General features: G+C 63.1%; 46 protein-coding genes and 1 pseudogene (1 of these 47 running past the window's edge). 18 read left to right on the top strand and 29 right to left on the bottom strand.

The window, feature by feature from the left end; translation table 11 throughout:
• Positions 1 to 563, bottom strand: the 5' portion of a protein-coding gene (locus GVL04_RS14610) for an acyl-CoA dehydrogenase family protein (RefSeq protein ID WP_159705831.1). 526 nt of this gene lie to the left of the window's left edge; 563 of the gene's 1,089 nt are visible here — the first part of the coding sequence; the start codon lies at positions 561 to 563; its stop codon lies off the left edge, out of view.
• Positions 564 to 675: 112 nt separating this feature from the next.
• A complete protein-coding gene (locus GVL04_RS14605) occupies positions 676 to 2,796 on the bottom strand; it encodes an FG-GAP-like repeat-containing protein (protein ID WP_159705829.1) in 2,121 nt (706 codons plus the stop codon).
• A 275-nt stretch (positions 2,797 to 3,071) separates the two neighbouring features.
• Between GVL04_RS14605 and GVL04_RS14600 the strand changes: the two genes are divergently transcribed.
• A complete protein-coding gene (locus tag GVL04_RS14600) occupies positions 3,072 to 5,369 on the top strand; it encodes a bifunctional SulP family inorganic anion transporter/carbonic anhydrase (protein ID WP_159705827.1) in 2,298 nt (765 codons plus the stop codon).
• 191 nt (positions 5,370 to 5,560) lie between these two features.
• Positions 5,561 to 6,157: a DUF1992 domain-containing protein gene (locus GVL04_RS14595; RefSeq protein ID WP_159705825.1), complete on the top strand. Its 597-nt coding sequence runs from the start codon at positions 5,561 to 5,563 to the stop codon at positions 6,155 to 6,157.
• Between the two features lie 138 nt (positions 6,158 to 6,295).
• On the opposite strand, the gene GVL04_RS14590 is transcribed toward GVL04_RS14595, so the two are convergent.
• Both GVL04_RS14590 and GVL04_RS14585 read right to left on the bottom strand, forming a co-directional pair.
• Positions 6,296 to 7,633: an ammonium transporter gene (locus GVL04_RS14590; RefSeq protein WP_159705823.1), complete on the bottom strand. Its 1,338-nt coding sequence runs from the start codon at positions 7,631 to 7,633 to the stop codon at positions 6,296 to 6,298.
• Between the two features lie 170 nt (positions 7,634 to 7,803).
• Complete coding sequence (locus GVL04_RS14585) at positions 7,804 to 9,030, bottom strand: MFS transporter (protein ID WP_159706004.1); 1,227 nt, start codon at positions 9,028 to 9,030, stop codon at positions 7,804 to 7,806.
• 164 nt (positions 9,031 to 9,194) lie between these two features.
• Between GVL04_RS14585 and GVL04_RS14580 the strand changes: the two genes are divergently transcribed.
• The gene (locus GVL04_RS14580; protein WP_159705821.1) at positions 9,195 to 9,926 is read left to right on the top strand and encodes a glutamine amidotransferase; all 732 of its coding nucleotides are present in this window, start codon (positions 9,195 to 9,197) and stop codon (positions 9,924 to 9,926) included.
• Positions 9,927 to 9,959: 33 nt separating this feature from the next.
• Here the strand turns inward: GVL04_RS14580 and GVL04_RS14575 are convergent, their stop codons facing one another.
• The 4 genes from GVL04_RS14575 to GVL04_RS14560 form a co-directional block, all read right to left on the bottom strand.
• Complete coding sequence (locus tag GVL04_RS14575) at positions 9,960 to 11,582, bottom strand: FAD-dependent oxidoreductase (RefSeq protein WP_159705819.1); 1,623 nt, start codon at positions 11,580 to 11,582, stop codon at positions 9,960 to 9,962.
• A complete protein-coding gene (locus GVL04_RS14570; RefSeq protein ID WP_159705817.1) occupies positions 11,579 to 12,628 on the bottom strand; it encodes an alcohol dehydrogenase catalytic domain-containing protein in 1,050 nt (349 codons plus the stop codon). The genes GVL04_RS14575 and GVL04_RS14570 overlap by 4 nt, the downstream gene beginning before the upstream one ends.
• Positions 12,629 to 12,637: 9 nt before the next feature.
• Positions 12,638 to 12,970 carry a YciI family protein gene (locus GVL04_RS14565; protein ID WP_159705815.1) on the bottom strand — a complete coding sequence of 111 codons (333 nt, stop codon included), beginning with the start codon at positions 12,968 to 12,970 and terminating at the stop codon, positions 12,638 to 12,640.
• Between the two features lie 111 nt (positions 12,971 to 13,081).
• Positions 13,082 to 13,978 (bottom strand): LysR family transcriptional regulator, encoded by an 897-nt coding sequence (locus GVL04_RS14560; RefSeq protein WP_159705813.1) that lies wholly within the window; start codon positions 13,976 to 13,978, stop codon positions 13,082 to 13,084.
• 87 nt (positions 13,979 to 14,065) lie between these two features.
• On the opposite strand from GVL04_RS14560, the gene GVL04_RS14555 reads away from it, so the two are divergent.
• The 5 genes from GVL04_RS14555 (at position 14,066) to GVL04_RS14530 (ending at position 22,479) form a co-directional block, all read left to right on the top strand.
• Positions 14,066 to 14,872: an IclR family transcriptional regulator gene (locus GVL04_RS14555; RefSeq protein WP_159705811.1), complete on the top strand. Its 807-nt coding sequence runs from the start codon at positions 14,066 to 14,068 to the stop codon at positions 14,870 to 14,872.
• Positions 14,873 to 15,100: 228 nt separating this feature from the next.
• Positions 15,101 to 16,459 carry an MFS transporter gene (locus GVL04_RS14550; protein ID WP_159705809.1) on the top strand — a complete coding sequence of 453 codons (1,359 nt, stop codon included), beginning with the start codon at positions 15,101 to 15,103 and terminating at the stop codon, positions 16,457 to 16,459.
• A 127-nt stretch (positions 16,460 to 16,586) separates the two neighbouring features.
• Positions 16,587 to 17,753 (top strand): Gfo/Idh/MocA family protein, encoded by a 1,167-nt coding sequence (locus tag GVL04_RS14545; protein WP_159705807.1) that lies wholly within the window; start codon positions 16,587 to 16,589, stop codon positions 17,751 to 17,753.
• The gene (locus GVL04_RS14540) at positions 17,750 to 20,704 is read left to right on the top strand and encodes an FAD-dependent oxidoreductase (RefSeq protein ID WP_235036300.1); all 2,955 of its coding nucleotides are present in this window, start codon (positions 17,750 to 17,752) and stop codon (positions 20,702 to 20,704) included. Before GVL04_RS14545 ends, GVL04_RS14540 begins: the two co-directional genes overlap by 4 nt.
• Positions 20,701 to 22,479: an FAD-dependent oxidoreductase gene (locus GVL04_RS14530; RefSeq protein ID WP_159705805.1), complete on the top strand. Its 1,779-nt coding sequence runs from the start codon at positions 20,701 to 20,703 to the stop codon at positions 22,477 to 22,479. Before GVL04_RS14540 ends, GVL04_RS14530 begins: the two co-directional genes overlap by 4 nt.
• Positions 22,480 to 22,482: 3 nt before the next feature.
• Here GVL04_RS14530 and GVL04_RS14525 read toward each other — a convergent pair whose 3' ends face one another.
• From GVL04_RS14525 to GVL04_RS14475, 11 genes are all read right to left on the bottom strand, one after another.
• Positions 22,483 to 24,669, bottom strand: a complete 2,187-nt coding sequence (locus tag GVL04_RS14525; RefSeq protein ID WP_159705803.1) for a transglycosylase domain-containing protein — start codon at positions 24,667 to 24,669, stop codon at positions 22,483 to 22,485.
• A 106-nt stretch (positions 24,670 to 24,775) separates the two neighbouring features.
• Positions 24,776 to 25,276 carry a sensor histidine kinase gene (locus GVL04_RS14520; RefSeq protein WP_235036299.1) on the bottom strand — a complete coding sequence of 167 codons (501 nt, stop codon included), beginning with the start codon at positions 25,274 to 25,276 and terminating at the stop codon, positions 24,776 to 24,778.
• A gap of 200 nt (positions 25,277 to 25,476) precedes the next feature.
• Positions 25,477 to 26,211, bottom strand: coding sequence for an aspartate/glutamate racemase family protein (locus GVL04_RS14515; protein WP_159705801.1), 735 nt, complete (start codon positions 26,209 to 26,211; stop codon positions 25,477 to 25,479).
• Positions 26,201 to 27,640 (bottom strand): MFS transporter, encoded by a 1,440-nt coding sequence (locus tag GVL04_RS14510; protein ID WP_159705799.1) that lies wholly within the window; start codon positions 27,638 to 27,640, stop codon positions 26,201 to 26,203. The genes GVL04_RS14515 and GVL04_RS14510 overlap by 11 nt, the downstream gene beginning before the upstream one ends.
• Positions 27,641 to 27,924: 284 nt before the next feature.
• Entirely contained in the window at positions 27,925 to 28,884 is a 960-nt protein-coding gene (locus GVL04_RS14505; protein ID WP_200846854.1) for a family 43 glycosylhydrolase, read from the bottom strand.
• 123 nt (positions 28,885 to 29,007) lie between these two features.
• Positions 29,008 to 30,594 (bottom strand): carbohydrate-binding domain-containing protein, encoded by a 1,587-nt coding sequence (locus tag GVL04_RS14500; protein WP_159705797.1) that lies wholly within the window; start codon positions 30,592 to 30,594, stop codon positions 29,008 to 29,010.
• 29 nt (positions 30,595 to 30,623) lie between these two features.
• Entirely contained in the window at positions 30,624 to 31,412 is a 789-nt protein-coding gene (locus GVL04_RS14495) for a polyphosphate polymerase domain-containing protein (protein ID WP_159705795.1), read from the bottom strand.
• Positions 31,409 to 32,107, bottom strand: a complete 699-nt coding sequence (locus tag GVL04_RS14490; RefSeq protein WP_159705793.1) for a DUF4956 domain-containing protein — start codon at positions 32,105 to 32,107, stop codon at positions 31,409 to 31,411. Before GVL04_RS14490 ends, GVL04_RS14495 begins: the two co-directional genes overlap by 4 nt.
• The gene (locus GVL04_RS14485; protein WP_159705791.1) at positions 32,107 to 33,270 is read right to left on the bottom strand and encodes a bifunctional glycosyltransferase family 2/GtrA family protein; all 1,164 of its coding nucleotides are present in this window, start codon (positions 33,268 to 33,270) and stop codon (positions 32,107 to 32,109) included. The genes GVL04_RS14490 and GVL04_RS14485 overlap by 1 nt, the downstream gene beginning before the upstream one ends.
• A complete protein-coding gene (locus GVL04_RS14480) occupies positions 33,267 to 34,253 on the bottom strand; it encodes a phosphodiester glycosidase family protein (protein WP_159705789.1) in 987 nt (328 codons plus the stop codon). Before GVL04_RS14480 ends, GVL04_RS14485 begins: the two co-directional genes overlap by 4 nt.
• An 83-nt stretch (positions 34,254 to 34,336) precedes the next feature.
• Positions 34,337 to 34,924 carry a DinB family protein gene (locus GVL04_RS14475; protein WP_159705787.1) on the bottom strand — a complete coding sequence of 196 codons (588 nt, stop codon included), beginning with the start codon at positions 34,922 to 34,924 and terminating at the stop codon, positions 34,337 to 34,339.
• 174 nt (positions 34,925 to 35,098) lie between these two features.
• Here GVL04_RS14475 and GVL04_RS14470 point away from each other — a divergent pair, with 174 nt between their 5' ends.
• Positions 35,099 to 37,471: a polysaccharide lyase 8 family protein gene (locus GVL04_RS14470; protein ID WP_159705785.1), complete on the top strand. Its 2,373-nt coding sequence runs from the start codon at positions 35,099 to 35,101 to the stop codon at positions 37,469 to 37,471.
• A 70-nt stretch (positions 37,472 to 37,541) separates the two neighbouring features.
• On the opposite strand, the gene GVL04_RS14465 is transcribed toward GVL04_RS14470, so the two are convergent.
• Positions 37,542 to 38,726 (bottom strand): substrate-binding domain-containing protein, encoded by a 1,185-nt coding sequence (locus GVL04_RS14465; RefSeq protein WP_159705783.1) that lies wholly within the window; start codon positions 38,724 to 38,726, stop codon positions 37,542 to 37,544.
• A gap of 142 nt (positions 38,727 to 38,868) precedes the next feature.
• Between GVL04_RS14465 and GVL04_RS14460 the strand changes: the two genes are divergently transcribed.
• Positions 38,869 to 40,368 (top strand): sulfatase-like hydrolase/transferase, encoded by a 1,500-nt coding sequence (locus GVL04_RS14460; protein ID WP_159705781.1) that lies wholly within the window; start codon positions 38,869 to 38,871, stop codon positions 40,366 to 40,368.
• Here the strand turns inward: GVL04_RS14460 and GVL04_RS14455 are convergent.
• Positions 40,365 to 41,390: a Gfo/Idh/MocA family protein gene (locus GVL04_RS14455; protein ID WP_159705779.1), complete on the bottom strand. Its 1,026-nt coding sequence runs from the start codon at positions 41,388 to 41,390 to the stop codon at positions 40,365 to 40,367. The genes GVL04_RS14460 and GVL04_RS14455 overlap by 4 nt on opposite strands.
• Before the next feature lie 259 nt (positions 41,391 to 41,649).
• Between GVL04_RS14455 and GVL04_RS14450 the strand changes: the two genes are divergently transcribed.
• Genes GVL04_RS14450 through GVL04_RS14440 form a run of 3 tightly spaced genes read left to right on the top strand, consistent with a single transcriptional unit; the run spans position 41,650 to position 44,904 of the window.
• Positions 41,650 to 42,987, top strand: coding sequence for an ABC transporter substrate-binding protein (locus tag GVL04_RS14450; protein WP_159705777.1), 1,338 nt, complete (start codon positions 41,650 to 41,652; stop codon positions 42,985 to 42,987).
• On the top strand, positions 42,987 to 43,985 hold the full coding sequence (locus GVL04_RS14445; protein ID WP_159705775.1) for a carbohydrate ABC transporter permease: 999 nt from the start codon (positions 42,987 to 42,989) through the stop codon (positions 43,983 to 43,985). The genes GVL04_RS14450 and GVL04_RS14445 overlap by 1 nt, the downstream gene beginning before the upstream one ends.
• Before the next feature lie 10 nt (positions 43,986 to 43,995).
• Entirely contained in the window at positions 43,996 to 44,904 is a 909-nt protein-coding gene (locus GVL04_RS14440; RefSeq protein WP_159705773.1) for a carbohydrate ABC transporter permease, read from the top strand.
• 15 nt (positions 44,905 to 44,919) lie between these two features.
• Here GVL04_RS14440 and GVL04_RS14435 read toward each other — a convergent pair whose 3' ends face one another.
• Positions 44,920 to 45,279 carry a VOC family protein gene (locus GVL04_RS14435; protein WP_159705771.1) on the bottom strand — a complete coding sequence of 120 codons (360 nt, stop codon included), beginning with the start codon at positions 45,277 to 45,279 and terminating at the stop codon, positions 44,920 to 44,922.
• A 69-nt stretch (positions 45,280 to 45,348) separates the two neighbouring features.
• Between GVL04_RS14435 and GVL04_RS14430 the strand changes: the two genes are divergently transcribed.
• Together GVL04_RS14430 and GVL04_RS14425 are read left to right on the top strand one after the other, a co-directional pair.
• Positions 45,349 to 45,663, top strand: a complete 315-nt coding sequence (locus tag GVL04_RS14430) for an MmcQ/YjbR family DNA-binding protein (protein ID WP_159705769.1) — start codon at positions 45,349 to 45,351, stop codon at positions 45,661 to 45,663.
• Between the two features lie 83 nt (positions 45,664 to 45,746).
• Positions 45,747 to 46,040: a hypothetical protein gene (locus tag GVL04_RS14425; protein ID WP_159705767.1), complete on the top strand. Its 294-nt coding sequence runs from the start codon at positions 45,747 to 45,749 to the stop codon at positions 46,038 to 46,040.
• Positions 46,041 to 46,120: 80 nt separating this feature from the next.
• On the opposite strand, the gene GVL04_RS14420 is transcribed toward GVL04_RS14425, so the two are convergent.
• From GVL04_RS14420 to GVL04_RS14405, 4 genes are read right to left on the bottom strand one after another with little or no spacing between them, the layout of a single operon-like run.
• Positions 46,121 to 46,933: a bifunctional allantoicase/(S)-ureidoglycine aminohydrolase gene (locus tag GVL04_RS14420; RefSeq protein WP_159705765.1), complete on the bottom strand. Its 813-nt coding sequence runs from the start codon at positions 46,931 to 46,933 to the stop codon at positions 46,121 to 46,123.
• A 14-nt stretch (positions 46,934 to 46,947) separates the two neighbouring features.
• Positions 46,948 to 48,210 (bottom strand): aldolase, encoded by a 1,263-nt coding sequence (locus GVL04_RS14415; RefSeq protein WP_159705763.1) that lies wholly within the window; start codon positions 48,208 to 48,210, stop codon positions 46,948 to 46,950.
• A gap of 1 nt (position 48,211) precedes the next feature.
• Entirely contained in the window at positions 48,212 to 49,810 is a 1,599-nt protein-coding gene (gene aceB, locus GVL04_RS14410) for a malate synthase A (RefSeq protein ID WP_159705761.1), read from the bottom strand.
• 16 nt (positions 49,811 to 49,826) lie between these two features.
• Complete coding sequence (locus tag GVL04_RS14405) at positions 49,827 to 51,227, bottom strand: NAD-dependent malic enzyme (RefSeq protein WP_159705759.1); 1,401 nt, start codon at positions 51,225 to 51,227, stop codon at positions 49,827 to 49,829.
• A 221-nt stretch (positions 51,228 to 51,448) separates the two neighbouring features.
• Between GVL04_RS14405 and GVL04_RS14400 the strand changes: the two genes are divergently transcribed.
• Positions 51,449 to 52,204, top strand: a complete 756-nt coding sequence (locus GVL04_RS14400; protein ID WP_159705757.1) for an IclR family transcriptional regulator — start codon at positions 51,449 to 51,451, stop codon at positions 52,202 to 52,204.
• 223 nt (positions 52,205 to 52,427) lie between these two features.
• Here the strand turns inward: GVL04_RS14400 and GVL04_RS14395 are convergent, their stop codons facing one another.
• The gene (locus tag GVL04_RS14395; protein WP_159705755.1) at positions 52,428 to 53,933 is read right to left on the bottom strand and encodes a nucleobase:cation symporter-2 family protein; all 1,506 of its coding nucleotides are present in this window, start codon (positions 53,931 to 53,933) and stop codon (positions 52,428 to 52,430) included.
• A 177-nt stretch (positions 53,934 to 54,110) separates the two neighbouring features.
• A complete protein-coding gene (pucL, locus tag GVL04_RS14390; protein ID WP_200846853.1) occupies positions 54,111 to 55,025 on the bottom strand; it encodes a factor-independent urate hydroxylase in 915 nt (304 codons plus the stop codon).
• 370 nt (positions 55,026 to 55,395) lie between these two features.
• Here pucL and GVL04_RS24535 point away from each other — a divergent pair, with 370 nt between their 5' ends.
• Positions 55,396 to 55,572 carry a hypothetical protein gene (locus GVL04_RS24535; RefSeq protein WP_014922716.1) on the top strand — a complete coding sequence of 59 codons (177 nt, stop codon included), beginning with the start codon at positions 55,396 to 55,398 and terminating at the stop codon, positions 55,570 to 55,572.
• Positions 55,573 to 55,832: 260 nt separating this feature from the next.
• On the opposite strand, the gene GVL04_RS14385 is transcribed toward GVL04_RS24535, so the two are convergent.
• Positions 55,833 to 56,768, bottom strand: coding sequence for a type IV toxin-antitoxin system AbiEi family antitoxin domain-containing protein (locus GVL04_RS14385; protein WP_159705751.1), 936 nt, complete (start codon positions 56,766 to 56,768; stop codon positions 55,833 to 55,835).
• Positions 56,769 to 57,270: 502 nt separating this feature from the next.
• Between GVL04_RS14385 and GVL04_RS14380 the strand changes: the two are divergent.
• Positions 57,271 to 57,671, top strand: a pseudogene (locus GVL04_RS14380) (MSCRAMM family adhesin SdrC); the annotation flags it as partial.

Here is a 57,671-nt window from a genome sequence, read left to right as displayed (position 1 = left end):
TGGTCGAAGTGGACGGTGCCGCTGGGAATTTCCTGGAGACCTCGGCTGGTCCACTGCGGTGTTTCGCAGGTCACCCCTGGGTCTTTGAGGTGCACGGCGAAGGCGGCCCGTTTGTTGTCTTCGGTGTGGGCGGTGATCACGGCACCGTCCAGTTGGGAGGCGAGCGAGCACCACGGTTTGGATCCGTTGAGGACGTAATTCCCGGCGTCGTCGCGCTTGGCCTCGAGCTTCAAGCCGGGGCCTTCGGCGGCGAAGACTCCCCAGGCGCCCTCCGGCTGGTTGTGATTTCCGGCCTGCTCCAGAATCGCTACGGCGTCCAAGTGAGGCTCAAGCGCCCGCCCGGACGCCACATCCACGGCTGTGACGGATGCCAGGAGTTCCCAGAGCTTGGCGGTATTTCCCTCGCCGGGCTTGGGGGCGGTTTGGCCGATTTCCTCGGCTATTGCCAGCAGTGCAGGGACATCGCCCACCGCTTCCCGCATCTTTTCCAGCATGGGCTCGAGGGCTTGCAGCTGGGCAGGTTCGGAACTGATGCGTACTGGCTGGGCTTCGGAGTCGCTCATGACCCCAAGCCTAAACTAAGGAGCCTTAGGTTATGCGTGTGGAGGGCAAGAGAACGACGGCGGGTGGTTGCCGCCGTCGTACTTGGTGATTCTGCGTGCTTTGTTCTGGCCTCTAGATGATGGCGTTCATGACGTTCCAGCCAGAACCGACTTGGACCCGGGGGAGCCAACCACTTTTCCCGTTGCCGGGGTAGAGCCAGAGGGTGCCGGCTGAGTCGCGGGCCAGGAGGTCCACGTTGCCGTCGCCGTTGAAGTCGCCGGGCCCAACGATGGCCGACATGGCATTCCACCCGACGCCGACTATTCCTTGTGGCCGATAAGTCGTGTGGGTCTTTTCGCCCCCGTAGTGCCACAGATTGCCCTGCCCATCTCTGGCGAGTAAATCCTGCAATCCGTCCCCATCGATGTCTCCGGGGCCTACCAGGTGGTTCATGATGTTCCAACCGCCACCTATCGCGTAGCCGGTCCACCAGCCACCCTTGCCGTCACCGCGATAGTGCAACAGGTCTCCCGAAGAGTTGGTAACGATATCTGGGTTTCCATCGCGTTCCAGGTCACCGCTGGCCGTCATGTTGCGCATGCCGCCCCATCCTTCCCCGATCCGGATGCGGGGCAGCCAGCCGGCGCGTCCGTTTCCGGGGTAAAGCCATAAGACCCCGGAGAAGTCGTAGGCCATTAGGTCCACGGGGCCGTCGCCATTAAAGTCACCGGGCGCCACGATGGAGTTCATAACCTGCCATCCTTGCCCGACTTTTACGCGGGCATTCCAGCCGCCCCGCCCGTTCCCCGGGTAGAGCCAGAGGGCACCCTGGGCATCGCGGGCCAGTACGTCTTCGGCTTTGTCGCCGTTGAAGTCATGCCGGGCTTCTTTCTCTGCAATGGTGATGGTGTAGGCAGGTGAGACGACGTCGGGACTGGCTCCATTGGAGACAATAACCCGGAAAGTATATTTCCCCGTCTTTGTGGGAATCCCTGATAAGAAACCATTCTCCAGCAGTGACAACCCTGGAGGTAATGTGCCATCGAGGATCTTGTGTGCAGGAGTTAGCGACCCATAGCCGTCTATCCATGCCCTGTAGAACTCATTTACCATTCCGGTCTCTACTGGCGGAGCAGAGTTGATCATCACTGGGTGGTTGGTACCGTCAATAACGCGGATTGACTCATCCTCACGGTCGCTTACATAAATCGTGTTGGTCTTTTCATTGATAGCGATCTCTCCAGCGGACTTGTTCGTAAGACGCACAAGCCCCGATGAATGCGTTGATCCATTGAAAACCCTGACCGAGTAACCTTCCGTGATGTAGACCTTGTTCGAGGACTCATTGACCGCCAAATACCGAGGGTACTGCGAGGTGGGATGGTGCGTGATCTTCTGGGTCGAGCCGTCCAGAACCGACAGCGATGCGCCAGCCAAGTTCAGCACATAGATCTGGTTGGTGGTCTTGTTGATTCCGATCGCCCGCGGTTCATCACCGGTGGAGTATGTTGTGAGCCTATTTGTAACTCCCTCAATCGAGGTCACTGTGTCCGCGGCCGGATTCGTCACGTAGATCGTTCCAGTTTGGGAGTTCACGGCAATTCCATCGCCGGATGTCCCAGCCTGAACTTTGGTTACAACTGAGGTTGCCACATCAACAACTGCAACCTTTCCATCAGTGCCTGCAATATAGACTTTGTTGGTGACGTTATTGATTGCTACATTGCTGCCGTTAACACCTGTAGCGATTGAACGCAATCCGTTGGTGGTGCCGTCAATAATGCTCAACAAGTTTGGGGATGCCACATAAACCTGGTTTGTTTTCTCGTTGATGGCGATTCCAGGACGATTTCCATTGGTTGTCACAGTGGTGATTGCGTTCGTGGTGCCGTCGATGATGGAGACCTGGCCCCCGGAATGCGCGACATAGACCTTATTGGTTACGGTGTTCACCACTGCGATACGGGGTTGACTCACTGTGGAGATGGTCGCGGTGACTTCCCCATATTTGCCCATAACGCTCACTGTGCCGTCGTCCAGGTTTGGCACGTAGGTCGTGTTGGTCACTTGGTTCACGGCGAGGCCGGATGGAGTGCGGCCCACCTCCCTCCTTCCCCAGTCAACGTCCGCGTGCCCCGTTTCTGGAGCCAGCACGCTCAATAGGGCAGCTACCACCACGACGGCCAGCAGCCCTGCCGAAAGACGCTTCCCTGCCGAGCGTGAAAACAACGTAGAAAAACCAAGAGCAGCCAACAGCCCAACCCCCAAAATCCAATGCGCGACTATCGCTTCAACCAGCGAATCCTACAGCCCCGGCGGTTCGGTTTGTGATGTGCGCCGCATTGTTGCGCAGGCGGGGCTCACGACCCGGAACGCCCCAACGCGCTCCACCCCCACGAAAGTTCCCGTGGGTCCCAACATGAAGCGCATCTTCACAGTTTTTGTCACGCTTGTCACTTCCTGTTGTCATTAACGGTGACAAGTTCCGTAGCTTGGAAGGGTCAGCATTCCCAAGCTCAAGGATCACCATGCCGCAGCCCAACGATTCCGCTACCGTCCCCACTGACTCCCACAGCCCGCCGGGAAAGAACCCTGGCAATGTTGCAGCCAAGCCAAGCTTCCTCAGCAACCTCGGAGCGGACCTTCCCGCGTCCCTCGTAGTCTTCCTCGTCGCACTTCCTCTTTCCCTGGGCATTGCCGCTGCCTCCGGAGCCCCCGTCATGGCCGGGCTCATCGCCGCCGCCGTCGGTGGAATCGTTGCCGGCAGCCTGGGCGGGTCCCCACTGCAGGTGAGCGGCCCCGCAGCCGGCCTGACCGTCGTCGTCGCCGGTCTTGTGGACGAATTCGGCTGGGCGGTGACATGCGCCATCACCGCGGCTGCCGGCGTCGTGCAGTTACTCATGGGTGTCAGCCGTATTGGCCGGGCCGCGCTGGCAGTGTCGCCCGTGGTGGTCAAGGCGATGCTCGCGGGCATTGGCATCACCATCATCCTGCAGCAAGCCCACGTACTGCTCGGCGGCCAAGCTGCTGGATCCGCCGTCGAAAATCTGACCGCTTTGCCAGCGGCCATCACCAACGTGGAGCTGCACTCAGCATTGCTGGGGCTTGCCGTTGTTGCCATCTTGATGGCCTGGAAGTACTTGCCGGCAGCGGTGCGAAAAGTGCCTGGCCCGCTGGCCGCCGTCGTCGCCGTCACTGCCTTGTCCGTAGCGGTGGCTCCAAACGTTGAGCGCATCAGTTTCAGCGGGTCCATTTTCGACGCCATCGCCCTCCCAAGCCTGCCCGACGGCAACTGGCGCGCAGCGGGCATGGCCGTCATCACGGTGGCCCTGATTGCGAGTATCGAATCGCTCCTGTCAGCCGTCGCCGTCGATAAAATGCACGGCGGCTCGCGCACCAACCTCAACCGCGAACTGGTGGGGCAAGGCTCCGCCAACGTCGTCTCCGGCATGCTAGGCGGACTCCCGGTGACCGGTGTGATTGTCCGCAGCGCCACCAACGTTGAAGCGGGCGCCGCGAGCCGCACCTCCGCCATCCTGCACGGCGTCTGGGTCTTGGTGTTTTCCGCACTGTTCGCCGGGCTCATTCAACTCATTCCGCTGTCCGTGCTGGCCGGCCTGTTGTTGGTCATCGGCGCGAAGCTCATCAAGGTCGCGGACATTCGTACCAGCCTCCGCACCGGCGAGCTCCTGGTTTACAGCGTCACTCTGGTGTGCGTCGTAGTCCTTAACCTGCTCGAAGGCGTCATGATCGGCCTGGCCCTCGCCGCCCTCTGCGTTCTGTGGCGCGTTCTCCGGGCGCAGATCAACGCCCATGCGCCCGCCGGTCCGGCCCTGCCGTGGCGCGTTATCATCGCCGGATCGTGCAGCTTCTTCGCGCTGCCCCGGCTCAACCGCGTCCTCCACTCCGTTCCAGAAGGCCAGGACGCCGTGGTGGAACTCAACGCCGACTACCTGGACCACGCCTTCCGCGAAGCGTTGGTGGCCTGGCAGAAGCAGCACCGTAATACCGGTGCCTCCGTGGTGCTGGAGGAACATGGAACCACCGCCTTCACCGATGCTGAGGACAACACTCCCCAGCGGCAGGACCCGCGCGAATTCCCGCTGCCGCCGCGCACGTCCTGGCTGCCGTCCGGTGACGGTCCAACAGCAGACGACGACGGCGGGCAGCCGCCGCTGCGGTCGATCCTCCTGGGCATCGACAAGTACCATCGTCGCCACGCGGACAAGGTCCGCCCCCTGGTTCAGGACCTCACTGAAAGCCAGAACCCGGACACGCTGTTCGTGGCTTGCGTCGACTCCCGCGTCAACCCCAACCTGATCACCAGCAGCGGACCGGGCGACCTTCTCACGCTCCGCAATATTGGCAACGTGGTGTGCAGCGATGGCCGGGATGCCTCCATCGACTCCGCACTGTCCTTTGCTGTCAAGGCGTTGTCAGTGGATTCGATTGTCATTTGCGGCCACTCCAATTGCGGTGCGATGAAAGCCGTCATTGCTGATGCTGAGGGTTCTGCACCAGCCCTCGGCGCGGGATTCGATTCGTGGCTGGAGCACGCGCGTCCCAGCTACTCGGCGTTGCTGGCCGGCCACCCTGTTGCCCGTGCGGCCGAGGCCGACGGATACAGCAGGCTGGACCAGCTGAGCATGGTGAACATTGCCATGCAGCTCCGGAAGCTGGAGGACCACCCCGTCACGGGCCCTGCCCTTGCCTCCGGTCAGGTGCAGGCCACGGGTCTGTTCTACGACATCTGCACAGCCCGCGTTGTGCTGGTGACTCCGGAGGGCATCGAGCAGCTGGATCCGAGCATGGCGGTGCGCTCCTAGTTCCGGCCGGGCCGCCATCACCCACTTCGGGCTCCGATCGACCCCCGACACGCCACCGTCGACGGCGTGTCGGGGTCGTCGCGGTTTCAAAGTAGGTTGTGGGGGTACCTGCCCCAACCTGGGAGACGTGCGGAATACTGGAACCACGATGTCCGGCAGGCGAGGGCTGCCGTGCGAGGAGGTGGCAGAACGTGAATGCCGGGAACAACGCCTTCAGGCGGAAGCTCGAGCGCGGCGCGGAACTGAGGGCAGTGCGTGGATGGGGCGGGAACGCCGAGGAAGACGCGGAACTCGAAGCTGCCGATGCGGAGGAACGTCAGAAGGGCCGGAAGGTGGATGACGCCGCCCGGGTTGAGTACCTCATCCGGGACGCCATGAACCAGGGCAAGTTCGACAACCTCAAATACGCGGGAAAACCCATCCCGGGGTTGGGGGAGCACTATGATCCCGATTGGTGGGTCAAAGGCCTCATCCAGCGTGAACGTCTCAGCGGGATCGGTCCGCCGGCCATTTTGCTCCGGATTGAGGATTCCGAACTCGACGCCAAGCTGGACCAGCAGTACACGGACAAACAGGTCCGGGACATTCTTGAGGACTTCAACAAACGCGTGATCGAGGCCCGGAGGCAATTGCAGGGAGGCCCTCCGGTGATCACAAAGCTCCGCGATGTGGACGTTGAACTGGAACGTTGGCGGGAGCGCAGGGCAGCCGCGGCTCCTCTTGAGCGCGAACCCGCACCGGACACCAAACGAACGTGGTGGCAGCGACTTTGGAACGGCTCCGGCTAACCCAACTGAGTCGCAGTTCAGGCCGTTATGAGCCCTGGGACCGACCTCAACTGCGACCTAGTTGGGTGGGGGGCACACAACAGCAGCCGACGGCGGGACTGACGTTCCGCCGTCGGCTGCTGTTTGTTTGTGGTGCCGTTAGGCGAAGCTGTCTTCCTTGGCGTTCGGCTGGGTATCTTCGGACACGGGCTCCGGCTTCCGCCTCAGCATCGAGTACAGGTGCGCCTGCTGCTGGCGGAAATGGCCGTGGGCGGTGAGGCCGAACTCGTAGGCGGACTCGGCGTGCTGGGTGAGGTCCACACCGGTGACTTCGTGCTCGTGGGCCACGCGGAATCCGATGGCCTTGTGGATGGCCCGGCCGATGACCAGCGTGCCCAAGCCGGAGAGGGCAATGGTGATCAGCACGGCCATGGTCTGTGCAATGAGCTGCTGGGGACCGCCGCCGAAGAGAAGGCCACCGCCGACGCCGTCTACAGGCAGTGCGATGAAGCCCAGTGACAACGTTCCGATGACACCAGCGCCGAAGTGCACGCCCACAACGTCCAGGGAGTCATCGAAGCCGAACTTGTACTTCAGGTCAACGAACACTGCGCAGGCAGCGCCGGCCACGAGGCCCAGGCCAAGGGCGGCGAGCGGGCTGATGTTGGCGCAGGACGGGGTGATGGCCACGAGGCCGGCCACCACGCCGGACGCTGCGCCCAGGGAAGTCGGGTGTCCGTGACGGACCTTCTCCACCACGAGCCAGCTCAGCATGGCCGCAGCCGGGGTGACCAGGGTGTTGACCCAAATGAGGCCAGCCTGCTCAACCGTGGTGGCAGCGCCGCCGTTGAAGCCGAACCAGCCGAACCAGAGGATGGCTGCGCCGATCATGATGAACGGGACGTTGTGCGGGCGGTGGTTGGGGTCTTTGGCGAATCCGTGACGCTTTCCCACGATCAATGCGAGGACGAAAGCGGCGGTTCCGGAGCTGACCTCAACCACTGCGCCACCGGCGAAGTCGATGACCTGGCCGAAGATCTCCGTGAGGGCACCCCCGGCGCTCATGAGGCCACCGCCCCAGATCATGTACGCCAGTGGGCAGTAGACCACGGTGACCCAGATCGGTACGAAGAGTGCCCACGCGCCGAACTTGGCACGGTCCGCAATGGCACCGCTGATCAGGGCAACGGTGATGATGGCGAACGTCGCTGCGAAGCCTGCCTTGATGAGATCGGGCGAACCCATGAGATCCTGCAGGCCGAAGTGCGCGAACGGGTTGCCGAACAGGCCGAGGAAGCCGTCGCCGGTGGTCATCGAGTAGCCCCAGAGGACCCAGACAACTCCAACGATGCCCGCCGAGATGAAGCTCATCATGATCATGTTCAGAGCTGCTTTGGCGCGGGTCATGCCGCCGTAGAACAGGCCGAGGCCCGGGGTCATGAATAGCACCATTGCCGATGACAACATCAGCCAGACGTGTTGCGCAGAGATCTCCACCTGCGTTCCCTTCAAGCTTGTCCGAAACGGGGCCGTTGTTGCACGGCCCACACCAACCCCCCGATCAATATTCGGTGAGCTATGTTTCAGACTCAGAAGAGCTAAGTTGCAGGTAAGTTACAGAAATCCTCGGTTCGTGAAGATCACGTCACTGGCGTGTTTCGGGAATGTTAACGGCGCTTCTCGCGACCCCCTGCAGGGTAACCGCCGCGACGGCTGGCAATGATGATCACCAGGGCAACCGCCGTGGGAATCGCGGCGGCCAAGGGCACTAGCTGCGCGCCCAAAGTAGTGAGGGCGAAGGCCCCGTACACAGCTCCGACGGCGATACCCAGTTGGATGGTCACCACGGTGAGGCCGTTGGCAGCATCCTTGTGCTCACCGCCGGCACGGAGAATCGCCGCCTGGTTGTAGATACCCACGGCACCGAATGCGATACCCCAGAGCGTCATCAGTCCAAACGCTCCCACCCAGGTGCCGCCGAGCGCAGGCAGCAGGGCGAACGCGAGGGTCAAGAGTCCGACGGCGGCAATCACCGAGGTGCGTGGGCGGGAGTCCGCGGTCATACCGGCAATCCAGATACCCACCAGGCTGGCGATGCCCACCACGGAAAGGGACAGGCTCGTAGCAGATTCCGGCAGCCCGGAGGCGAGAAGGAATGGAGCAACGTAGGTGAAGAGTGTGAAGTGGGCCAGCAGCAGGAGCGGCCACGCGATGGCGATGGCGATGACGCCGGGCAGTTTCATGGCTGCCCGGAGCGATGGGGTCTTCTGGCTGGCTTGGTCATGGGCGCCAGGGAGCAGCCAGAAAGCCAACACAGCCAGGAGGACACCAACTCCGGCCAGGACCAGGAACGAGGCCCGCCAGGTCATGAGCGAACCCATCAAAGTCCCGATGGGGGCGCCAACGGCCAAAGCGATGCTGTTGCCGCTGAAGACCACGGCCATGGCCTTGCCCACGGAGTGTGCGGGAACGATGCGGGCCACATACGGGGCCATGCTGGACCACAACATTCCGTGCGCGATACCGCCCAGGAGCCTGGCCCCAATCGCCCAGCCCAAAGTGGGACTCAATGCCAGCAGGACATTACTGAGGGCAAACGCCAGAACGGTTGCGATGAGCAGAGTCTTCCGGGGCACTCTTCCGGCGAGGAAGCGGGACAACGGGAGCGCAGTGAAGACGATGATCGCTGCGTACACCGCAGTCAGTGAACCGACCGCCGATTCGTCCACCCCAAGGTCGCGACTGATTTGGGGGAGCAGACCGGATGGGAGGAGTTCGGTAGTCACCGCGGTGAAACCAGCAGCCGCGAGAACCAGAAGGCCGCCCCACGGGATCTTCTTCGGTTGCTGCGTTTCAGCAGGTGCCGCCTCGGGCGATTGCGTACCGACGACCAAAGGGTCCTGCTTCAAAGATTGCTCCTCAAGGATGAGTCATTGTTTTTTCAATGGGGGTTCCTACAACGTTATGCAGCCACGGCGATGCAAGGGAGTCTCTGTCAGAAACCCCCTCCGCTCCAACACACTTTGTCAGTCAGGCATTCCTCGCGCAGACTGGGCCTGTGAAGCCCTTCCTTTTGCTGGCTACCCGCGCCGAAGACGCCGCAGCCGATGACGAGTACCAGGCGTACCTCCGGTACTGCGGCCTAAAGCCGGAAGAGCTTGTTCGTTTACGGCTGGAATCTGAGCCGTTGCCGACCCTTGAATTGTCGGACTATTCCGGGGTGATTGTCGGTGGCAGCCCTTACACGTCCAGCGACCCTGTGGAGGAGAAGAGGGCCGCCCAGATTCGCGTGGAAGGGGAACTCTCAGCGCTGCTGGACAGGATCGTGGCCGAGGACTTCCCGTTCCTGGGCGCCTGCTATGGCGTTGGGACCCTGGGCGTGCATCAGGGAGCCGTCATCGATCGTCGCTTTGGCGAAGCGGTAGGAGCGACGGAGATCAAGCTGACGGCTCAGGGAGAGCGGGACCCGATGCTTCGCGGCGTCCCGCACAGCTTCGAGGCGTTTGTCGGGCACAAGGAGGCATGCAGCGAATTGCCGCCGAATGCCGTGCTGTTGGCGAGTTCAGCGGCCTGCCCGGTGCACATGTTCCGCATCAGGAACAATCTGTACGCCACGCAGTTCCACCCGGAACTGGATGCCGACGGCCTGATCACGCGGATCAACATCTACAAGAATGCCGGCTACTTCCCGCCCCACACGGCCGACGAACTTATCGAGACCGCACGGCAATCATCGGTGACGGAGCCCATGCGTGTCCTGCGAAACTTCACGGAGCTCTACGCCCGCTAGCTGTGTGTTGTGGGCCTGTTGTGCAGGGTTCGGCTACTTGAGCCGGGCCACCAGGTCCTCGCCAACTGCGAAAGCCCGGGTGATTGCAGAGCCCAGGGTGGCGCCGCCGCCGGGGTAGTTGTTTCGGAACACGCCAGCCGAGACGTTGCCCGCCGCGTAGAGCCCCGGAATCACCTGCTGCCGATGGTCCAGGACGCGCCCGTTGAAGTCCGTGGCAAGGCCTCCCGACGTCCCCAAAACGCCTGCACGGATGGGAACGGCGTAGAACGGGGGAGCAAGCAGAGGCGCCAAACAGGGATTGGGGGTGTTCCCGGCGTCGCCCAGGAAGCGGTCCTGCGGTGTGGCGCCCCGTCCGAACTCAGTGTCAACACCGAGGGCCGCGTCAGCGTTGAATCTGGAAACAGTGGCGTCCAGCCCAGCCGGATGAATGCCCAATTCCAGGGCCAACAATTCCAGGCTCGGCGCGGATACCATCCACTCGGCGGGCTGGCCCGGCGTCGATCCCGCTACCGGGTACTTTGCCAGGTAGTTGGAATCGAACACCAACCAGGCCGGGTTGTTCTGTTGCCTGCCGGTATGCGGGTTGATGGACGCGAAGACCCTGCTGGCGTCGTGATAATTAAGGGCTTCGTTGACGAAGCGTTTCCCGTCGCTGTTGACAGTGATGGAGCCAGGCAGTGTCATCTCGACGTTCCCCATTCGGCCGGAACGCTGCCCGTCGTACTGGTGGGCAGCCGTCGAGATCACTGGAACGCCCCACACCGCGGACATGTCCTCCACAGCTGCACCGGCCTTGAGGCCAAGTTCCAAGCCGTCGCCCTCGTTGGAGGGAGCACTGATGGGCGTCACCGGATACGGCAGGAAAGCGCTGCGCAGCCGCGGATTCCACTCGAAGCCTCCAGACGCAAACACGACGGCGGTCGCAGCCACGTGCGTCCCACTGCCGTCGAGGCGCACCGTCCACCCGCTGCCGGAGGGGGACAAGTCCTCCACAGGACTCGACACCACGATGTGCGCGCCGCGGTCCACGGCGCTCGCCACCAAGCTTCCCACCAAGGCGCCGCCCATGGTCCGGATCCCGGTGGACGCCCGGTGCTCCAGAAGCAACGGATCAGCGGCGCGGCCGTTGAGCTCATCGCGTTCGGTCATGGTGAGCAGCGGGAAGTACGACGACGGCCGGAGCAACTCCGCAAGGCCCGGGTAGTCCCGGGGATCAAAGGCGTTGTTGTCGAGTCCCCGGCCACCGTTCGCGGCCCCCTTCCACTCCATGTGGTAATCCGGGCGGGCGATGGGAACCATGGACACTTTCGTGTTCCGGTTGAGGAATTCCACGGCCCGCGGCGCTGTGGCGACGTACCACTCAATTTCCTGTGCCGTCATCACGTGGCCGGCTGCCTCCGTAAGGTAAGCGACGCCGTCGGCATGGCTGTCCTGGTACCCGGAGGCCTTGGCGAGATGGTTGTTCGGGGCCCACATCACGCCGCCACCGGCAGCACTGGTGCCGCCAAGGAGGGCCGCCTTTTCAACCACGAGGACCCTTAATCCGGCATCGGCCGCGCGGACGGCGGCGACCAGCCCCGCAGCGCCGCTGCCCATGATCACGACGTCGTAGCTTGCGTTGAGCTGGTCGGGTGCGGTGAGGATTGAGGTGCTCATGCGGGGGTTCCCGCCGGCATCTCGATGACGATCTTGCCGATCTTCTCGGTGCGTCCCTGCATCAAGCGGTATGCCTGCTGCAAATCCGCGAAGGCAAAACGATGGGTCATGAGGGCCCGGGCTTGATCGGGGTGCCGGGCCAGCAGGGCCAGGCCGTCCGGGATGAGGTTCAGGCTCATCCGGCTGCCCATCAGGTCCAGTTCCTTGTAGGGGATGTCCTTCATGGAGACGCTGGCCTGCCTGGGGGAGATGCCCACCTGGACGATCCTGCCGGCGCTGGCCACAAGCCTGATGGCGTTCTCCAACGACGAGGGGACACCTGTGGCTTCGATGACCAGCTGCGGACCGTAGCCGTCGGTCATCGCATCCAGCCGTGACGTCTGGTGTGCATCCGGGAAGTCGCTTCCAGGCGTCACCAGGAGGGTGTCCACGGCGCCGAATTCGACCGCGAGGTCCAGCCGGTGCTGTTCGGTGTCGGCGCAGATCACCTTGACTCCGAGTTCGGTCAGGTAGAGGGTGGCCAACAATCCGATGGGGCCGCTGCCCAGCACCAGCGCGGTTTCGCCGGTTTCGGGCCGGCCCCGATTGACTGCCTGCATGGAGATGGACGCGGGTTCGCCCATGGCAGCGATGTCCAGCGGCAGGTCGCCGGGAATTGGGCAGAGCTTGTCCACGGGGACGCTGATCAATTCGGCGAGAGCGCCGTCCGAATAGCAACCCAGGCAGCCCACGTTTTGGCAGACGTTGTACCGGCCGGTGAGGCAGGGGCGGCACTCGCCGCAGCAAATGATGGGGTTGACGGCAACGCGGTCACCGATGCTGAAATCGTGGGAACCCTCTGGCTCAAGGGCCTCCACTATGCCGGAAAACTCGTGGCCTTGGATGAGGGGCAGTTCTGTGGGGTAGTCGTCCTCCCAGATATGGAGGTCCGTGCCGCAGAGGGTGACGTTGTGGACCCGGACCAGGGCGTGGCCGGGTTCAAGGGTGGGCTCGGGGGTGTCGTGAAAGGTGATGGTTTCTTTGGCGACGGTGATCGCGGCAAGCACGGCGGGACCTCAGCCCTGCGCGGCGGACTGCGCGGCGGGCTGAACCGCGGGCTGTGCAGAGTCAGCACCAAAGAAGATGTTCCATTGGCGCACCGTCCGTTCCTCGATGAGTCCGGCCTGGTGGAACGGGTCCTGGTCCATGAGGGATTCGACGTCGGCTTTGGCATCAGCGACGATGATCAGCAGAGCACCGGGTGCTTCGTCCGGACCAAAAGGCCCGCTTTTCAGGAGACGGCCGCTGGTGAACTGGGATTTGAGGAACTCCACATGCGCGGGACGAACTGCGTCACGGTCGGTGGACGTTGAATCGGAGTAGGCGTAGGTAACGGCAAAAGTGGCCATGAGGTTGTCCTCGTCATTGAGTGGTTGGGGCTTTCCTCAATGCTGGGTAACTCATTGGTCCTTGTCCAATACTTAGTTGATCTATAACTATGTGCAAATAGCACATAGTGACTAGTCTGCGGGGGTAGGCAGCACTTCCTCGGCCACCTGAAGGGCGGCCCGCACCGCCGGCGACATCGCAGTGGGGTTCCACGCGAGACCGGAAAACAGCAGGACGTCTTCACCTTCCAGGGGCAGGAAAACGATACCGGCAGGCATGATTCCCTCAATCGATTCGGGCATGAGGCTGATGCCCACGCCGCCGGCCACGAGGGAAAGCGCCGTGTAAGGGTCGGAGACCTCCTGGCTGATCCTGGGACGGAATCCGGCTGCAGCACAGGCCGCGAAAGTGACCTCGCGCAGCGTGGACCCCTGCGCGGCGGGCATGGTGATAAAGGGATCGCCGGCCAGTTCAGCCATCTCCACCGAGGCCTGCCCGGCAAACGGGTGGTCCGCAGGCACCGTGACTCCCAGCCGTTCGGTGGCAATGCGGCGGGTGGCCAGAGAAGGTGCGTCGATGGGAAGGCCGATGAAGGCCAAGTCCAGGGCGCCATTGCTTAGTTGTTGGAGTGCTTCCTGGGTCAACAGGCCGCCGTGCAGTGTCACATCCAGATGGGGGTAGTGCTGGCGCAATGCCCGCGTCAACGGTGGAAGCGTGGCGTGGTTCAAAGCCCCGGAAAAGCCGATGGCGAGCTTGCCATAAACAGTCCCGGAACCTGCACTGACGGCTCTGCGGGCGAGGTCCACTTCCTCCAGGATCCTGCGGGCGTGCGGCAAAAGGGAGTGGCCGGCCGTGGTTAGCGTGACGGACCGGGTGTTGCGTTCAAAAAGTGGTGCGCCCAGCCCCTTTTCGAGCTTCTTGATGGTTTGGCTCAGCGGCGACTGCGCCATCCTGAGTCGTTCTGCCGCCCTGCCGAAGTGCAGTTCCTCGGCCACCGCCAGGAAGGCCTCGATTTGCCGCAGTTCCACGTTGCCTCCCGGGTTTTCACGCTCCACTGCAAGGCTATATTGGGTTTTGAGGTCCGGGTTGCAGTGACCGGAAAGTACGGAGGCATCATGGCAAACTCGGCGTCGGGCGAGTCCGTGATCGAACGCGTCGTGAAGATCATGGACGCTTTCTCCAAGGGCCAGCCGTGGCTTCCGCTGAAGGAGATGGTCCGGATCACCGGCATGTCCCGCAGTACGGTGCACCGCATGGCCATGGATTTGGCAGCCAGCGGACTCCTCGAACGCAACGCGGCCGGCGAATTCGGCGTTGGCATGAAGATGTGGGAGCTGGCCTCGCGCAGTAATCCCTTGGAGGAGTTCCGGCGCCGCGGATTGCCGTTCCTGGAGGGTGTCCACGCTGCTGTCCGGGAACACGTGGCCCTGTCCATTCCGGACGTGGAAACCACCAGTGTGCTCTACCTTGAACGCCTGGACCGGCATGGAACGGTCATGAACCTGGCGCAGGTGGCAGGCCGCTTGGACATCCACACCACGTCATCCGGAATGGCCATGATGGCGCACATGCCGGGCTGGGTGCAGGACCGCTTCCTGGCCGGGAAGTTGGAGAAAACCACGCCCGCCACAGAGACGGATCCGGCCAAGCTCCGCAGCCAACTCGCCCTCATCCGTGAGCGTGGCTATGCCCGGTTGGTCGGTGTCCTGGTGGAGGAGAACACTGCCTATTCCGTGCCTGTGTTTGGCCAGGGCCAAGCCGTCATCGGTGCGATATCCGTCGTCGTGCCTTCCGTTGACGAAGACGCTGGGCTGATCCTGCCCGTACTGGTGGCGGCGGGCCGCGGCCTGTCCCGCACAATGGGTGCCGAGCGACGGCCTTATGGCTCCCGTCCGTGGCTCCCTCAGACCGGGCCGGCATAGTCATCCCGTTCAACGGGAAGTTTGCCCGGGCCGTGTGATCTAAGTCCTACAGTCGATCCCAGAGGAACAATCGCCTGTGATCTCGAGCACACCTTCCGGAATCGTCATAACGGCCACCGGATGGGCAGCACAACAAAGCAGCGGCCGGCGATCTGAGCCTCGTCTAATTCTTTGCCGGGCAAGGCACCACGGCGGTGCCATTCCCGCGGCACTCAATGAGGAGACAGTATGGGACACGTGCAGCAGCACTCGCCCTCGGGCGTCAACAACGCGGCATCGCCGGTTGATCACGTCAAAATGCCGAAGAAGGCGGCACTCGCCTCCTTCCTTGGATCCACCCTGGAGTACTACGACTTCTTCATCTACGGCACCGCCGCCGCACTGATCTTCCCCAAGATCTTCTTCCCGGGCGGCGACCCTGTTGTGGCACTGCTCGGAGCCATGGCCACGTTCGGCGTCGGCTACCTTGCAAGGCCACTGGGCGGCTTGGTGATGAGCCACTATGGTGACAAAATCGGCCGGAAACAGGCGTTGATGGTCACGCTGGTGATCATGGGCGTCGCTTCGATCGGCATCGGATTCCTGCCCACGTATGGACAGATCGGCTACTGGGCAACGGCGTTGTTGCTGGTGGGCCGCCTTGCCCAGGGCTTCTCCGCCGGCGCTGAAGCCGCGGGTGCCTCGACGCTCACCATGGAACACTCGCCGGAAGGCCGCCGCGCCTTCTTCACCAGCTTCGTGATGACCGGATATGCATCGGGGATGGTCTTGTCCACCATCGTCTTCATCCCACTGGCCGCCCTGCCCGAAGACCAGCTCCTCAGCTGGGGTTGGCGCGTGCCGTTCTGGCTCTCGGTAGTCGTCCTGGCCGTGGCTTACTGGATCCGGACCCGGCTGGATGAGCCACCGGTGTTTGAAGAGATCGTGGAGCACTACAAGCCCAAGGCGATCCCCGCTGTCGCAGTTCTCAAGACCCAGTGGCGCGACGTCCTGCGCGTGGGCGTGGTGATGCTGTTCTCGGTCATGCAGACCACCTTCACGGTGTACGCATTGGCCTACGCCACGGGCCCCGCCGTTGGCATCGACCGCACGCTCATGCTGACCGTGAACGCAGTGACCATTGGCCTTTCCATGGTGACCATTCCCATCTCGGCCGTCATCTCGGACCGCATTGGCCGGAAGAAAGTCCTGCTGGTTGGTGCCATAGGATGCGCCCTGACCACAGTCGGCTACTTCTGGGCAATCAGCGAGCAGAACATCGCCCTGATTTTCCTGTTCGGGTTCCTGAACATGACCGTCTTCTACTCCTGCTGGAACGGTGTGTGGACGGTGTTCTTCCCGGAGATGTTCCCGGCAGCGGTCCGCTACTCCGGCATGGCGATTGGCAGCCAGATCGGCCTGATCCTGGCCGGCTTCGCACCGGCTATCGCAACGCTGTTGGCCCAGCCGGGACCGAACGGCTGGATGCCCGTAGCCGGCTTCACCATCCTGTGCCTGGCGGCCTCGGCCATCGCCATCATGACGGCCCGGGAAACCTACAACGTGCCTCTCGAGGACCTCGGCAAACCGCGGATTTCCCTCAAGTAGCAAATACCACGCACGACGCCGGGCGGCAGTTCCCAGCTGCCCGGCACCGGCCCCGCCACATCAGTACCGGCCCCGCCGCATCGGCACCAAAGCAAACGACTCATTTGCCCGAAAGTTGGATCACCTCATGTCTTCGTCAGCAACCGCACCCCGTATCTTCCGCGTTGGAATCGCGGGTTGCGGCGCCATTTCCCGCAACCACTTGGAAGCTTTCAGGGCCTTGGACAACGTCCGGATCGTTGGCGTCTGCGATGTGGATCCGGACCGGGCCTCTGCAACAGCAAAGAGCTGGGGAGTCCCGCACGCGGTGACCAGCGTGGATGAGCTCCTCGAGCTGGACCTGGACATCGTCTCCGTCTGCACGCCGCACCCCACGCACGAGGACGTGGTGTTGCAGGCTGCCGCAGCAGGCGTGAACGTCCTGTGCGAGAAGCCCATAGCCACCAAGCTGGAGTCCGCCGAGCGAATGGTGGCAGCGTGCGATGAAGCCGGGGTCCAGCTTGGGGTCCTGTTTCAGCGTCGGTTCTGGCCGGCGTCGCAGAAGATCCGGGCAGCGATCGACGACGGCACGTTGGGCCGCGCCATCATGGCCCAGTGTTCGGTCATGCTGAACCGCGCTCCGGAGTACTACAACCGGGATGCCTGGCGTGGCACCTGGGAAAACGATGGCGGCGGGGTCCTGATGTCCCAGGCCGTGCACCAGATCGACCTCCTCCAGTGGTACCTCGGGGACGTCGCCGAGGTTTACGGCAAGGTCAACACGTACCGCCACGGCGATTACATAGAGGTAGAAGATTCCGCGACGGCGGTCATCACCTTCACGTCCGGAGCCATGGCAACGCTCGAGGCCTCCACAGCAGTGTCGCCCAACCTCGGAATCCAGCTCCGCATCACCGGTGAAACGGGCGCCTCGGCTTCCCTCACGGAATTCCCGGAAGGCAGCGATGGCCGTCTGGACCTGTGGGCGGTGGGCGGGAAGATCGTCGTCGAACCTGTCCATCCGGACGGCGTGGAGCCAAACGTCGACCTGTCTGTCATCAACGGACAGTTGATTCCGTTCCACAAACTGCAGGTCAAGGACTTCGTCCAGGCCCTGGAAACCGGCACGGAACCGGCCATCACGGGCAAGGACGCACTGAAGTCGTTGCGGATCCTTCTTGCCGTTTACGAATCTTCACGCACCGGTCAACCCGTCCGCTTTGCTGAAGTACATCGCGCCCATGCAGCCATTCCCTCCGCCCGCGCAGCGACTGACCAGCTGCGAAGCCGCGGGAAAGTGGCAGGCCAGCCATGAACCCTTCAGCCGCAACACCACTGACCCTGGGCCGCAACGGCCGCACCCCCAAGACCCTCCGGAACCGCCTCGCCTCCGCCCCCATGGAACGCAACTACGGCACCACGGACGGCTACATCACCGAGCAATACATCGACTACCTGGTCACCCGTGCCAAGGCCGGCCTCGGCATGGTCACCACCGAAGCCACCTATGTCCGGGCTGACGGCAAGGGCCGAACCCACCAGCTTGGCCTGCACACGGATGACATGATTCCCGGCCTCCGCCGGCTCACGGACGCCCTGCACGCCGAAGGTGCGCTTGCCGCCGTCGAACTTAATCACGGCGGCCGCACCGCGCAGTGCGCTGTTTCCGGGTTCAAGAACCTCGCGCCGTCGCCGGTTGCGTGCCCGACGGCGGGTGGCGAGGTTCCGCAGGAACTCACGGCTGCTGAATGCTACGAGCTCGTGGCCGCTTACGCTGCTGCGGCTCGTCGCGCGGTGGCCGCTGGCTTCGACGTCATCAACCTCCACGGTGCCCACGGGTACCTGATCCACCAGTTCATGTCGCCCATTTCCAATCACCGGACGGACGAGTTCGCAGCACCGGAGTTCTTCATGAACCTGGTCATCGATGCAGTTCGCGAGGCGGTGCCGGAAACCATCGTGGGCATGAGGGTCTCCGTAGTGGAAGGTCCCTCCGACGGCATCAGCGCTGAGCAACAGGTGGCCATCATCGGCAAAGCCCGTCTGGATAAGCTCGACTTCCTGGACCTTTCCGCGGGCAGTTACGACGCCGGGGAATGGATCGTTCAGTCGGGGGAGTGGAAGCCCGGGATCCTGTCCGACTACGCCAAGGCTTACCGCCGGTTTGGGCTCCCGCTGGGGATGGCCGGACGGCTCAACAGTCCGGAAATCATCGAGGAAGTCCTGTCGGAGGGAACCTGCGATTTCGTGAGCCTGGCCCGCGCCATTCACGCAGATCCCGCGTTTGTTGGCGGCGTGCTGAGGGGCGAGCGCTACCGGCCTTGTATCGCCTGCAACGTGTGCATCGACAACCTCGGGCTGGGCCAGGTGACCTGCACGGTCAATCCCGCGGTTGGGCGTTCACGTGTACCGGTTCCGACGCCAGCCGTCCGCCCGTCGTCGCATGTTGTGGTGGTCGGTGCTGGTCCTGCAGGACTCACCGCTGCCCGCGAACTCGCCGGGGCCGGTGCCCGCGTGACGTTGGTGGACGACGGCGCACGGCCAGGTGGGCAGTTCGCCCTCGCCGAGCGCATGAGGTCCACGCCTGACTTCCACCGCTTCGCCGACTGGTCGGCGGCGGAAAACGACCGATTGGGAGTGGAGGTCCGCTTGGGTTCCCACGTTGATACATCCGACGCTGGCGCGCTGGCCCGTGATTTCGGCGCCAACGCCGTTGTGATCGCTACCGGCGGCCGACGGCCCGCGGTTGGGTTTATCGGCCGTGATTCACCTGCTGTGTCCGATATCAGGGACTGGCTGGCCGCCCATCCTGAGATCCTCGAGGGCGACTTGTCCGGTTCGGCTGGCCCGGCGCCGGAAGCCGTGACCATTTGGGGTGCCGATTCCGTGGCCATGAGCGTGGCCGACACCCTGGCGTCCCAAGGAACCGCTGTGTTGATCGTCGGCCCGCAGGAAGCGTTGGCACCGGAATCCGGACGCCGGGCCAAAATCCTTGCCGTGCCCCGTCTGGAAGCCAATCCACGGGTTCGGATTTTCCTCTCCAGCAGCATCGAGGAGCTCGACGGCAGCAGGGTTCGAATCCGCCGTTCCGGGATGGACGACCAGTGGATCGAAGCTCCGGGGGAGCTGTTGGTATCCCGATCTGTGCTGCCCTTGGACGGACCCCTAACACTGGAGCAGCGGGAAGTGGAGCTGAGCCTGGCCGCGGCCGTCCCCGTCGCCCTGGCCGGAACCGTCGTCGACAGGACGCCTGCCATCGTGTCCAACGCCGTCAAGAGTGGGTATGACGCAGCCCAACGAATCGCGGCCTCGCTGTCCGCCCGCGCTGACAACGCTGACGTCGCTGACATCGCGGGAACGGTGCCGGATCGCCGGACCCTTACGGCGATCTCGCAGCACACCGGCGATCTCACGGTCTCTGACGCAGTCCCAACCCGCAGGCTGGGACTCGCCCAGCTATCCCTCGTCGGGACAGCGCCACCGGATTTGGTGAGTATCGCCGCCGAAGCCGGGTTCGACTTCATTGGTGCACGGGTAAGGCCCGTCACCCCCACCGAGCGTCCGTACAACCTTCAGCCCGGCTCGCCCATGCTCCGCGAAACCCTTGCCCGAATGGCCTACACCGGGATCACCGTTGAAGACATCGAGTTCCTGCTCCTGGACGGCACCGGCCTACAGAACGGGATCGATCAACGCGAAGCCTGGCTGCAGATGATGGAGGCTGGCCAAGCGCTGGGAGCGTCCACCCTGACTGTCGCATGCGCTGATCCGGACCTCGACCGTTTCGGGGATCACCTGGCACAGATGACGCAGGACGGCAAAGCGTATGGAATTGTCCCCACCCTGGAGCCCATCGCGTACCAGGCCGTCCGGTCGATCCCGCAGGCCGTCGCGCTCGCGGACCACGCCGACTGCAAAGTCGTGGTGGATGCGCTCCACGTCAACCGATTCGGGGGCTCATGGGCCGAACTTGAAGACGCCGCGGACCTGGTGCCCTTGATTCAACTCTGCGACGGGCCGGCCAGCCCGCCGCCAAGCAGGGAGGGGCTGATCATGGAGTCCCGCTCCGAGCGGGGTGTGCCAGGGAAAGGCGAATTCAACCTCCCGGCCATGCTCGCATCGTTCCCCGGAAGCACCCCGGTGAGCGTCGAAACTCCTTCCGACAGCAGCGTGGCTGCCATGGGTGAGCTGGCCTGGGCCAAGCACCTGAAAGCAGCAGCAGATTCCGTCCTCAGCACGCCGGTATTTACCTGGAGCAACAAATGAACAACAACCTGCCTCTCCCTACTCTTGACGGCGACGTCCTGGACTGCGACGTCCTTGTCATCGGCTCAGGTGCCGGCGGCCTCTCAGCGGCGGTGACGGCTGCCTTCCACGGGCTGAAGGTGATCGTGGTGGAAAAGTCCAGCGTCTGCGGCGGTGCAACGTCGTGGTCCGGTGGCTGGGCGTGGGCACCCGGCAACCCATTGGCAAAGGCCGAGGGAGTCAACGAGGACAAGGAGACCTTCCGGACATACCTCCGCGAGGTTCTCGGCGACGACTACCAGGCCGGGAAGGTGGATGCATTCCTTGAGGCTGCTCCGCATATGGTGGGCTTCTTCCACAACAGGACCTCGGTGCAGTTCGTTCCCGGCAGAAAGATCAATGACATCTACGGCAATCTCTCCGGGGCCGGCAAAGGCAACCGTTCCGTGGGCCCCAAGCCGGTTAACGCACGAACCATCAAGCCGTCCCTGCGCGCCAAGATGCGTCATCAGCTCTACGAAACCTCTTTCCTTGGGATGGGCATCATGGCCGGCCCGGACCTCAGCAAATTCCTCTCCGCGTCCCAGGGCAATCCCAAAGGCATCTTCCATGCGGGCTGGCGCTTCGGGTTCCACCTCCTGGACCTGCTGCTCCACCGGCGCAACATGCAACTGGTCAACGGCACAGCGCTGACCGGCAGGCTCATGAAATCTGCTGACGATCTCGGCGTGGACATTCGTGTCTCCACCCCCGCCACGGCGTTGCTTAGCGATGACAACGGCAAGGTGACCGGCGCCGTCGTGCGTGGTCCCGAAGGTGGGCTGCAGATCAACGCGAGCCGCGGCGTCGTACTGGCAACCGGCGGATTCCCCCATGACGTGCGGCGTCGCAAGGAGCTGTTTCCAAAGACACCCACCGGTCTTGAGCACTGGACGCTGGCCCCGGCTGAGACAACCGGCGATGGCATCAACCTGGCCCAATCCGTTGGTGCGCGCTTCAAGACCGCAGTGAAGTCGCCGGCCGCGTGGTGTCCAGTGTCGCTGGTTCCGTACCGCAACGGCCGGACAGGGGTGTTTCCACACATCATGGACCGTGCCAAGCCCGGCAGCATCGGTGTCCGCTCCGACGGGAAGCGGTTCGTGAACGAGGCCAACGGCTACTACGACTACATCGAGGCTCTCCTGGCCGCCACACCTGAGGGCGAAACCGTAGAGTCGTGGCAGATCGCGGACAGCAGGTTTGTGCGCAGGTTCCCGCTGGGAATGGCCAAGCCGCTGCCTGTGCCGCTGTTTCCGTACCTTAGGTCCGGCTACCTCACCAAGGGCCGGACGATCGAGGAGCTGGCGGCGAAGTGCGGCATTGACCCCACAGAACTGAGCCGAACCGTGGTCAGGTTCAATGCCAACGCACGTGACGGCGTCGACCCCGACTTCGGACGCGGCGGAACGGCCTTCAACCGCTACGGCGGGGACCCCACCAACCAGCCAAATCCGTCCTTGGGGCCCATCGAGAAGGGTCCGTTCTATGCGGTCCGAGTGGTGCCGGGCAGCTTCGGGACGTTCGCCGGTGTGGACACTGATGGGAGTGGACGGGCGCTCAATAACGACGGCGGACCAATAGACGGCTTGTACGTCGCCGGCAATGACCAAGCCAACGTCATGGGCGGCCATTACCCCGCGGGCGGCATCAACCTGGGACCGGCCCTGACCTTCGGATACATCGCGGGCCGTCACCTCGCTGGCGTGGACAATTATGAGGATGACGGCACACACGCGAACGCCGAGGTCGTTCTCTAGCCGCTACCGCCGTGGCACAGCAGGTGCGGGTGTGACGGGCGCCGGCGCTGGAGGGGGAGCAGGCGCCGCGAAAGGCCCGCTGGGGTAGAGGGCCGTGGCTTCCATCATGTAGTTGGCCCACTGCGGTCCGGCGATCATATAGCCGTCCAGTGACTTGTAGAACCTGCCGTTGATCGTGACATTTTGCCCCGCGCGCTGCTGTCCCGCCGACGTATCACCGAAGAACGACGCCGTGGCGAGGGTGGTGGTGTAGCCGGACACCCAGGTGGCGCCGTTGTTATTGGACGTGCCAGTCTTGGCCGCCACAGGGACCTGGGTCTGAACTTTGGGGTTGATGTAAACGCCGGAACCCATCTTCAAGACGTCCTGCAGCACGGCATTAACGCCACGGGCAACGGCTGGCTTCACGGCGTCCCGGCACTCCGGCTTTTGGGCCTCGAACTGCCTGCCCTGGGCGTCGCTGATCTCGGTAATAGCCATGGGTGCGCAGTACGTGCCGTCGTTGGCGAAGGTTGCGTAGGCGCTCGCGAGGACAAGTGGCGCTACGCCGATGGAGCCCAGCAGGTTACCGATCTGGTGCATGTTCACCGGTGCGTTGTCGAGACCGCTGTGCAGGCCAACAGTGTCCACCATCTTCTGGATACCGCAGAAATCCAGTTGGGCAGCCGTGGCGAACGTGGCGGTGTTGATGGAGTTGTAGAGGCCGTAATTGATGGGCATGGCCCGGTAGTAGCCAACATCGTTGTTTTGCAGGTCGTCGTCCGCGCCCAGGTTGGCGTTCTTCTGGGCCGTGCTGTAGCCGCCCAGCACCCTGCCGCAACTGTCACGCCATGGGAAGCCAACCGGGTAGACCCTTCGGGACGCGTCCACCACAGCTGTTGGGTTCTTGCCTTCGTTGAGCCACTCTGCGTAGATGAACGGCTTCATGGTGGAACCGGGCTGGAAGCCTCCGGCGCCGTTGAGGTCGTAGCCGTTCTCGTCCTTTGCATCCACGTTGAAGTTCAGCTGGGTATCGTATTTTCCCTCTTGTGGAACGAAGACTGTGTTCTGGGCCATCGCCAGGATTTTTCCGGTGCCGGGCTGCACGGTGGTCATGGCGGCGCCCCACTTGTCCGGGTTGTCGCCCGCGGAGGCGTCCACTTGAGCTTGCGCGGCGGCTTGGAGCCTGCTGTCCAAAGTGGTGGTGATGGTGAGTCCGCCCCGATACAGCAACCGCTCGCGTTCATTGACTGTTGAACCATATGTCTCGTCATTGAGGATGAGGTGGGAGACATAGTCGCAGAAATAGGTGGCAATCGACGCGCCTGCGCAACCTTGCAATGAAGGCGTGATGTTGAGCTCCACAGGAGTGGCCACCGCGACTCCATGGTCCACGGCGCTGAGCTTGCCTTGTTCCAGCATCCGGTCCAGGACGAGGTTGCGCCGGTTCAACGCCGCCTCCGGGTCAACGGTGGGGTCGTAGATGCTGGGCCCATTGACCAAGCCGGCAAGGAGCGCGGCCTGCGGCAGGGTCAGGTCCTTGGCGGAAGTGCTGAAGAAGTAACGCGAGGCGGCTTCAATGCCGTAGGCGTCCCGGTTGAAGAACACGATGTTCAGGTATCCCTCAAGGATCTGGTCCTTGCTGAACCGCTTCTCCAGTTCCAGTGCGAGTTTGACCTCGCGGAGTTTGTCTCCCATGGTCTTCTGGCCGCTGAGCACCACGTCCTCAGGGCGCCCCTCGGACAGACGCGATTCGTTGAGCACGTTGGTGACGTATTGCTGTGTCAGGGTGGAAGCCCCTTGCCGGGTTCCCTTGGTCAGATTGGAGCTCAGCGCTCGAATAATACCCTGCGCATCCACTCCGGCATGGTCATAGAAGCGGTTGTCTTCGATGGCCACGATTGCCTCGCGGATGAAGGGAGACATCTGATCAAGCGGAACTTTTACCCGGTTCTCAGCGTAGAACGTCGCGATGTGCTGGCCGTCCGCTGTGACCACGGTGCTGGAGAGTGACGGGGAATCGACGTTCAGCTGGCTTGGCAGGCTCTCGTAGAATCCGATCGACCCGCCCACAGTGGTGCTCGTGAAAGCAACGACAGGCACCACCAGTCCGGAGATCAGCACGCCGCAAAGAATGCTGATGAAGAAGTACCCGAAGACCCTGAGAAGGACCTTGCCGAGACCGAGCTTGGGACCCTTGTTGTGCGCCATTTTCGTGCCATTCCGTCGGGATGTCAGGCTGAAAAGTAGCTACAGAATACGTCCGGCAACGCGGTTGGGCCATGCTTGGGAGCCCAAATAAGGTCCCAAATCGGACTCAATCCAGCGGCAGCGTCACCCGCACGCTGGTGCCCCGCCCAACCGCAGAGTCGATGTCGACTGTCCCGCCGGCGTCGTGCACTGCGATGGACATCAGCAACAGTCCGAAGCCATGCCGCCGGCCGCTGGGCGCGGCGTGGATTTCAAAACCGCTGCCGTCGTCCGTGATGGTGAGCTGTATGCCGTGGTAGACGGCGTTGAGGCGGACGGTGAGCTCGCTGGCGTTGGCGTAGTTGAGGGTGTTGCTGAAGGTCTCCTGCGCCACGTGATACAGGAGCGCAGCGGCCGAGGACGAGATCTCGATGCCATGATGCGGGGTGTGCCAATGCACCTTCACCCCATTGAGACGGAGCGGAGCAGCGAGCCGGTCGATGCATCCTGCGACGCCCAGTGCGTAGAAATCCACGGGGTGCTGGTCCTGGATGATGCCCTTGATGGACACCACCTCGGTTAGTGCTGATGACTGCTCCATTGCGTCCCCCACATCGATGTCTTTCATACTTGAGATTCGTTGCCGAAACCCCTCGGTATTGGTGCTTCGACTGATTCCAGCGTGGCGCCGCTATATCAAGGAACCTTTTCGATTGGCTCAAGTTCGCATCAAGTTTGCGGGGGAGGCTTGCAGAGGTGGCCAACCTCGTGGGTGGGTACTCAAAAGCGCCCGACGACGGCACTTGAGTGCCGTCGTCGGGGTACCGCCTAATTCGGCTGCTTCGTCAGGGACAGTGCGTTGAGCACCAGCCGGCAGGCGCTGGGAATCGGTTGGATGATATCGACGGCGGTCATCCCGGCCAGCCGCCGGGCGGTGGCGCTGAGTGGGCCGCCGGCAATGATGACGGCCTCGGCGTGGTCGGTCTCCGTGGCTGATGTGACCGCCTGTGCCAACTCCTGGAACTGCCGTTCAGGGTCTGCCGCCAGGGCCAGGGGCTCCGATTGCGTCAGGCGCACACCCGTGAAGTGCTCCTGGAATCCGTGATCGGCCACGAGTTTGGCCAAGGCTTCCACCAGCAACGGCGTACTCGTTGCCATGCCGAAGCGGCGGTGTTGGCCGTCTGGCCCATGTGCCGCGGCCTTGACGGAGCCTTGTCCGATGCCGATCACAGGGATGTCCAGTTCGTGGTCCAACCGAGCCCTCCCCGGATCACCTATCGCCGCAACAATCACTGCCGCCACCCGGCCGCCGTCGGACCCGGAAAGGTAGTCGTTCACCGCGTGGTGGACGTGCGCCTCGGACTCTGCCAAGGAGACCGGATCCACAATCATGGACGGCCCAGCGGCCGCGCTGATGCCCACGACCTGGAGGCCCTGTGGTGCCAAGGTCTCCTTGGCCAAGTCCACCATCATGGCAGTAGTGCCGGAGTTGGTGTTGGGATTGACCAGCAGAACTGTGTTTGATGCAGGCACTCCTTCAGGAACGGGGAAACTAGTGTCCATAGATCGCGGCCTCCTCGTCGCCGCTCGGTTCAGCGTCTTCCTCCAGCGGCTTGTTGAAGGTTTCCGGCGGGAACTGGACCACGATGGCCAGGACGATGAACAGCACCGCCAACGTGGTGAACATGCCTGGCAGCCCTGCGGAATCGAAGACAGCTCCAGAGATGAGCGGGAACAGGCCGCCTGAAAGTGAGCCCGCTGCAAGGATGATGGAGGTTCCGAAGCCACGGGTGCGCGTTGGGTAGAGCTCGGGTGCGAACAGCCAGATTGTGGTGTTCAGGATGATGACAGAGAAGTTGAACAGAACCCCGAAGACCACAATGAGGACAATGTCGGTGGCAAGGAAAGCCATGGACAGGCCGGACAGGCATCCGAGAAGTGCTGCCGCTGTCAGGACCTTCTTGCGGGGGAGACGACTGGCAAGGTAGGCGGCAGTACAGGCGCCCAGCAAGGAACCGGACTGCATGATCAGAGTGAACCAGAGACTGGTGTTCACGGCATAACCCCGGGAGACCAGGATGGTGGGCATCAGCGTGAGCATGGAAATCTGGGCGGCGTAGGACATGCAGACGGCGATGCACAGCAGGACCGTGCGCTTGAGGAGCTTCCCGCGCAAGGCGTCCTTCCAGTGCCCTGACGACTTGGCCACTACGGGGTCGGGAACTGCGGTGATGTAGGTTTCGGGATCGTTGATGGGGCCGGAAAGTTTGTTGCGGGCAAGCCGGGTGATGACCAGGTTTGCTTCGTCGATCTTTCCTTGTGAGGCCAGGAAACGGGGAGTTTCAGGAACGTACCGCCTGAAGAACATGACCAGGAGGGCAGGGATGAACAGCAGACCGAACACCCAGCGCCACTTGTCCGGGCCGTCGAAGAGCGTGAAGACCAGGATGCCGAAGGCCGGGGCCAGCATGTTACCCAAACCGGCAGCGGTCACGTTGATGAGCCCTACCGCCGTGCCACGGTGTTTGGCGGCGAAGAATTCGGCCATCATGATCACGGCAACGGCGATTTCGCCTCCGAGTCCGAAGCCCACAACGAAGCGGCCTGCGGCGAGGATGGGGTAGTTCGGGGCTACGGCACAGAGCAGCGAGCCGCCGGCGAAGATGATGAGGTTGATGACCAGCATGTGCCGCCGGCCGTATCTGTCGACGATGAGGCCCGTCGCCAGCCTTCCGAGTGCCGTTGCCGTAAACGTCATTGTGTTCAGCAAACCGATTTCGGTGGCACCCAATCCCCATGACTGGCGGAGGATGGGACCGGTGATGCCTACGGCATTTTGTTCGAGTGCATCGAAGAAGACGCCCAGCAGGATCATGAAGACAATCTGGCGGTGGGCGCCAGTCACCCCAATCCGCTGATACGCGCCTTCGATTTGTTTCGCCAGGGTTCCGGTCCGCGGTTTTGCAGCCTCCTGGGCAAGGTCTTTTTCCACAGTGCGCTCCTATCTGAGCTCTGAAGGTTCATTCATTGCCACGTGAATGGTTCCGTCATGCGGAATACGAATATCACATGAGGGAATGTGATGGAGATTACACTTTGGGATACCAAAAGGCCATGGTTGGCGTGTAAACACAATGTGACCGGAAGCTCAATGCGAGGGTGTGGACCATGGCTTCGTGACCTCTGTTGAATGGTCGGGCGCCTGAATGCATACCAAAAAGGTTGATTTTTGGCCTCTTAGATGCCAAAAGAGGTCAGGAAGCCGCGCCTAAATCGCTAGGAGGGCTCACCAAGGACCGGCCGGGCGTCCGCGTTCCGATCGCAACGTAGTATGCCATCGCTCACCGTGAGCTCAGCGACGAGGACCGACGATCGGCGGCTTTGAATGGTGGGATGGCCTTCTTCAGTGCGGTCCGGGTGGGTGAAGTAGAAGATCCAGGCCCGGCCATCGTTAACCACTACGTCCGCGTGGAGCCCGGGTCCTGCATCGTCGGTCCGCCGGAATCTGTCACCGATGGCGCCTCCCAGAATGGTGCCCTGTTTCTCCCAGGAGTCGAGGTCGGCTGAGCGGTACACCTCTTGGCCGGACCAGGTGTCCACGATCATCCAGTACCAGCTGCCAAGCCGGAAAACGTTGGGGCCTTCATGGCCGGTGGGTGTGGTCAGGACGTGTCCGCGCACCTTCCAGCGGTAGAGGTCATCGCTGTCCGCCGCCCACGTCTCCGATCCGCGCACCTCATCCTTGAACCACATGCGGAAGCCGCCGCCCGGGAGTTCGTGCACGCAGGCATCGATCACCCGGTTGGAGCTCAGGGGTACCACTCCGTGATGCGTCCAGGCCAGCAGGTCGGGGCTGGTGTAGTGGTGGATCTCCATGGCGTGGGGGTTGCCGTGGGCCGGGATGCCCCGGATGTAGCTGACGTACATATGGAAGGTTCCCGCGTGCTCAAAGATCTCAGGCGCCCAGAAAGTGTTGTGTCCCCATTCGAAGTCCAGGCCTTCGAGGGTTCCCCGGTAGTCCCAATGCGTTCCGTCGGCCGAGGATGCGACCCCCAGTTTGGAGCCGTAGAGCCAGCTCAGCCCGTCCTCGAACGGAACTGTGGTCCGGCGGTTGGTGTAAATCATCCACCAGGCTTGCTCGTCAGGGTTGTAGATGACGGTTGGATCCGCGGCGCCGTCCTCGATGGGGTCCCTGAAGAGTGGCGACCTCACCGGGGTTCTGGCTTCATTGCTCACGGAGGTCCTTACTGGAGGGTTTGTTAGCGCTAACAATACAACCCTAGGCACCACGGGAAAGCGCGTCAATGGGCGGGCCGGATCGAAATCCTGCCCGCCCATGCCGTCGGACCGACGTCACATCTACCAGCGGCCGCCACCCCCGCCCGGGCCCTGCGCTTGGGTGTACTGGCCCGCGGTCACGGTTCCTTGCTCCTCGGCGCCTTCGATGGAACCTGTGGTGACGCCGGCCTTCGCATCGGCGCTGCCCCCGGTGTACACCGTGTAGATTTCACCATCAGTGACGGCCGAAGAGGAGAACACCAAGGACGCGATGGTCTTGGTGGTCACGAATGTCGCAACCACAGCCCCCGAAGAGTCAACGATGTGCACGGGCGTGCCAGCCGATACCGAGGAGTTGAAAGTCAGCTGCACCCCCGACTGCGTGGACGAGGTACCCGGCGTGACTGCCATTCCGGCGCTGCCGGCCGCGGCTACTGTTCCGCCCGTTACTGTCAGTTCGCCGTTCACGTCGAGTGCGCCGTTGCCGTCGTTGGTGGGCCCGTTGACTACAACAGTCCCGCCGGAAATGGTGGCGTTTCCGTTGGAGTCCAAGCCGTCGCCCTCTGAATTGATGGTGAGCGTTCCGCCGGAGATGTCCACGGTGTAGTCACCGGCTGCCATCTCGCCGCCACCACCGGGTCCACCCATCCCACCGGCGGCTGCGCCGGTATCTCCTGAAGTGGAGGAACCACCCGAGGCATTCACACCGTCGTCGTGAGCGGTGACGGCGACGTCGCCGCCGGTGATGGCGATGTGCTGCGCCTCCAAGCCTTCCTCGGATTCGGCCACGGTGACGGTACCGCCGGAAACGGTCAGGGTGTTGAAGGCCTTCACGCCGTCGTCGCCTGCGTTGACGGTCAATGAACCGCCGCTCACCAGCAGCCAACCGCGGCCTTCGTCAGTGTCGTTGTCCGCCTTCACCCCGTCCCCGCCGGCAGTCACCTGGTAGGCGCCGTCCAACAGGACCGTGTAGTCCTTGCCCCGGATGCCATCGTCCACGGCGTCAACGGTGACTTTCCCGGCGGCCAGCACCAGGCCGTCCTTGGAGACAATACCGTCGTTGGATTTTCCGTTGACGGTGAGGGATCCTGTGCCGGCAATGGTCAGGTCGGCCATGGAGTAGAGCGCTGCGTTGGGAGCGTCCTCGCCTTGGTCGGCGTAGGTGGTGGCGTCGGTTAACGTGTTGGTGCTGCCGTCTTCCAGGTACACGATTGCCTCGTCCGCGCTTTGCACCACGAATGGTGAGCCTGATGAGTTGCCCAGATCCACGCCGTCCAGGATGATCCGCACCGTATCCGATTCGCCGGCGGCCACCACGATCTGGCCGTCGCTCAGCGAGCCGCTGAGGCGGTAGGTTCCGGCCGCACTGATGGTCACGGTGTTGCCGTCTACGGCCACGCCGGTGGAGGACGACGACGTCACTTTGCTGCCGCCGTCGGACAGGCTGATTGCCACTTCAGCCGCAGTGTCCCACGTGAGGTCGTCGCTGTCGTAGTGGGTGTCCTCCTCGATGGTGGCGGCGGTGACTGCCTGCTGGGTGGTGGTTGTCGTGGTGGAAGTGCCAGTGGTGCCGGTGGACGTCGAGTTGGTGGCGGCTGTGGAGCAGCCGGCCAACGATATGGCCAGGGCGACTGCGGCAACGGAAAGGGACGTGCGGAAGGAGCGCATGGTTGATTCCTTGGTCTGTGGAGGGAAGGTCAGTGGAGGGGGCGCAGGGGCATCCGGCGCCGAAGAGTTTGGTTCCAGCGGTTGGCCGGCAGCTCGGGATGGAGTGCGGCCATTCCGGTGGCGAACTTGGAGATGCGGCACGGCCGGACGCCGTGCGCCCACAAGTGCCGGTCCAAAGGGCCAGGGGCGGAGCCGGACTTGGTCTCCACCACCACGGCGTTGTCCAGGACCCACGGGTGGCCGTCCGGACTCTGCCAAGTGACGTCGGAGTCGATCGTCGCGCGGCTCCCCGATTCGGGAAGGTACAGGGTGGTGCGGTCGTAGCGGGTGGACAGGACCGGCTCCAGCGGACCGAACGTGACATCGCCGATCGTGGCCGCCAAGGTTTCATTGACGTACGCAAGCCCTTCGTCGGTCAACCGGTCGCGGTCGGACAACTCGTACGGGATGCGTTCCTTGACGGTGGCCTCACGGGCGCCTTCGGTCTTGACCTCCAGGAAGCTCACGGCACTGTCCACATACGTGCGGGTGCGAACCTTGAACCTTCGACGCCGGCCATGTGCGGCCAACATGTAGCTGTCCAACCCGGGGGTGTCGAAGTACACGGAGTCGTAGTCGAAGGTCCGCTTCCCCTCCATTTCCAGGACGCGGGCTTCGGTGTTGAAGGTGCTGAGGATCTTGCGGGCGGTGGCCGATGGAACCAGATACTTGCGGTCAACCCGGGTCAGCAGCGCGGCCTCCGTGGTGAGTTCTTCAAGCCCGACGGCGGGTAGCTGGCTCAGTTGCGGAATGATCGCTGGGGAGTCGATGCGGCTCATGCGACACCGGCCGAGGCGGGTACGGACTGTTGCGGTGCGGGCTGCGTGGACTGTGCAGGCTGTGAAGAAGGTTCCGGCAGTTCTTCCGGCGCAGGCGAGAGCGCCCCGGCCGGCTGGTTGAAGCCAAGCTGCGCGTGTCGCGGCTTCTGCTGTGGGCGGACCGCGTACCGGACGTCCACGATGGTCTTGTCGTTGACCATGTCCAACTCCTGGATGGTGGCCGAGTGGACCGTGCCGTTGAGGACTTCCTCCAGCCGGGCGTAGAGCTCGGGTTCGTTGTTGATGGCCCGGTCCAGCACTACGGTCTGGTGGCGGTAGGCCGGGAGGACCTTGGGGTTGTCGCCGACGAACATCACCAGCAGGACCAAGGCCATGAGGGACAGAGTCAGCCAGAGCGGCTCAACGCCGATGCCCGCGATCAGTCCCAGCGCCAGCGCCGAGAAGTAGTAGGCCACCTCGTGTTGGGCGAGTTCCGTGGACCGGAGCCGGATGATGGAGAGAACACCGAACAAACCAAGTCCCAAGCCAACCCCTGCGGCCGAACCCGACAACGCTGTAGCGACTGCAAGAACACCGACGTTCATGCCGAGGTAGGAAACTACCAGGTCACGACGCCTGTGCCGGCGGAGGTAGAGGGCGAGCGTCAAAATGGTGATCGCGGCCAGGTCTGCCGCGATGAGGATGATGGTGTTCATCAGTTACTCCGGAATCTCTTGGGGGATTGGTTTCCACTTTTCCCGGTCATGCTGTGCTGAAACTGTGCCGGGACCAAGGCTGGGATATGTGTTTCAGGGAAGGCTGGTTCCGACGGACCAACCGGTGCCGTTGAAGCGGCGCGGGCCTTGCGGGCGAAGAGGAAGCGGTGCTGCACGGCATAGCTGATACCCAGCAGCGCGGCCTCCGTGAGGATCTTGGCCGGCAGGTCCGGAACCGAGATGGAGGTGAGGGCCCAGATGGCGGTGTAGTTGGCGGCCAGCAGCACAATCACCAGGGCCACATAACCCGTAGCCGCGGCACGCAACGAGGTGTCCTTCCCGTGCTCAAACACCAGGCGTCGATTGACCACGAAGTTCACGGACGCACTGACCAGGCGGGCCCCAAGGACTGCAACAAGCAAGGAATCCGTGACGGCGATGAGGACCAGGAACAACACCAGGTCCACCACGAACGCGGACAACGATGAGCCGAGGAACTTCAGCAGCGGCGCATAGATCCTGATCGAGTCAGCCACAGGCCTGAAATGCGACCCCGAGTTGTGGTCCAGATAGACCGTGGCTATTTCCACGCTGTCGATGCCGTAGCCGGCCTGTTTAGCCTCGAGCAGCAGATTGAGTTCGTACTCGTACCGCTGACCGCGGACAGTCACAAGCCACGGGAGCATGTCAGCCCGGTAGCCCCGGAGACCGGTTTGCGTGTCCGTGATCCGTTGACCTGTAGCGAGCCTGAACAGTCCACGGGTCACCGTGTTGCCAAACTTGCTCCGGGCAGGGACGTCGCCTGTGAAGTTCCGGCAGCCAAGGACCATCGCCGCGGTGACATGGCGGACACGGTCGGCAACGGCCAGGATATCGGCTACCCCGTGCTGTCCGTCGCTGTCGGCACAGACAACGTCGTGGCCCGGGAAGCGCTCCGCGATGAAGGCAAAACCGCTCTTGAGCGCATGGCCCTTGCCGCCGTTCACGGCGTAACTGAGCACATGGCACCCCAGCCGGGCGGCGTCGTCGAACTTTTCCTGGTAGTCCGGTCCGGAGCCGTCATCCACCACCACGATGGTCAGCCACGGGTCCGCTTCCTGGAGCCTTTGAACGAGGTTGATGAGCTGGTGGTCCGGCTCGTAGGCCGGTATCAGGGTGATCATGACTGGGCGATGTAGAGGATGTCGGAGGTGCCGCGCTCTTTGTTCTCGCCGAGCGGGTTGTTCACCAAGGAACCGTTGAAGTACATGGTGGAGGAGCCGCCGCCGTCGATGTTGTACGCGGTAGTGGCGCCCAGGTCCTTCATGATCTGGGCTAGTCCCGTCATGGTCACACCGGCGGAGTAGCCCGGGCTGCGGCCATCCACCACCACGAACACCAGGTGGTTGTCATCAATGACGCCCACAGCTGTGCGCGGTTGCTCGCCCTGGATGGAGTGATTGCCGAAGTTGGTATCCACCTCCACGTCCTCGATGCCCGAGGCGATCTGGCCATTGTCCAGCAGCGACGGCCCGAAGGAGAGCGTGTTCCAGACCCCGTCCGCGATGAGTTGCTCGGCTGTGGTGCTGGTTTCGTCGTACACCTTCACGGTGCCGTCCTTGTAGAACGCCAAGCCCTGCCGGGCACCTTCGTCCCGGTACACCACGCCGTTGCGGATCACGATGCCCGTGTCCCGGAAGCCGTAGTAGTCGCCGTTGATGGCGAAGATGGCGTTGTGGTCTTCGGCGATCGCAGAGGTGTTCTCCGTGATGTTCCCGCCGTAGGTATCCTCGGCGAAAGCCGACTTAAGCGTGGTGGCGTCATCAAGCACGACGTCGGCAACGTAGTAGGTGACGGTGTCGTCGCCGCTGCCGGTGGTCACCGTGGAGACGGTAACGCCCGTATCGCCCGAGGTGTAAGAGGTATCCGTGACCACGGCGCTCGCCGATGTGTCAGTGGACGTCTCATCCGTCGAGCTGTTGGTCGTAGTGCCGGCCTGGCTGGCTTCGTATTCCGAGACGTTGGTGATCTGCGCGTGAGGAATGACGAACCGGTCCAGCGCCCAGGCTGCGGCACCCCCGGCAGAGAGAGTGACCGCCAGGACGGCGGAGACGACGACGCGCCGGGTTCGGCCGCCCTTACGGTTTTCAGTCTGTGGAGGAGTCATTCCTCATTTGTACGGAGCGAGGCTACGCCGGAGGTTTGCCCAACATATGCGTGGGCTGTGAAAGGTTCAGGGCTGCGGGAGGTTCAGTAGTGGCGGCGGTCAGCCTCCCGGGCCGCTTCCTCGATACGGTAGCGGTGGGCTGCCCATTCCTCGGAGTTGCGCGCCGGAATGTTGGGATCGCCCGGCCTCTGCCCAGCGGAGCCGTCAATGAACTCGCGGATGATGTCGGCGTGACCCGCATGCCTGGAGGTCTCCACGCACATGTGCACCAGGATCTGGTGGAGCGTCACATGCTTCTTCTCCTCCGACCACCACGGCACCACACCCGGTGCGTCCAACGGGAGGGACTCGATGGTCTCATCGCTGTGCTTGGCAGAGAAATGATGCAGCTCCAGGATTTCCTCCCGGGTCTCGGTGACGGGTACCCACATATCGGAATCCGCTTCGGCGTCGTCCGCCAGCCAGGGCATGTCCCTGCCGCTTGGACGTCCGAAAGTCACCCCGAAGTAGTCCAGTTCCACGCTGGCCACATGCTTCACAAGACCCAGCAGGTTGGTGCCCGTGGGCGTCATGGGCCTGCGGGCGTCATACTCGCCAAGGCCGTCCAGTTTTCCGAGCAGGTCCGCCCTGCGGAGCCGCAAATAACCGAGCAACATCGCTTTGTCATCCATGGGAGCACTCTACAGAAGGGGTATGACAGAAATGGGACCCTACGTTCAGATGCGCGGGCAAGGTACTGCTTTATTCCTCCCTTCCACCTCGCGTTGACTACAACGCAAGCCAGTGGAGGGCACCGGCCAAAAGATGCCGGACCATGCCCATCCACGAGTGTTAGGAGCAACTCCTTGTCACTTCAATTCCCTCGCAGGACCCTTCTTCAGGGTGCCGGTGCCCTGTCCCTGGCAGCAGTGGTCAGCTCGATGTTTGCCGGAAACGCCTGGGCCGAAACCGAACCGGATCCCGCACAGTTCGCAGCGTTGCGAAACCGCTGGGTGGACCAGATCACCGGCCGCAACGTCATCCAAGCGGGAGATCCGGATTTCGCCAAGGCGATCACGGGCCTGAACAGCAAAGCCGCTGATTCCTTGGCAAAGCTCAACCGGGTGCCCGGCCGGACGTCGGTCTTCACGGATCTGTCCTTCGCCAAGGACGCTGAGATGGTCACCACGTACACCCGTCTGTCCCAGCTCGCCACGGCCTGGGCGACACCGACGGCGGCGGTGTTTGGGGATGTCTCGGTGCTGGCAGACATCAAAGCGGGACTCGCTGACGCCAACACCCTCTGCTACAACGACGCCAAAGAAGAGGTTGGCAACTGGTGGTCGTGGGAAATCGGTGTGCCCCGGGCCTTGGCTGACACCATGGTCCTGCTTCACGCCGAGCTCTCCGCCGCTGAGATTCAGGCCTACTCCGCTGCGATTGACCACTTTGTCCCTGATCCTTGGCTGCAGTTCCCGCCGAAGCGCGGCAAGATCACCTCAGTGGGGGCAAACCGGGTGGACCTGTGCCAGGGAATCATCATCCGGTCCTTGGCCGGGGAGGACACGCCGAAGCTCCAGCACGCCATCGCCGGGCTCAGCCAGGTGTGGCAATTCGTCACCAGCGGTGACGGGATCTTCCATGACGGCTCGTTCATCCAGCACAGCACCACGCCCTACACGGGCTCCTACGGTGTAGTGCTGCTGAACGGACTGTCCAAACTGTTCGCACTGCTTGGCGGCACCGGCTTCGAGGTCTCCGACCCATCACGCAGCATCTTCTTCGACGCCGTAGAGGGATCATTCGCGCCGCTCATCATCAACGGTGCCATGGCCGATTCCGTTCGTGGCAGGAGCATCAGCCGCGAAGCAAACACGGGATACGACCTTGCCGCGACCAGCATCGAAGCCATCCTGCTCCTGGCCCGTGCCATGGACAGCGCGACTGCAATCCGGTGGCGGGGTCTCTGCGCCGGTTGGATCACGCGCAACACTTATCGCCCCATCCTGTCGGGAGCCAGCGTGCCCCGGACGGCCTTGGTCAAGGAGCTGCTGGCGGCCGGCGTCGCGCCCGTGCCGGAATCCCCGGGCCATCGGCTCTTCCCGGCCATGGACCGCACCATCCACCGGGGGACCGGGTGGGCGTTGTCGCTGTCCATGGCCAGCAACCGCATCGCCTGGTACGAATGCGGCAACGGTGAGAACAACCGCGGCTATCACACCGGTTCCGGCATGACCTACTTCCACACGGCGGACCTCGGCCAGTACGACGACGCCTTCTGGGCCACCGCCAACTACAACCGCCTTCCGGGCACCACGGTGGACACCACCCCTTTGCCGGACAAAGTGGAAGGCGAATGGGGCGCCGCCGTCCCGGCCAATGAGTGGACCGGGTCCGCCGCATTTGGCGAGGTAGCCGCCGTCGGACAGCATCTGGTGGGTCCCGGCCGCACCGGCCTGTCGGCCCGGAAATCCTGGTTCGTCAGCGGCGACGTCACCGTCTGCCTCGGCGCCGACATCACCACGGGTTCCGGGGCCAGGGTGGAAAGCATCGTTGACCACCGCAATCTTCACCAAGGCAACAATGCACTCACGACGGCGTCCGGCACCATAGCGGAAACGGCCGGCAACGCTGTTGTGCTGAGTGACGATCGTTGGGTCCATCTGGAAGGATTCGGCGGCTATGCCGTACTCGACTCCTCGCAGCTGACGGTGCTCCGGGAAAGCCGTTCCGGAAGCTGGTCGGGAGTGAACATCAACGGCAGTACCACTGTGCAGCAGCGGAACTTCGCCACCATCTATGTTGATCATGGCGCCGGTGCTGGACCGAAGAGCTATGCCTACCTGGTAGCCCCGGGGGCCTCAGCCAAGGAGTGCAGCAAGCTCGCAAAGGGCAACAAGCACGTGGTGATCCGCAACGATGCCACGGCGCAGTCGGTGGAATTCACAGCAGAGAAGACCACAGCGGCAACGTTCTGGAATCTAGGTACCGCAGGCGGCCTGGGAGCTTCCGGCCCGGCATGCGTGGTGTTCTCCCGGCACGGCAATGCGCTCAGCCTGGCCGTCAGCGAGCCGACGCAAAAGGCGGCCAGTCTCACGCTCACCCTTCCGGAGGGAACGTGGTCAAGCGTGCTGGAAGGTGCGGGCACTCTGGGGACCGACGCCGCTGGCAGGACTACCCTGACGCTGGACACCGCCGGGCTCAGCGGCCAGGCACAGGTAGTGAAGCTCCGCCGCTAGATCTTCGTTGCGAGGCCTGTTCTGCGAGCTATTTGGCCCTCAACGGATGCAGAGCAGGCCCCACAACGAACTAGAGGGGGCTAACCAGCTTGGCCCCGCAGGAATCGCGCACCACGATTCGTGGCCGCAAGCGGATTTGGTACAGCGGACAAGCGTCGCCTTCGGTCAACCGGCGCAACAGGACATCGGCCGCCATGACGCCGAGCCGATGCTTGGCCGGGGACACCGCAGTGAGGGGAATCTGTGCGAGATCGGCCATTTCGTCGTCATAGGAAACCAAAGCAAGATCTTCCGGCACGCGGATCCCGCGCCTCCCTGCGGCCCCTTCCAACAGCGCCGCTTCCCGGTCGCCGAATACCAAAGCCGCTGTTGCGCCGCTGCCTGCCAGGAGCTGGAACATGTGCTCGGCCTGATCCGCTTCCCACTCCGGTTTGGTGGCGCTGAAGGCCATGTCGTAGTGCCCGGTTTTTTCCAGTCCCAGAGTCTCGACGGCAGCCGCATAGCCAGCGATCACCGCGGCCTGGGTTGGGTTGCTGCTGCGCGCGGCCTCGTTCGCCCGCGTGAGCAGCCCAATCTTTCGGTGACCCAAGCGATGGAGGTGCATCACGGCGTCGTACGCTCCGCCCTGGTGATCCGAGCAGACGTGTTCCGTCCGGTCTCCCGGCCCCAGGTCGTCCAGGCTCCGCTCCAGCAAGACCACGGGGACGGGCAGGGCCATGAGCTCGGCCACCCGCTGCTGGGGATTGTCCAAGCCGGTCAGCGTCGGCACCAGGATCAGCCCATCCACGCCGGCGTCCAGGAGGAAGTCGATGCTGGCGTTCTCCCGGGTGAAGTCATAGTGGTAGGTGGAAAGCTGCAGGCTGGCGCCGCGGGAGGACAGGTGTTCCTCGATGCCCTGAAGCACCTGCGGGTAGTAAAGCTGGGTGTCCGGCAGGAGGACGCCGATCACGTATCGGGAGCGCTTTTGCGAGCGCTGGGGCGCAGCCACGAAGCTCCCGGCACCCTGCCGCCGGACCACCAGCCCCTTGTCCACCAGGTCCTCGAACGCCCGGCGCACAGTAGTCAGCGACAGCCCGGTGTCGAGGGACAGTTGCTGCTCGGTAGGCAACTTTGTCCCGACAGCCCACGTCCCTGCCAGGATGCCTCGGCGCAGGTTGTCGCTGAGGTTCTGGAACTTCAGGTTTTGCTTGGCGGTGTCGCGGATGGTCGCGGAGGCGGGCTCAGCGTGGACGGGCTGCAGGTTCTTTCCGGGCATGATCAAACTCCACCTGTAAACGGACGATTCCTCCCATCTTGCCTCACTTTTTAGGGAGTATTTAGATACTAATTTCCTCCATCTGCAAGGTCTTGGGGAATGCTCATTGATTCCTCGCTTCGAGGCTGTGTAGCAATAAAGGGTGTCCAACGAAAAGCCGAACATCATCTTCATCCTGTGCGACGACCAAGGTGCCTGGGCGCTGGGTTGCGCCGGAAACTCCGAGATCCGCACTCCCAACCTGGATGCCCTCGCGGCCCGCGGAACGCGCTTGGAGAACTTCTTCTGCGTTTCGCCCGTCTGCTCGCCGGCCCGCGCCAGCCTCATGACCGGTGACATCCCTTCACGCCACGGCGTCCACGATTACTTGGCGGGCGTCGAAACGGGTCCCGAAGCAGTGGATTACCTCCAGGGGCAGCCCCTTTTCACGGATGCCTTGGCCGACGCCGGCTACCGCTTGGGGCTCTCCGGAAAATGGCACCTTGGCGCCAACGATGTGCCGAGGAAGGGTTTCAGCCACTGGTTCGCTTTGGAGGGTGGCGGCAGCCCTTATGACAGGTCAGTGATGTACAGGTTCGACGGCGGCACCAGCCACCGGGAGTCCGTCACTGAATACTTGACGGACGCGATCACCCGCGATGCCCTGGGCTTTATCGATGAAGCCTCGCAAGGATCCGAACCCTTCTTCCTTGCCCTCAACTACACCGCACCCCACAAACCCTGGAAGGGCCAGCACCCGCCCGAATTCGAGGAACTCTACAGGGACTGCCAGTTCACCAGCTGTCCGCAGGAACCCCTCCACCCATGGACGCCCACCGTGGATGGTGTGCCGATCGGCGGCGAGGCGGACGTGCGCGCTGCCTTGGTGGGGTACTTCGCGGCGGTGAGCGCCATGGACGCCGGGATCGGAGCGGTCCTGCGCCGGCTGGAAGGACTGGGCGTCCTGGGCAACACCCTTGTCATCTTCAGCAGCGACAACGGCTTCAACTGCGGCCACCACGGCATCTGGGGTAAAGGCAATGGGACATTCCCGCAGAATGTCTACGACTCCTCCGTCAAAGTCCCCGCGATCTTCGCGCTTCCGGGGCGGATCGCGGAAGGCATTGTCCTCCCGGAGCTGCTGTCCGCTTACGACATAGCGGCCACTGTTCTGGAGCTCGCAGGCCTCGACGCGAGGCCCTTCGAGCGCGGTCCCGGACAGTCTTTCGCGGAGCTGCTGCGCGTGCTGCCGGACGCCGCAGTGGATGGGACCGATGAGAACCCCGACGACGGCGGGCAGCCCGCCGCTGCCGGGGACCGCGCCGTCGTGGTCTTTGACGAATACGGCCCGGTCCGGATGATCCGCAGTGCGGAGTGGAAGTATGTGCACCGGTACCCGCATGGTCCCCACGAACTGTACGACCTTGTGGCCGACCCCGACGAACGGGAAAACCTTGTGGATGAACCGGCGCACGCAGGGCGTGTGGCAGGGATGAGGGCACAACTCCAGGAGTGGTTCCAACGCCACGCGGTCCCCGGGCTGGATGGAAGCTGGCTTCCGGTGGCCGGGGCAGGCCAGACTGCGTCCGTGCTGGATGATCCCTTGGGGGCCTTTACGCCACCCAACTGGGACGGCACGGCCGCAGCTGGCCCCGCCTCCTAGGGGACTTCGCTCAGGATGAGTCCGGCGCGGGTGGCGTCGCCGGACTCGTTGAGGACCAAGGGGGTACCGGACCCGGCTGCCTCGTAGGACGCCAGGACCACCTCCACGATGTGGCGGGCGTGTTCGACGCTGACTTTCGGTGTTCCGCCGTCGAGCACTCTGACGAAGTCCTGCAACTGCAGGAAGAAGCCCTCTTGGATATCTTGCGGCTGCGGCTCCCACATGGCGCGGGTCGTGCCGGCGCTGCGGACCAACGTTCCGCTGTGCGGGCTACAGGAAATGGTGCCGTGCTCGCACACGATGAGGACCTCGTCCATGCGCTGGGTGGCGTCGGAAACAACCACGACGTTGACATGGACGCCGTTGCGGAGAGTCAGCGAGATCGCGCCGTCCGTTTCCACCGGAACGCCGAACCGTTTGAGGGTTGAGGCATTGAGGGATTCGACCGGTGCGCCGCCGAACCAGATGGAACGGTCCAGGCAATGGCCGCCGATGTTCATCAGCGCACCGCCGCCGGCCATGGACTCGCTGAAGAACCACTCCGGACGGGTGCCGGGACGGTAGTCGGTGGTCCTGTAGTCGCGGATCATCAGGACCCGGCCCAGTTCGCCCCCGGCCAGGACGTCCTCGGCCGCCAGCTTCTCCGGCAGGAAATGCTGGATCTGTCCGATTACCAAGGACACCCCGGCGTCGCGGCAGGCCTGGATCATGCGATCGCAGTCGGTCACGGTGGTGGCCATGGGCTTTTCCACCAGGACGTGCAATCCGTGTTCTGCTGCGGCCAGCACCATCTCCAAATGCAACGCGTGCGGGGTATTGATGATCACTGCGTCCAGGCCGGCCTCGCGGAACATCACCGCGTAGTCGGTGTAGACCTGCGCACCCCAGGGCGATGCGACCCTTTCCGCGGCTTCCCTTTGCAGGTCGCAGACGGCAGCCATTTGGACGTTGTTGATCCGCCCAGCGGATTCGGCGTGGAAGTGTGCCACGGCACCGGCGCCAATGATTCCCAGTCGTATCAATTTCCCTCTTTAGCTCGGAGCCGAAGCGCGGACACTGCCTGCCCGCGCAGATCACCTTGATTGTTGGGGAGCATCAAGGGAGGAATAAATGCCTAATCGAAGTGAACTGCAGGCCTTGGTTCGGTAGCTGCGCTCAGGGATTCGGTTCCGTTGCCGACACATTCAAAAGTACTCATTGAATCCTGCTTTCACTGACTGTGAGAGTCGTCTCACTGAACCGCATCCGGCCGGTTCCCCCCTCACTTGAAAGGTGATTCCCATGGGCAAAACAGCCCGTCATCTTCGCCCGCTGGCCGCCCTGTTGGGTGCAGCACTCGCCCTGTCCACCACAGCATGCGGTGGAGCCACAGATGCCTCCACCGCGGCCGCGGCCGTGGACATTTCCGGCTCCATTTCGGGCCAAACCATCAACTACTGGTCCATGTGGAAGGACGGTGAGCCCCAGCAGAAGGTCATCGCCGCTGCCATTGCCGACTTCGAAAAGGAAACCGGAGCCAACGTCAGCGTCCAGTGGCAGGGCCGCAGCAATACGGAAAAGCTCGTCCCTGCCCTGAACACCAACAATGTCCCGGACCTGGTGGACGGAACGTTCGCCAAACTCGCGCCGGTCATTGGCGAAACCGGCCAGGCCAGCCCGCTCACGTCCGTGTACTCCTACGAGGTGGACGGCAAGGCAGTCAGTTCGGTGATTCCTGAGAAGTTCACCAGCAATGGGGTGTTCAAGGGAGAAGCCGGACAGCCATGGATGGTGCCATACAGCATCAGCTCGGATGGCATCTGGTTTGATGCCGCAAAGCACCCGGAGCTCAAAGCCAAGCCGCCGGCCACGTGGGATGAATTCATTGAGGTCCTGGACAAGCTGAAGGCCAGTGGAACGGCTCCCATCGCCGCCGACGGCGACGTTGCCGGCTACAACTCCACCTGGTTCGTTACGGCGCTGCTCCGGCTCAAGGGTGCCGGCAGTTTCAAGGAACTTGTTGAGGACAAGTCCGGTAAAGGATGGGACGACCCCGCTGTCCTCGAAGCAGCCCGGAAGGTTGAAACCCTCGTCAAAGGCGGATACCTCAACAGAGGCTACAACGCGAGCAAGTTCCCGGCGCAGCAGCAACTTTGGGCAAACGGCGACGCGTCCCTGATCCTCAACGGTTCCTGGACTCCTACCGAAACCGGTTCTTACGCCGCCCCGGGATTCGAATACTCCTCCTTCCAATTCCCGGCCATCGATGACAAGCCGGCCAGTGCCCGGGTGGACTTCATCGGCTTCGCTGTACCGGCGAAATCGCAGAACCAGGCCTCCGCGCAGCGGCTGGCAGCATTCATGTTGAGCGCCAAGTATCAGAACGCCCTTGGAACGGAAGCCAAAGTGCTGCCCGTGAGGTCGGACGCGCCGGTGGATCCCGCCGTCGCAAGTGTCAAAGCCGCCATTGATGCCGCTCCGGCGACCCACCTGCAGAACGACGGCGTGACTTTCCCCGGCTTTATGGAGAAGGTCTTCTTCCCCAAGGATGACGAGCTGTTCCTCGGGAAGACCTCTGCCGATGACTTCATCGCGAAGATGAAGGACGCCCAGATCCAGTACTGGAAGGACAACGGCTGATGACTCTCGACGTGAAGGAGCCCCGGACGGACGGTGCGGCTGCGCAAAGTCCGGGCTCCCGGAAAGCGGGCCCGCGAAAGCCGCAGCGCGGCAGCCGCCCCGGTGGAAGCTCCATCGACGCGCAGCGCAAGAAGCTGCTGGTTCCCTTCGTGGGTCCGGCGTTCGTCTTGTACACCGTCCTCTTCATCGTCCCCGCCCTTGGTGCGGTGTGGATCAGCCTGCACAAATGGGCGGGCTCAGGACCCATGAAGTTCGTTGGGTTGGACAACTACGGCAGGATCTTCCGGGACCAGCTGTTCCTGTTATCCTTCGGCAACACCTTGCTTCTGCTCTTCGTGGTGGGGACCGCGATCTTCGTCCTGGCTTTCGCCTTGACGCTGGTGCTCAGGGATATGGCCGGGAAGAAGATTGCCCGCAACGTCATCTTCTTCCCACACCTCATCAATGCGCTGGTGTTCGGTGTCCTCGCGGGCTTCATCTTCAACCCCGGAGGAATGGTCAACAGCCTCCTGGCGCCACTCGGAGTGACCGACCCGCCCAAGTGGCTGGCGCAGGACAACATCTTCCCGCTCATCATGGTCACCCTGGTTTGTACCACCACTGGTTACTTCACCACCATCCTGATGGCCGGCGTCGACCGTATTCCGCCCTACTACTACGAAGACTGCGCCTTGGCCGGGGCGTCTGCCTTCCAGCGGTTGCGCTACGTGATCCTGCCGCTGACCTGGGATGTTTTCGGGACCTGCGCCGTGTTGTGGACCATCTCGTCGGTGAAGATCTTCGAGATCGTCTGGGTCTTCGGTGGCAGTTCAGGGGCCGGCGTGCCGCCAACGCAGAGTTGGACTGCTGCCGTGTACACCTACGTCAACGCCTTCTCCGGACAGTCAACGCCCGCTTATGGAGCCGCGACGGCGTCTGCTGTGTTGTCTCTGGCCCTGATCTCCGTCTTGGTTGTCCTGCTGCGCCGCGCCATGCGTCGCGACGCCGTCGAGTTCTAAAGGAAAAGTCATGAGCGAATACAAACTGCAGGGATCCATGACAGCCACGCGCAGGCGGGGAAGGCGCGGCGTCAGCCCAGCCCTGCGTGGCGAGCGCAGCGTCCTCCGGGGGATCGGGGTTGCGCTGCTGTGGCTGGTGGTCGCAATCAGCATCGCAGCCCTGGTGTGGATGGTGGCCCAGGCATTCCGGGATACACGAGACATTCTTGATGACCCCTGGCACGTGCCATCGTCCTTGGACTTCGGCAACTTCGTCCGGGCATGGACGGTGGGCGACTTCGCTGTGGCTACCTGGAACAGCTTGATGACCACGGTGGTGTCCTCGGTCCTGACGGTAGCCATCGCCGCACCCTGCTCTTACTACCTGAGCCGCGTGGACAACAGGCTGACCCGTGGCCTGAGCTTGTACTTCATCCTGGGTTTGGGTATTCCCGCGCAGGTTATCCTGATTCCACTGTTCGTGATGCTCAACAAGGTGTACCTGACGGACAGCATCATCGGGTTGAACCTCGTGTACATAGGGGTCTCCATGCCCTTCACGGTCTTCCTGCTGACGGCGTTCTTCCGATCCCTCCCCTTGGAAATGGAAGAGGCAGCGGCACTGGATGGGACCACCGCATTCGGGACGTTCTGGCGCATCACGTTGCCCTTGGCGAAGGGAGGCATCCTGACGGCCTTCATCCTCCAGGTCATCTCGCACTGGAACGAGACACTCTTGGCCCTGACGCTCCTTCAATCCACTGAGAAATACACCCTGCCCGTGGCCCTGATTTCCTTCGTGCAGCAACAAACTTACTCGGGCGCTGACTGGGGCGGACTGTTCGCCGGGCTGGTGATCGTGGTCCTGCCGATGCTCATCATCTATGTATGGCTGGGCCGTCGGTTGACGGAGGGACTGACACTCGGGATGGGCAAGTAGCCCCCGACGGCGGTGCTACCGCGGGCCCTTGTCGATGACGCAGAAGCGGTTGCCGTCAGGGTCCGCGAGGACCACGAAGTCCGGATCCTCGGGGTACAGGTCCCAGTCGACGCCCTGGGCACCCAGACCGATGAGTCGGGCTACCTCGGCGGCCTGGTCGTCGGCGTAAAGGTCCAGGTGAATGCGGGGATGCTCCTGCACTGGGGTTTCACTCAGCATGAGGGCGAGCTGCGGGCCCGGACCTGACGCCGGAACCAGGATCACCCAGGTGTCATCGCCCGGCTCGCGGGGAACATAACCGAGCGCTCCGTGCCAGAATTCTGTGGCGCGGGCAATGTCATTGACGCCCAGGACAGTGCTGCCGATGGTCAACATTCGCCCAGCCTAGCTGCGGATTGCCCGGCATGTCTTGTCCTTGGCGGAGCGCAAGTGCCACAGTGAACCATGGCCACAGAAGACGATGTCCGGCGCATCTGCCTGGGCATGCCCGGTGTGAGTGAGCGTCCAAGCTGGGGGCGGCCGGCATGGTTCGCCAAGACCCTCATGGCACGTATCTGGGAAGAGGGCGTGGGCACAGTGAAAACCGACGAACGCGAAGCGCTCGCAGCCATGGAACCCGATACGTTCTTCTGGACCCCGCATCACGACCAATCCCCGCAGCTCATGTTGATCCGGCTGGAAAAGATCGACGTGGAAGAGCTCGATGAGCTGCTGCAGGAGTCGTACCGAATCGCCGGCGGCCCCGGCAAACCCAAGTAGGTCGCAGTTAATGCCGTTCTGAGCCCTCAAAACGGCCTTAACTGCGACTCAGTTGGGCGGGCGCGCGGGCTAGACTCGGCCGCATGGGGGAACACAAACTTGGGGAACACAGCACACCGAAGCCTGGCCGCAGAGTCTCTGCCGTCGTCGTGCCGTTGCTGGGACTGATCGCGGTGGTCGCCGGGGTCATCGTGGCGTGGAGCAACCTGGAGACGAACGTCGGCTGGTTTGCCTATGCGCCGCTGAGCAATGAGGTGTTCGTGGGAGACAACGGCTCATTCATCAGCAAGGAAACGCAGCTCGGACTGGGCATCGCGGGCATTGGCCTGCTTCTTCTCGCGTTCTGGGCCGGGCTCGCCATGGGCCGCCGCCGCTGAGTTCGCCGGAGAAACGCAAAATCGCCGGATAGCTCCAGCGAACTGGCAGCTATCCGGCGATCTCGGCGCAAGGGCAAGGACTAGGTGAGCTTCACCTGGCGGTTCATGTCCTTGTACAGCAGGTAACGGAACTCGCCCGGACCACCGGCGTAGCAAGCCTGCGGGCAGAACGCGCGCAGCCACATGAAGTCGCCGGCTTCCACCTCAACCCAGTCGTTGTTGAGCAGGTACATGGCCTTGCCCTCCAGGACGTACAGGCCGTGCTCCATGACGTGGGTCTCCGGGAAGGGGATCACACCGCCGGGCTGGAAAGTGACGATGTTGACCTGCATGTCGTGGGCGAGGTCGCTGGAGTCCGTGAAACGCGTGGTCTTCCAAACGTCGTCCGTGTCCGGCATGGAGGTGGGCTCCACGTCCTTCTCATTGGTGACGAAGGACTTGGCCTCGAAACCTTCAAGGCGTTCGTAGGCCTTGCGGATCCAGTGGAAGGAGACGATGTCGTCGGAGACGTTCTCCAGGCCCCACTCTGAACCGGCGGCAAGGTAGGCATAGCCGCCCTCTTCGAGGTGGTGCAGCTCGCCGTCGAGGGTCAGGTTGACCTGGCCCTTGGTGACGAAGATGACGCCCTCGACGCCGGCCTCGAACTCGGCCTTGGGAGCCCCGCCGCCCGGTGCGATCTCCACGATCAGCTGGGAGAACGTGGTGGCGAAACCGGAGATCGGCCGCGCGATGATCCACGAACGCGTGTTGGAGAAGCCCGGCAGGTTGCTGGTGACGATGTCCGTCATGACGCCCTTGGGGATCACCGTGTAAGCCTCGGTGACGATGGCCCGTTCGGTGGTCAGCTGGGTCTGCGGCGGCAGGCCGCCCTGCGGGTAGTAGTACTTGCCCATGCGAGATGCTCCTATCAGTGCGAAGTTGGTTGTGCGAGCCGCGGGTGCGCAAGTGCGGTCAGCTGTGAAAGTTCGACGCCGGCAAGCGCCTTGACCTCGTCGGTCCCCACTGCGCCGCACTGGACGCCGCGGAGGACGAAGCCGGCAAGTGCGCGGGCGGTGGCGGGTTCGTCCATGACGCCGCCTTCGGTGCGCTCCACGTAGTTGCGCAGGCGGAGGGCCGCTGCGGGCAGGCCTTCGCGGTAGAAAGCGTACGACGCCGAGAAACGGCTGGGCAGCTGGGCTGCGTGCAGATCCCACCCCTGGTAGTAGCCGTTTTCCAGGGAACGCCGGACCAGCCGGCCGTGCAGCTTCCAGGCATCTTCCACACCGTCGCCGACGGGGATGATGTTGGTGGAACCGTCGGAGAGGCGGATGCCCGTGCCTGCGACGGCGAGCTGCATGACTTCCTTGGCGAAGTCGGCCACCGGGTGCTCCATGGACTGGTACTCGGCGGAGATCCCCAAGGATGCGCTGTAGTCGTACGTCCCGTAGTGCAGGGCGCTGATCCGGCCCGGAACAACGTGGGGGAGTTGGGCTACAGGCGAGGTTCCGTCAGCGCCGAGGATGAGCTGCGGCGTTTCCACCTGCACCTCGAAGCGAAGCCGGCCGGCGGGAAGCCCATGGACTTCCTCAAGGCGGGACACCGCGAAGTCCATCGCCTGCACCTGGGCCACCGTGGTGACTTTGGGCAGGGTGAGGATCAGGCCATCCGGGAGTTCGCCGGCAGCGGCCAACGTGGAGACGAACAGGTCCAGGGTCTTCAGGCCGCGTGCCCGGGTGGGGGCCTCGAAGCACTTGAAGCGGATGCCGATGAACGGCGGGGCCGTGCCGGCCGCGACTGCTGCTGCAACCTTCTTGGCGGCAGCAACGGCGTCGGCGTCTTCTGCCTCGTCCCCGCGGTCGCCGTAGCCGTCTTCGAAGTCCAAACGGAGGTCTTCGATCGGCTCAGCAGAAAGCTTCGCCGCCACACGGGATGCAACAGCGGCAGCCAAGTCAGGCTCCTGGCCCAACAGCTGGCCTAGCTTTTCGAGGCCGCCGTGAGCGTCCGCCGTCGCCAGTGCCTGGGTGCCCCAATCTGCCACAAAGGTGGGTGTGAAGCGGTCGGCCGGAATGTAGACGGTGTGGATGGGCTGGCGTGAGCCGTCGTCACCGGGGTAGTTGCGGTCCAGCAACTGGTCCGTCGCCTCAAGCTGCGACTCGATGTGGGCCAGATCAGAGGAAGAGAATGAGCCCATCTCAGCCCACCAGCTCATACGCGGGCGTGGTGAGGAAGTCCGTGTAATCGTCGGACAAACAGATGTCTTCGATCAGCTTGGACGCGGGCTCGTAGTACGCCTTGAAGTTCTCGTCGCCGAACTCGATGCGCAGGCGCTCGGTTTCTTCGCCCAGGATGCGGCTGACGAGTTCGCGGGTCACGGTGTTGCCCGTGTCCGCGAGGACGGACTTGTTGCGGATCTGCTGCCACACCTGCGAGCGGGAGATCTCCGCCGTCGCTGCGTCTTCCATGAGGTTGTGGATGGCCACGGCGCCGCTGCCGGAGATCCAGACGCCCGTGTAGGCGACGGCGACGTACAGGTTCAGGCGCAGGCCGGCTTCCGTCACGGTTCCGCCGGCGGAGGCGACGTCGATGAGCTGCTCAGCCGTGACGCTCACCTCGGGACGCTGCTTATCCAGCTGGTTGGGACGGTCGCCCAGCACGGAGTCAAAGACTTCGCGGCAGGTGGAGACCAGATCCGGGTGGGCAACCCAGGAGCCGTCGAAGCCATCGTTTGCCTCGCGGGTCTTGTCGGCGCGGACCTTGTCGAAGGCCGCGGCGGTGACGTCGGGCTGCTTGCGGTTGGGAATGACAGCGGCCATGCCACCCATGGCGAAGGCGCCGCGGTTGTGGCAGGTCTTGACCAGGAGCTCGGTGTAGGCGCGCATGAACGGTGCAGTCATGGCCACGGTGGCGCGGTCCGGGAGGACGAACTCTTCGCCGGCATCACGGAAGTACTTGATGATGCTGAAGAGGTAATCCCAGCGGCCGGCGTTCAGGCCCGAGGCGTGGTCGCGCAGTTCGTAGAGGATCTCGTCCATCTCGAACGCTGCCGGGATGGTCTCGATGAGCACGGTGGCGCGGACGCTGCCCTGCGGGATGCCGAGGAAGTCCTGCGCGAACACGAAGACATCGTTCCAGAGGCGTGCCTCCAGATGGCTTTCCATCTTGGGCAGGTAGTAGTACGGGCCGTGACCGTTGAGGAGGAGCTGCTTGGCGATGTGGAAGAAGTGCAGGCCGAAGTCCACCAGCGCACCCACGGTGGGTTCGCCGTCGATCAGCAGGTGCCGTTCTTCCATGTGCCAGCCACGCGGGCGGGCCACCACAACGGCCAGGGGAGCGTCGGTGCGGAGCCGGTATTCCTTGCCTTCGGGCGAGGTGTAGCTCAGGGTTCCCAGGGCGGCGTCGCGGAGGTTGAGGATGGCGTCGATGACGTTCGGCCACGTGGGCGTGCTGGCGTCTTCGAGGTCCGCGAGCCACACCTTGGCGCCGGAGTTCAGGGCGTTGATGGCCATCTTCGCCGGGGTTGCCGGGCCGGTCATTTCAACGCGGCGGTCCTGCAAGGCTGCCGGTGCCTCGGCGACCTTCCAGTCGCCGTCGCGGATGTCCTGGGTCTCCGGGAGGAAGTCCAGGCGGCTGGTGTCAGCAACCTTCTGGCGCTTGACGCCGCGGGCCTGAAGAAGCTCGTTGCGCGTGCCGGCGAAGCGCTTGTGCAGTTCCTCGATGAAGGCCAGTGCCTTGGGGGTGAGGATTTCCTCGGCACGATCGATCGGCCGGGGATCAGTGACTGTGATAGCCATGTGGCGGTGTCCTTTTCTAGAGTGCGCTGGCGGCGTTGGCGTGCGCAGCATTGGCTACGGCGGTCGCTACATCGGCGGCAACATGGGGATCGAAGACGCTGGGGATAATGTAACTCGCGTTGAGCTCATCGTCAGCCACCCGGTTGGCAATTGCCTCGGCGGCGGCCACCAGCATGTTCGGCGTAATGTCCGATGCTCCGGCGTCCAGCAGGCCCCGGAAGAAGCCGGGGAAGGCCAGCACATTGTTGATCTGGTTCGGGAAGTCGCTGCGTCCCGTAGCCACCACTGCTGCGTGCTTGGAAGCGATAACCGGATCGATTTCCGGTGTCGGGTTGGCCATGGCGAACACGATCGCGTCCTCGGCCATCGAAGCGACCTGCTCCTCGCCGATCACGTGCGGAGCGCTGACACCGATGAACACGTCTGCACCCTTGAGGGCGTCGTGGAGGGTGCCGGAGAAGCCTTCTTCGTTGGTGTTCGCGGCGATCCAGCTGCGGTGCTCGTCGCCGTATTCCTCACCGGAGTGGATGGCGCCGGAGCGGCCGGCGGCGATGATGTGCTGAGCGCCCTGGGCCTTGAGGAGCTGGATGATGGCCGAGCCGGCAGCGCCGACGCCCGAAACCACGATCTTGACCTCGGAGAGCTTCTTGTCCACAACACGGAGGGCGTTGACCAAGGCAGCGAGCGTGACGATCGCGGTGCCGTGCTGGTCATCGTGGAAGACCGGGATGTCGAGCTCTTCGCGGAGGCGGTTTTCGATTTCGAAGCAGCGCGGTGCGGCGATGTCTTCGAGGTTGATGCCACCGTAGACGGGGGCCATGGCCTTGGCGATCATGATGATCTCTTCGGTGTCCTGGGTGTCCAGGCAGACCGGCCAGGCGTCGACGTTGGCGAACTGCTTGAACAGCGCAGCCTTGCCTTCCATGACGGGCAGTGCCGCTGCGGGGCCGATGTTGCCCAGGCCCAGAACGGCCGAACCGTCGGTGAGGACGGCGATGGTGTTGCGCTTGACCGTCAGGTTGCGGGCAGCGGCCGGATCTTCAGCGATGGCCATGCAAACACGCGCGACGCCGGGAGTGTAGGCACGCGAGAGATCGTCGCGGTTGCGCAGGGCCACCTTGGGGACGACCTCGAGCTTGCCGCCGAGGTGCATGAGGAAGGTGCGGTCCGAGACGTGCTGGACGGTGACGCCGTCGAGGGCGTTCAGGGCGTCCTTGACGCGGGCGGCGTGGTCGTCGTCGGTGGTGTTGCAAGTGACGTCAACAACGATCGTCTCGTGGTGGGATTCCGTGACGTCCAGCGCGGTGATTGCTGCACCGGCTGCGCCGACGGCTGCTGCCAGTTCGCTGGTAGCGGTGAAGCTCGACGGTGCGGCGACGCGCAGGGTGATCGAGTTTCCGGGGCTCGGATTCGCCATTGAAATTCCTCCTGTTAGGCCCGTTCCCGGGCCGCCGTTCCAAACTGAATGTTTTCGTATTATGGATATTATTATCTACAAAGTGGAAACACAACCCCCTGCCCGGTCATCTTCGGTGTCGTCGCGCAGGTGCGTGCTGTGCTGTATGTTGGGTGTTCTAAGCAATTCTTTTCACGATGCGGATAAGAGTTGTCGGAATCTGAGTCATTGGAGACAAGGGAATGGCTGAAAAAGCCTCCGGAGGCGTGCAGTCCGTTGAGCGCGTCTTTGAACTGCTGGAACTGATCACGGATGCGGGTGGCGATGTCACCCTGAGCGAGCTCTCGTCATCCACTGACCTGCCCTTGCCCACCATCCATCGCCTTTTGAGGACCTTGGTGTCCCTGGGCTACATCCGTCAGCTGCCCAACCGCCGCTACGCGCTGGGCCCGCGGCTCATCCGGCTCGGCGAAGGTGCCAGCAAGCAGCTCGGTGCCGTGGCCCGCCCGCAGCTGAAGACCCTGGTGGAACGCCTCGGCGAGACCTCCAACATGGCGGTCCTCGATTCCGACATGGTCATCTACGTCGCCCAGGTCCCGTCCATGCACTCCATGCGCATGTTCACCGAAGTCGGCCGCCGCGCCCACACGCACGATACCGGCGTGGGCAAAGCAATCCTGGCCCAGTTGGACGACGAAGTTGTCCGCGGCATCGTGGCCCGCACCGGCATGCCCACCCCCACGGCCAAGAGCATCGGCGACATCGACTCCCTGCTCGCGGACCTCAAGCTCATCCGCGAACGTGGCTACTCCATTGACGAGGAAGAGCAGGAGCTCGGCGTACGCTGCTTCGCCATGGCTGTCCCGAACGCTCCTACTCCCACCGCGATCTCCGTCTCCGGACCGATCACCCGTGTGGACCAGAGCTTCGCCGACCGCGCCGTGCCCATGCTGCGTGAAGCAGCCAGGGCGATCTCCGCGGAGCTCAACCAGAACTAGCTTTCTCACTCCGCCGAGTTGGCATTTGATGGCAATGTTTCCCAGAAACATTGCCATCTTTTGTTATCTCGGGAGACCAAGTGTGGGCCTGCGCAAGGTGGGCTGCCCTCAAAGCCGAGTGCCGCCGTCGTACATTCCGTGCGGGGCGGCTACCACGCGACGCGACAAAAGGCGGCAGTGTCCCCCAAGGAAAACACTGCCGCCTGTTATCTGCGCAAGGGTGCTAGTGCTCTGACGCGCTGGAGGTCTTGAGCGGGACTTCCTTGCCGTCGGCGTCGATCAGCTTGCCGTTCTCGAAGCGGTCGCCTTCGCTCAGGCACTTGATGTCCTCTTCGCTGACGATCCTGTCAGTACCGGCGACGAATACGGACTGGTTGTCCGAGTTGCCGGCCTTGAAGTGGTTGAAGAGGATGTTCAGCAGGATGGCCATGACGGCTGCCGAGCTGATACCGGAGTGGAAGATCGTGGCGAACCAGGACGGGAACTGGTCGTAGAACTTCGGGGCGGCGATGGGGATCATGCCGAAGCCGATCGAAGCAGCCACGATGATCAGGTTCATGTTGTTCTTGTACTCAACCTTGGCCAGGGTGCGGATACCGCTGGCGGCCACTGTACCGAACAGCACGACGCCGGCGCCGCCCAGGACGGGCGTCGGAACCGCTGCGACAACCCGGCCCAGGATCGGCAGGAGGCCGAGGATGACCAGGATGAGACCGCCGGCGCTGACCACGAAGCGGCTCTTGATGCCCGTGATGGCCACGAGGCCCACGTTCTGGGCGAAGGCGCTCTGGGTGAACGAGTTGAACAGTGGGGAGATGGCGCTGGAGAGCATGTCTGCACGGAGGCCGTCGCCGATGCGGCGGGAGTCAACCTTGGTATCCACGATTTCGCCCACTGCGATGATGTCGGCCGAGGTCTCCGTCAGGGTCACCAGGATGACGATAAGCATGGAGATGATCGCGGCGATTTCGAAGGTCGGAGCGCCGAAAGCGAAGGGCGTGGGGAACGCAACGATGTCGCCCTGGCCCACCTTGGAGAAGTCAGCCATGCCGGCAACCAGCGCGATGATGGTGCCGATGACCATGGCCAGCAGGATGGAGAGACGGGAGATGGCGGCGTTGCCGACCTTGCTCAGGAGGAGGACAACACCCATGGTTGCTGCCGCGAGGCCAATGTTGGCCATGCTGCCGTAGTTGTCAGCCTTGGCGTTGCCACCCATGGCCCAGTTTGCTGCGACCGGCATCAGCGTCAGGCCGATGGTGGTGATCACGGTGCCGGTGACAACCGGCGGGAAGAACTTAATGATCTTGGAGAACAGGGGCGTGATCGCCAAGCCGATCAGCGAGGCCACAATGACTGAGCCGAACACCGCCTGGATTCCACCGCCACCTTGGACGATCGCCACCATGGTGGAAACGCCGGCGAAGGAAACGCCCTGGACCAGCGGCAACTGCGAGCCGAAGAACGGAATGCCAACCGTCTGAAGGATGGTGGCCAGGCCGCCAACGAACAAACAGGCGGCGATGAGGAGGCCGATGTCCTGCGAGGACATTCCGGCGGCCGCACCGATGATCAGGGGCGGGGCAATGATTCCGCCGTACATGGTCAGGACGTGCTGGAAGCCGTAAGCGAACGTGCTTCCGATGGAGAGGCGCTTGTCCTCGGGACGTTCCGGCTGATGCTTCTGCGAAGAGGTATTCGCAGGGCGGGACTTCTTTTTGATGTTCATGGCAGACTTTCTGGGTTCATGGCAGACGTCTTCGTCTGGCTAACTGTGTCTGGCTAACAAAATCTTTAGGTTTTTGGGGTCGGGTTTGTGTGCAGATCCAGCGTTTACGGGGCGCCGTTGTCGGGACCTGCACACAAACCCGTTGGTGGTGCGGTTTAGTGCGGTTTCGGTGCGGGCTTAGCAGAAGCCGGCGATGCCGCTCCAGGCAACCGGTGCAGCGGGGATGTTCTCCCGCTGGACCGTCGCTTCGATGAGGCCGTACGGGCGATCAGCCGCGAAGAAGACCTCGTTGGGGTTGTCCAGGCCGAACGGGCTCAGGTCAACCAGGAAGTGGTGCTTGTTGGGCATGGAGAACTTGATCTCGTCCACTTCGCTGTGTGCTTCCAGGACCTTCTTGCCCATGTCGAACAGCGTCTGCTGCAGGGCGTGGGAGTAGTTCTCGGTGAAGCCTTCAAGCAGGAGTGCCTTGATGTCCTCGTAGCTCTTGTTGAAGTCCGTTCCGGCGAAATCCAGGTTGGTGTTGTAGCGCCAGCGGGCGGATACATCGGTGGCCAGGATGCGGTCGGTGGTCTCCGGCAGGGTGGTGTACTTGTCGCGCGGGTAGCCGACGAAGCCGGACTGCGTGGTCTTCAGGACGGTCAGGTCCTTGAGGCCGGAAATAAGGTGGGTGGTTGCGCCATCGCGGACGACGACGGCGGTACGCACCTCTTGTCCGTTGCGGACGAAGCTGTGGTCGTGTCCCTCGCCGTGGGCCTGGATGCGATCCCAGCTGTAGGCTTCAGCTTCCCAGCGGCCGCCGGTGACCCAGTCGAATCCGCCGGTGAAGTGGTCTGCAAGGCGCAGGAGGAAGGACTCGGGGGAGCCGATGCCTTCACGAGCGAACGCGTAGACGGTGTTCTTCTGGGTGTCGGTGGCGACGACGTGGCCGTTGTCGCCTTCCAGGTGTGCGGCCTGGAAATCGCCGCGCAGCTGCGAGGTGACGTTCAGGTCTTCGATGTGGTGGCGGTCCGTATCCCGAGTGACCTTGACGACGCGGACTTCTGCTTTGCCGTACTGGTTTTCGCCGAGGACGATGTTGTTGCTCATGGTCATATCCCAACTTCTGTGAGGTGGAACCTACGTTCCATCAATGAAATTAAGCGCGTGTTTCCACCGCGTTTCTGGTGGAGCCGACCCAACAAAAAAGAGCCAGCATCCATGGATGCCAGCTCATTACGACCCTGCCTGCTGCTCTCAGGTTACGTGACCTACGCCACGAACTCATTCGAGAGTAGCGCATGATTTCGGCTTATGTACATGGGTTCCCGTGGATCGTTATGAACCATCCAAATGTGACCGGGGCAACTCACTTCGCCCGGATGGGGGTCTTGACGCGTTCTTTCCCAGCTGCCTACACTTTCCACATAACAATAAAAGTTTTCCGAAGAGCGGAAACTGTGTGCATGAGAAAGAGGAGGAATAGATGGACTCGAAGGATACGAACAACGTCGTGGAATTCCCGGCGCCCGGTCAGGAGCTGTACCTGCCCTTTGGTGCAACAGATCCGGACTTCTACATTCCGGCCGACTGTGACCGCAAAGCCGGCGGGTTCTCCCGTTGGCTGCGCGCGCTCCCGGTGTTCGGCCGGCAGCGCCCCTAGGCACTTGGGGGCGCGGACTCTGCGCAACAGAGCCAACGAGGCGGGCGATACCTGGGGAGGTATCGCCCGCTTTTGTGTGCCTTCTGCCCGCTGCCCGCGCCCGATTGCTGTGGCCCCGTTTCGATGCCTCGCTGCAGATTGTGCCGTGGGTTCAGCACTGTGCGCAGCGAACCCCCGAATGGGGCCTTAGCGATCCGTGCGAACCTTCAGCATGCCCGAATCCGACCGCGCTCCCAGGCCGCTGCACCCCGCGGAGCCGCCTAGCTGTTGCTCCGCAGGACCCGCAGCACACTCGTCTTGAACTCCTGTTCCCGAAACAAGTGCTGCCACTTAATCCGGATAAACTTCCAGTCCTGTGCCATGAGGGCCTTCTCGCGTTGGCGTTCCTGGTAGATGACCTCGGCCGTGGGGGCGTAGTCGAAGTACTTCACTTTCCCGTCGAACTCCAAGGCAACTTTCTTTTCCCGCCACGCAAAGTCCAGGCGATGACGACCCTCAGTGGAAGACACCTCCACCTGCAGCTCGGGGAGTTCGATGCGTAACCGTTGGAGAAGTTCGCGGGTCAAGGTTTCGCCGGGTGATTCGGAGCGGGCGTCGGCGTTCCCCAGGGCCCGGCGCAGGGCGAGAACTCCGTTGCGCCCGGCCAACGAAGCACACTTTTGGTGGATTGTTCCGACGTCGACGCCCATCCGAAGGGCATGGTCCATCAGCACCAAGGATTGCCTGTAGTTCAGCATCAGGCAGCAGTCCACGACGGTTCTTTCCAGGGAGGTGCATGGCATGCCGTTGATAAGCACTATTTCTTGGGCTTCCAGTTGGCGCGCATGCGGCACGACATTGTTGCCGTGGGAGGAGCGTGAAGCAGTTGAACCAGTCGTGATGTGCACGCGGTCATCAACGTCCCAGAGAAACAATCCGTGGAGGCGTGCGGCTGAGGTGTGGCTGTAGACCAAGCCGCCGGACGACGTCGACAGTGTTCCGTGCGCGTGAGCTGCGATCAGCTGCCGGCCGCGTACCCATGGCTTTTGAGCAGCCCACGTGCTGCCCCGGATATAGCAACCTCGACGAAGTCGTACCAGATGGCCGGCCCGCACGAACGAGGCAATCTTCCTATCGTTGAACCCCAGCTCATGGAGCTCGGCGGTCCGCCATAGATCCATCCCTGCAGGGAGCCCGGTTGCGTCACTGTTCGCCATGGAACAAGCCTTGAATGAACCGTTCAGTACGGACAGGAGCGGACTGCCCTATGTGGATAAGCCCGAATCGATGGCTCGCTGCAGGCCATGCCGTGAGAGTGGTGGGTTGCGCAGCGAAGCATCGAAATGGCCAATGTGATCTGCGTAACAATCGGCAGGGTACTTAGGGCTTCACGTAAGCTGGGCTGACGGCCACCCTCTTGGGTCTTCAAGGCCGTGGCGGCCCTGACTGACGGGTTGCGCTTGCTCGCTCGATGACGCCGGGCAGTACGTCCGCACGCGTCGCACCGCAGCATGTCGAGTAAAAACTGATGCTCGTCATCGAGCTATGCCGGGACATTCATCCCCGGCTGAAATCCCTGCCTTGGCAGGTGACAAAAGAGCCGGGAGTGGGGATCCGGCGCCGCAGCAGCTCGAAGTTAGGCTGCTACCCCAAAGGAATACATGTCATGAAACTCAAGGTCTCAATGCTTGGGGCGGTGATCGCGTTGGCTCTCGCTGGGTGCACGACGCCGACACCGACACCGTCGACAACTGCCACGGCACCTACGCCGTCGCCGACTGCGACCACGGCAACCTCGACTCCGACGGCTACGTCCACGCGTACGGCGACTGCAACGCCGACGCCGACGCGTACTGCAACCCCCACCCCGACGTCCACGCGTACGGCGACTGCAACCCCGACGCCGACCCCGACGTCCACGCGTACGGCGACTGCAACCCCGACGCCGACCCCGACGTCCACGCGTACGGCGACTGCAACCCCGACGCCGACGCCGACCCCGAGCGTCACCAGCGCAAGCCCGACCCCGACCCCGACACCGACGCCTACCCGTACTGCGACGCCGACGCCGACGCCTACCCGTACTGCGACGCCGACACCGACGCCTACCCGTACTGCGA

Origin of the sequence: Arthrobacter sp. 18067, from assembly GCF_902706295.1 — a bacterium.
Taxonomy (GTDB): domain Bacteria; phylum Actinomycetota; class Actinomycetes; order Actinomycetales; family Micrococcaceae; genus Arthrobacter.
The sequence above is the reverse complement of the archived record's forward strand: the minus strand, read 5'-3'. Positions and strand labels throughout refer to the sequence as shown.

Coding starts and splice junctions, on each gene's coding strand:
- GVL04_RS14600 (WP_159705827.1), top strand. CDS start 3,072: ATGCCGCAGCCCAACGATTCCGCTACCGTCCCCACTGACTCCCACAGC.
- GVL04_RS14575 (WP_159705819.1), bottom strand. CDS start 11,582: ATGAGCACCTCAATCCTCACCGCACCCGACCAGCTCAACGCAAGCTAC.
- GVL04_RS14565 (WP_159705815.1), bottom strand. CDS start 12,970: ATGGCCACTTTTGCCGTTACCTACGCCTACTCCGATTCAACGTCCACC.
- GVL04_RS14555 (WP_159705811.1), top strand. CDS start 14,066: ATGGCAAACTCGGCGTCGGGCGAGTCCGTGATCGAACGCGTCGTGAAG.
- GVL04_RS14550 (WP_159705809.1), top strand. CDS start 15,101: ATGGGACACGTGCAGCAGCACTCGCCCTCGGGCGTCAACAACGCGGCA.
- GVL04_RS14545 (WP_159705807.1), top strand. CDS start 16,587: ATGTCTTCGTCAGCAACCGCACCCCGTATCTTCCGCGTTGGAATCGCG.
- GVL04_RS14540 (WP_235036300.1), top strand. CDS start 17,750: ATGAACCCTTCAGCCGCAACACCACTGACCCTGGGCCGCAACGGCCGC.
- GVL04_RS14530 (WP_159705805.1), top strand. CDS start 20,701: ATGAACAACAACCTGCCTCTCCCTACTCTTGACGGCGACGTCCTGGAC.
- GVL04_RS14525 (WP_159705803.1), bottom strand. CDS start 24,669: ATGGCGCACAACAAGGGTCCCAAGCTCGGTCTCGGCAAGGTCCTTCTC.
- GVL04_RS14520 (WP_235036299.1), bottom strand. CDS start 25,276: ATGAAAGACATCGATGTGGGGGACGCAATGGAGCAGTCATCAGCACTA.
- GVL04_RS14515 (WP_159705801.1), bottom strand. CDS start 26,211: ATGGACACTAGTTTCCCCGTTCCTGAAGGAGTGCCTGCATCAAACACA.
- GVL04_RS14500 (WP_159705797.1), bottom strand. CDS start 30,594: ATGCGCTCCTTCCGCACGTCCCTTTCCGTTGCCGCAGTCGCCCTGGCC.
- GVL04_RS14495 (WP_159705795.1), bottom strand. CDS start 31,412: ATGAGCCGCATCGACTCCCCAGCGATCATTCCGCAACTGAGCCAGCTA.
- GVL04_RS14490 (WP_159705793.1), bottom strand. CDS start 32,107: ATGAACACCATCATCCTCATCGCGGCAGACCTGGCCGCGATCACCATT.
- GVL04_RS14485 (WP_159705791.1), bottom strand. CDS start 33,270: ATGATCACCCTGATACCGGCCTACGAGCCGGACCACCAGCTCATCAAC.
- GVL04_RS14480 (WP_159705789.1), bottom strand. CDS start 34,253: ATGACTCCTCCACAGACTGAAAACCGTAAGGGCGGCCGAACCCGGCGC.
- GVL04_RS14475 (WP_159705787.1), bottom strand. CDS start 34,924: ATGGATGACAAAGCGATGTTGCTCGGTTATTTGCGGCTCCGCAGGGCG.
- GVL04_RS14465 (WP_159705783.1), bottom strand. CDS start 38,726: ATGCCCGGAAAGAACCTGCAGCCCGTCCACGCTGAGCCCGCCTCCGCG.
- GVL04_RS14450 (WP_159705777.1), top strand. CDS start 41,650: ATGGGCAAAACAGCCCGTCATCTTCGCCCGCTGGCCGCCCTGTTGGGT.
- GVL04_RS14445 (WP_159705775.1), top strand. CDS start 42,987: ATGACTCTCGACGTGAAGGAGCCCCGGACGGACGGTGCGGCTGCGCAA.
- GVL04_RS14440 (WP_159705773.1), top strand. CDS start 43,996: ATGAGCGAATACAAACTGCAGGGATCCATGACAGCCACGCGCAGGCGG.
- GVL04_RS14435 (WP_159705771.1), bottom strand. CDS start 45,279: ATGTTGACCATCGGCAGCACTGTCCTGGGCGTCAATGACATTGCCCGC.
- GVL04_RS14430 (WP_159705769.1), top strand. CDS start 45,349: ATGGCCACAGAAGACGATGTCCGGCGCATCTGCCTGGGCATGCCCGGT.
- GVL04_RS14425 (WP_159705767.1), top strand. CDS start 45,747: ATGGGGGAACACAAACTTGGGGAACACAGCACACCGAAGCCTGGCCGC.
- GVL04_RS14420 (WP_159705765.1), bottom strand. CDS start 46,933: ATGGGCAAGTACTACTACCCGCAGGGCGGCCTGCCGCCGCAGACCCAG.
- GVL04_RS14415 (WP_159705763.1), bottom strand. CDS start 48,210: ATGGGCTCATTCTCTTCCTCTGATCTGGCCCACATCGAGTCGCAGCTT.
- aceB (WP_159705761.1), bottom strand. CDS start 49,810: ATGGCTATCACAGTCACTGATCCCCGGCCGATCGATCGTGCCGAGGAA.
- GVL04_RS14405 (WP_159705759.1), bottom strand. CDS start 51,227: ATGGCGAATCCGAGCCCCGGAAACTCGATCACCCTGCGCGTCGCCGCA.
- GVL04_RS14400 (WP_159705757.1), top strand. CDS start 51,449: ATGGCTGAAAAAGCCTCCGGAGGCGTGCAGTCCGTTGAGCGCGTCTTT.
- GVL04_RS14395 (WP_159705755.1), bottom strand. CDS start 53,933: ATGAACATCAAAAAGAAGTCCCGCCCTGCGAATACCTCTTCGCAGAAG.
- pucL (WP_200846853.1), bottom strand. CDS start 55,025: ATGACCATGAGCAACAACATCGTCCTCGGCGAAAACCAGTACGGCAAA.
- GVL04_RS24535 (WP_014922716.1), top strand. CDS start 55,396: ATGGACTCGAAGGATACGAACAACGTCGTGGAATTCCCGGCGCCCGGT.
- GVL04_RS14385 (WP_159705751.1), bottom strand. CDS start 56,768: ATGGCGAACAGTGACGCAACCGGGCTCCCTGCAGGGATGGATCTATGG.